The sequence below is a fragment of the Streptomyces sp. NPDC051664 genome (assembly GCF_044453545.1).
In the GTDB taxonomy this organism is placed as follows: Bacteria; Actinomycetota; Actinomycetes; order Streptomycetales; family Streptomycetaceae; genus Streptomyces.
Genome location: NZ_JBITCU010000003.1, coordinates 1 through 56094, shown reverse-complemented (window position 1 = coordinate 56094; position 56094 = coordinate 1). Strand labels below are relative to the sequence as shown.

Here is a 56094-nt window from a genome sequence, read left to right as displayed (position 1 = left end):
GGCGACCTCGCCGACGAGCATCGGCACCTGGCCGCCCTCGACGACGGCCTGGGCGAACTGGTCGGGGCTCATGCCGGAGGAAGCAGCGCGCCGCATGAGGTGCTCGGTGAGCTCCTCCTGGTTGACGTTCAGCTTCTCCTTGTTGACGAGCTCGTCCAGGATGAACTGGGTCTTGATGCCCTTGATCGCCTGCTCGGAGGTCTCGGCCTCGAACTCCTCGAGCGTCTTGCCCTGGATCTCCAGGTACTTCTCGAGGTTCAGACCCATCTGGCCGAGCTGGTGGTGCTCGAGGTTGTGCTTGCGGGTCTGCACCTCGTCCGCGAGCAGCTTCTCGGGGATCGGGACCTCGGCCAGCTTCAGCAGCTCGTCGAGGACGCGCTCCTGGGCCTGGGTGGCCTGGTCGTACTGCTTGGTGTTCTCGAGGCGCTTGCGGCTGTCCGCCTTCAGCTCGTCGAGGGTGTCGAACTCGCTCGCCATCTGGGCGAACTCGTCGTCCAGCTCGGGGAGCTCACGGGCGGCGACAGCGGTGACCTTGACGGTGACCTCGGCCTCCTTGCCCTCGGCCGAGCCACCCTTCAGCTCGGAGGTGAAGGTGGCCTCGCCGCCCGCCTCCAGCCCGGTGACGGCCGCGTCGATGCCGTCGAGGAGCTCGCCGGAACCGATGGTGTACGAGACACCCTCGGCCACGCCGTCCTCCAGGACCTCGCCGTCGACCTTGGCCTGCAGGTCGATCGTGACGACGTCGCCCTCTGCGGCGGCGCGCTCGACCGGGTTGGTGGAGGCGAAGCGGCCACGGAGCTGCTCCACGGCCTTCTCGACGTCCTCGTCGCTGACCTCGAGGGCGTCCACGGTGACCTCGATGCCGGAGTAGTCCGGGATCTCGATCGCGGGGCGCACGTCGACCTCGGCGGTGAAGGCCAGCAGCTCGCCGTCCTTCAGCTCGGTGATGTCGACCTCGGGCTGGCCCAGAACGTTGAGCTCACCCTCGTTGACAGCCTCGGTGTAGAACTTCGGGAGGGCGTCGTTGACGGCCTCCTCCAGCACGGCACCACGGCCGAACCGCTGGTCGATGACGCGGTTGGGGATCTTGCCCTTACGGAAGCCCTTCACCGTGACCTGCTGGTTGATCTTCTTGTACGCCGCGTCGAGGCTGTCCTTGAGCTCCTCGAAGGGCACCTCGATGCTGAGCCGAACCCGAGTCGGGTTCAGGGTCTCCACGGCGCTCTTCACGGTTCGGTCTCCTTGGTGGCTGACTTCTTGGGGTTCTGCTCGGCCACCGGACAGCGGCTCCGCGGATCGAGCCCGGTACATCAGACACACGGGCACGCAATTTGCATAGTAACGGCAAGGGGGATGACTCCCACAATGCGATCTTGCCTGTGGTCGGGGTGGCCGGATTCGAACCGACGACCTTCCGCTCCCAAAGCGGACGCGCTACCAAGCTGCGCCACACCCCGTCGGTGCGACACGTAGGGTACATGCAGACCGGCAGTGCACAGACCGCTTTACGGGGGCGGCGTGGATTGCGGCACCCGGTGCCGCCATGAGGTGTGCGGACAACGACCGCGACCCGCTACGATGCTCCTCGTGCCGCGGTCCGAGGACCTGTGGTGCTTGCGGGCGTAGCTCAATGGTAGAGCCCTAGTCTTCCAAACTAGCTACGCGGGTTCGATTCCCGTCGCCCGCTCCATGCCACTCAGGGCCAGGTCAGAGGTTCATCCTCCAGCCTGGCCCTGATGCATTTCCGATCTTCTTTCCGACCTATGTGCCCGCTGCGTGCCCGTTCGGGTTGGGATCTTGCTTTCGAGCCTGCTCGACGACCGCACTCACTGCCTGACCGATCAGCCGTTCCCGCTCGGCCGTGGCGTGCTGGTAGATCAACGCGGCACGGGCGGTGCTGTGGCCCATCCTGGTCATCAACTCACGAGTGCTGGCACCGGTCGCGGCAGCGAGGGTGTTTCCGGTATGGCGAAGATCATGAAAATGCAGGCCCTTGATCCCGACCTGATCGCACGCCTTGCGCCACAGCTTGCCGAAATGGTTCCGGCGAGGTGTCGCCTTCTTGGCCCCGATGAAGACCCGACCGTCCGGCCCCGGCTCAGCGAACACGGCGAGATGCGTGGCCAGATCGCTGACGATCACGGCTGGGATCGCGACCGTACGCTTGCCCGCCGTGCTCTTGGGCTCCTTCACCAGCTGCTTGCCGCTGTGGAGTTCGGCCACATTCCGGCGCACCCGTAGGGTTCCCGAGTTGAGGTCGATGTCACGGCGGGACAGCCCGATCAGCTCGCCCCAGCGAAGCCCTGTGAAGGCCGCCAGGAGGACGAGGGCGCGGTAGCGAGGCTGGATCGCCCCCGCAAGGTCATAGACCTCCTGAACAGTCGCTGTGGGCCGCTCAGGAGTAGGTGCAACGCTCGCCCTCTTGACGCGGCAGGGATTGCGTCGGATGAGTCGGTCCTCCACAGCGGTCATGAGCACGGCCCGCAGGAGCGCGTACGACTTAGCCACCGAGGAAGCGCCGGCACCCGCGTCCAGTCGAGCGACACGCCAGGCCCGGACCATGGCGGGAGTGATGTCGCCGAGGGCGACGCCGTCGAAGGTCGGCGCGAGGTGGTTCCGGAGGAGCGACCGATACAGGTCAGCGGTCGACGCACTGATGCCCCGCTCTGTGATCCAGGTCGAGGCGTACGAGCCGAAGGCGACCCGAGCGGCATCCGGGTCGGTCCAATCCCCCGCACGCAACTCAGCTTGGCGTTCGGCCAGCCAGTCGTCCGCTTCACGCTTCGTGCGGAAGGTGTGCGGTGCTGGGCGATCGATGCCATCCAGTCCCGCATAGCGAGCCTGGTAGCGCCCTGAAGGCAGCTTACGAACACGGCCGAACGACCGCTTCTTGACCGCCATCAGGCCACACTCCTCAGCCGACGCGCCGAAGGCACAACCGTGTTGGCCTCGATGAAGGCAGAGACTGCGCGTTCGGAGATGCGGACGTGTCGGCCTACCTTGACGTACTCGATCCGGTGCTCCTCGATGAGCCGCCGTGGGAAACGGACGGTGGTGCCGAGGAGTTCGGCGACCTGGTCAACAGTGAGCAGCCGTTCCATGGTCACCACTCCCCCACGGTGTCGAAGGCTTCCAGTTCGGTGCGGTTCTCTCGCGCAAGTTCGCGGTTTTGCCTGATCTCGTTGGCGATGGAGGCGGCGAGCCAGGATTCGCCAGGGGTGTAGCCCTGTCCGGCGTACTCCCAGTGCGCGATGACCAGCGTCGTGCCCTCTCCCGAGCCCTCTGCCATGTCGTCGTCCTGGTCGAGGTCGGGCAGGCCCTTCTCCCGGCGTTCTTGCTGGGCCCGCCAGTCGGCCCGTGCTCCGCGCAGGGCCCCGAGGGTGGTCGAGTAGCGAGGTGTCTTGGTCGAGAAGTGGCCGCGGAAGCCGAGCATGTGGGACCAGTGGGCGAGCAGCCGGTCCGGGTAGGCGGTGTCCAGGTCCCAGCAGGCTTCGATCAGGCGCCGGGTGTGGTCGGGCAGGCCGGGGTGCATGTCGAGTTCGCGGAGCTCGCCAATGCGGCGGTCGAGGGTGCCGGTGGTCTCTGCTGCCTTGGTGGCGTACTTGGCGACGTAGGCGCCCACGGCCTGTTCGCTGACGTCGGTCTGGCCTTCAAGTAAGCCGATGGGCTGCACGTCGATCTGTGTTCCCCAGCGCAGGATCCGGGCGGGGAATCGGCCGGCAGAAGGGACGGGAACCGTGGCGCGTGCTGCGGCTGCCCGGATCGCGCCGTCGAGGAGTTCGACGGTGGCCCAGGCCGGGGCCGGGGTGTCGGGCCCGTCCGGTCCGTCGATGCGGATGACCGCGTGGAAGTGGACCGCGCCGCGCTTTTGGAACTCGGCGACCTTCCCGAACGAGACCCGCGCCTCTTCCTTGCAGGCCGCCTGCGTCAGTCCGGCACGGGCGGCGACCTCACGGCGCAGGTAGATGGTGAAGCGCTGCCACAGCGCTCCCGCGTGGTTGTTCCACAGCACCGCCCCGGCGTAGTCGTAGCGCTCCGGATGGATGGCTGTACCGAGGGCGGGATCGTCCTCGCGGTGGGCAATGCCGCAGCGGCAGCGGCCGGAGTCGGGCCGGTTGTGGACCGGGCCGAAGGACGGGGCGGTGAGGGTGGCGAAGACGCGGGGGCGTTCGGCCACCGTGTCGGGGATGCCCTTGCCGCCAACGAGTCCGGCCATGATCAGGTGGTAGGTGTCCCCCGCGTAGGTCCAGGCGCAAGACGGGCAGCGCGAGGCACGGCGGTTCCCACAGGCGATCCGCAACCGCCCGCCCGGTTCACTGCTGGTCGAGTACTCGAAGAACTCCCCCGTGCGCGTGTCCACGGTCTGGGAATGGCCGCTCAGATGAATGGGCTGGGCACAGCCACCGGTCCGCCGCACCTGTTCCTTCCAGCGCTCGAAGCGCGGGGAGTTGGCAACGCGCAGCATGTCGACCAAGGTCATCGGATCAACACCCACGGCAGCCGCGGTGTCAGCCACGGCCGCCGAGGACAGCACAGGAAGGGTCACGCAGCCACCTCCCCGAGCCGCTCGGTGAGGCCCTCGATCACCGACTCCAGAGCCGTCAGCCGCTCATTGAGCGTGGACACGACGGCGGACCGGGTGAAGCCCAGCTCGGCCGGGGTGGCGCGGAAGACAGCGCAGAGCAGGACCTGATACGTCTGCCCCGGGCGGTGAGTGTCGTTCTCCCAACGGGAGACGAAGACCTTGAGCGAGTTCTCGGCCGCGATGTCCCAGCCCCAGTGATCAGCCAGAAGCATCAGCGCCCGCACCACCTTGACCTGCGACCACCCCCGAGCCAGCCGGGCACGACCCAACGGCGTATCCGGAGCCCGCAGCACAGGCGGCTGGACCGGACGGCCCGACGGCTGAACGGGAGCGGGACCAGTGACGAGAGGAACGATCGAGGCATTCATGCGGCCACCGCCTCAGTCAGAGCGGGAAGCGGCTTACCGGTCTCCCAGTCGAACGGCGCGGCCACCGGGCAGCGCTCCCGGCCACGGACGTTGTGCACCAGGACGCCGATGCCGTCCACGTGGATCCAGCCCGCACCACCGGCGACCCCACACGCCTGGCACGGCGAGGCCTCGTAGACGACACCGTCCTCGGTGCGGGACAGCGGAGCGGATAACGGTGCAGGGTGCAAGACGACGAGCGTCGCGGGCATGATGGAAGCTCCCTTCGAGGGACGGGAGCGGCGTATCTGCTTGGCGGTAGGGCGCCGCTCCTGACCAACTTCTCTAACTTCTCTTGTGTTATCTAGATTAGTTGGTGCATCAAAGAGCGCAAGCCCCCGGGGCAGACTTCTTTAGGTCACTTAGATAACCTGGGGATGTGACTGTGACCCCGGACGATCCCCGCAGCGCCTACACGCAGGTGGCCGACGACCTTCGTAGGCAGATCGCGAATGGTGCGCTGATGGCCGGCCAGCGGCTCGACGGCAACGCCAAATTGGCCGAGCGGTACGGCGTAGCAGCCATGACCGTCCGGCACGCGTTGGGAATCCTCCGCGACGAAGGCTTGATCGTCAGTCAGCAGGGACGCGGAACCTTCGTAGCCAGCGACCCGCCCGGCGGCGGGAATGAACTGGACGGAGCCTTGGACACCGAGCTTGCCGAGATCAAGGCCGCCTTGAATCTGATCAACTCGCGGCTTGATCGCCTCGAAGGGCACCTCGGCGATCAGCCTTGACGGAGGCCGACAGCCGATCGACTCGCTGCCCCGCCTCTACCAGCTTCTTCCGGATCTCGTGCAACTCCACGAGTAATCGCGCCCTGTCTGCCACCCGCACGGCGGCGACCTCCTTTCCGTCCTAACGGATCAGCCGAGCTTCATGTGTCCGGCCAGGCGCCGGATCTCCTCCGCGTGCGAGTTCCTGTTGGCAGACCGAAGGTCGTCCACGAGGTTGCGTGCAACCGGGCGATTCCGAACATGCTGGGGTGCGACCGCGTCAGCATGAAGGATGGACTGCGCCGCGTCTTCGCTCTTCCCGTTCATCATCTGGCCAGCCGCAGTGCAGACCCAGAAGTGCGACTTCCGTTCGCCTGAGGCGATGCGCATGACGTCCACCAGCTCAGACCGCGAAAGCACGTCACGAGGGTGCCCGAGCTCCAAACTGACCTCGACGCTGTGGATCTCAGTGTTCACCGCGTTGAACTGAGTCTGGAAGACATTCCCTTCAGGAGGCAGACCGGCAGCTACCCGGCGCGCCTCCTCCAGGTGGGATTCCGCCTCTGCCCGATCCCAGAGGCGAGACCACGCCACGGCGGCCCGGAGGTGCATGGCGCCCCAGAGCGACCGGATGCTCTCATCGGCAGCGCCGAGGTCAGGTTCAAGGTCGTCGAGCGCCCGCAGCGCCATATCTCGAGCCGCGGTGACTTCCCCTTCATAGAGCCAGACACCGCAGAGGTCCCATCGGGCGGCAGCCCGGAGGGTCGGAGACTCTGCCCGCTCAGCCGCAACCAGTTCCCTCTGAACCGCACTCCAGCCGAGATCATGATGACCGAGAAGGTTCGAGGAAACCCGGGCCATGTGGCTCGCGCGAAGCATCAGCCCCTCAGCGCGCCGGAGGTCATCCCCCTCAGCGGTGTCACACGCGACGATGAGGTCTCGGATGATCTGGGGAAGGACGTCACCAAGGGCCGTGAACTTTGCGTCTTGGCGGAGCCGCTCCGCCGCCAGCACCCGGGACGAGACATCATCCAGGGACGGCGGTTCCAGCGAGCTCAGGAGAAGGGCACCTCCGGGCATGGTTGCCTGCTGGAGGGCGAGGCGAAGGCCGGGAATCGCGGCGTGTCCGGAGTCGAGCTCCGAGCCGTCATGGCGATATGGCTGGCCGGTAAGTTCGATGACCTCGACGCCAAGGGCTTCGGCAAGCTGGCCAACGACGCTCATACGGTCGAGCGGCAGCCTCCCGGTTTCCACCTTCGAGACCCAGCTGACCGAGCGACCAACAGCGGCGGCCAATCGCGCCTGATCCCATCCAAGTCGGCGACGTGCTCGCGCCACCCTTTGCCCCGTGCTCAGATCGGCCCCCACCATGGGCTCCCTTCGACGCTTTGAAGGTACCCATACCCCAGAAGAGGCACTGTCAGAAAAAGTGCCAGTGGATGCACGAAGTGCCCACGCCCACAGAGCTGTTACAGGTTTCTCTACCTCATCAAGACCCGCGCACGGCGCGGGTGCGCGCCGCCTCAGCGGCGCGGCCTGCCTCTGTCTTCGCCCCGGCTGGCCGCGCCAGGCGGCGCGCTACGTGCTGCGGGCTAAAGCGAGAACTCATCCGCGAGGCAAGAACATGCCTCCGGCGGGGGCGCTCAGACTCCGGGATGGGAGGGGCGCCGTTTGCGGGTGCCGGCGGATTCGTGGTGAGCGTGGTGGGCTCCCATCCCGACCACCTTCGACCCAGGCAGAGCCGAGCAGTCGCGGTCCAGGGCGTCAAGGTCGTTCGTACGGTGGCGCGCTCCACCTTGACGCCCTGAACCACGCCCGCTCCACGGTGTGTGGGTCGAAGGCGGACGGGATGGGAGCTGGGGTGACTGGTGGGTCGAGGCGGGGGGTGCCCCTATGTGTTTGGTCAAGGTGGTGGAGGTGGTCCGTGGGTGGGTGAGGATGTCGGGCATGACGACCTGGTTCCGGACCTACTTCGAGGACGAAGACCTGTGGCAGTACTTCGAGGCCGATGACGAGGGCTGGGCAGTGCGCCACGTTGATGTCCAGGGGTCGACCTCGCGCCCGGTGACAGCGGCCTCCCTGGAGGAGGTGCTGCACTTGCGTGACCACGCCGATCTTGCCGCCATGGGCCGCTATGAACGGCAGTACGGCGTCCTCGCCGAGGGCACCCTGGATGGCTGGCAAGAGGCGCCGCATGCAAGTGAGATCTCGGCAGAGGAGTTCGAGCGGTTGTGGGCTGAGGCAAGGCGAACTCTTGAGAGTTCACGCTGATGGGGCGGGTTGAGGTTCGTAAAAGGTGCCGTCTCGGAGCATCGCGAAGATCACGTCGGCTCGTCGTCCGGCGAGACAGAGGAGAGCTTGGGTGTGGTGCTTGCCCTGGCTGATCTTCTTGTCGTGGTAGGTCCGGGAGGCCGGGCGCCCCATTGCGGGCCACCAAGAAGGTAACGGGGAGGTGTGGGGCGTCGACACCCACAAGTGCGCTACGATCCCACGCAGTTCGAAGCTCAACCCAAATATGCCGTGCGGGCACTCTCCGGCAAGAGAACGCGTGCCCCACGGCATCCGAGTGAAGGAGCCTCATGCCAGATGAGGAGCAGTCACCCATAACCCATGGCGTACGCAATAGGTTATGGCGCAGACGCTACACCAATCGTGTAGCTACACACAACAACCGACAAGCGACGACCCTGTCCAACATCGCGTCCCTGATCACGGCCGCAGCAACCCTCATCGGAGCTCTCACTCCGTTGATCAGCAAGATGATGTGAGCGTGCCCGCTACGTGCCCGAAGCAGAGGTACGCAGCGGGAAACCACGGGGACTTGCGGGGACCTGGCAGCTCAACCGCAGGTCAGCATCTCCGCAGGTCAGCACCCGTCCACGTACGGGGTCTTCCAAACTAGCTACGCGGGTTCGATTCCCGTCGCCCGCTCCATAGGTGGGCCCGGTTCGGCGAATTGCTCGTCGGACCGGGCCTTCTGCGTTCCGCGTCCCGCCTTCTGCGGTGCGGATCAGAAGCTGATGTGGTTGATGGTCTCCGCTATCGAGTTCATGAACCTGTTGATCGACGGCGCCATGCCGGTCGATGCCAGGAAGAAGCCGAAGAGCACCGCGACGATCGCGGGTCCGGCCTTGATCGAGCCGCCTCGGATCAGGACCACCAGGATGATCGCCAACAGAAGCACCACAGACAGTGAAATGGCCACGACTGATCACACCCTTGGTCGGTCCGCCTTGCCGGCCCGGAAGCGTGCGCCCGGGCACTCCTCCGTTACGTCCATCGTGCCACCAACTCCCCTGTGGTTGCTGCCAGGTGGCGAATCGAACTGTCGGGATCGCGCCATCCTCACGCCCCGCGTGCGCGGCGGCGGACAGGCCCGTCGACCCGCCCCGCCGGGGCTCCGCCCGGCAGCACGGGGCCATCCGCGGGCGTTGCTCAAAAAGCACGGGGCCGTGATCGTTTCCATATCCACACAGGTCTTTCACAGGCGTTCCGCCACCCCCGATGCGATGAAATTCACTCCATCCAACCGCCTGGCGATATGCCCCATTTAAGGAGGATCAATCGGGCCATAGGGGGCGGTTTTCGGTAGTTTCACTTTCGATTGGGCGGGAACACGCAATACCTGCGTACGGTTTTACGAATTCCAATCGAGGCGTCTAAGGTGCTTTAGATGTTCCACGCTCCGAACACATTTCAGAGGGCCCCGCTCCCCCCAGCGACCCGGGAGTCGGAGCCCAGGCGCCAGGGCGGCACCACCATCACCGCGACGCCCCCCGTACCGGTGATGAACCAGCCTTCGGCGACCGCGCCGACGAAGCGGCGTGACGCCTACTTCGACAACGCCAAATATCTGGCGATCGTGCTGGTCGCCGTGGCGCACGCGTGGGTACCGGTGATGGACGGGAGCCGGACCGCCCGTGCGCTGTACATGGTTGCGTACACGTTTCACATGCCGGCCTTCATCATCATCTCCGGCTATTTCTCACGCTCGTTCGACATGAGCGCCAAGAAGATGAAGCGCCTGGTCACCGGCGTCGCGGTGCCCTATGTGGTCTTCGAGACGGCCTACTCGCTCTTCAAGCGGTACGCGGACGACTCGCCGGACCATCCGATCAGCCTGATCGACCCCTGGTTTCTCACCTGGTTCCTGGCCGCGCTGTTCATCTGGCGGCTCACCACGCCCGTCTGGCAGGCACTGCGCCACCCGCTGCCGGTCGCGCTCGTCATTGCCGTGCTCGCGTCGTTCTCCCCCACGATCGGCGACGATCTCGATCTCCAGCGGGTCCTGCAGTTCCTGCCGTTCTTCGTGCTCGGACTCCAACTGAAGCCCGAGCATTTCCAGTTGATGCGTCGGCGTGAGGTGCGGCTGCTGGCGCTGCCGCTGTTCGCCGGGGCCATCCTGGTCGCTTACTGGGCGGCGCCGCGGATGCAGCTGGGGTGGTTCTACCGCAGCAACAGCGCCCCGGAGATGGGCGCCCCGTGGTGGTCGGGTGCGGTGATGACGCTGACGATGTTCGGCTGCGCGCTGCTGCTCACCATCGGGTTCCTGGCATGGGTGCCGCGTCGCCACATGTGGTTCACCGTGCTGGGCGCCGGGACGATCTGCGGCTATCTGCTGCACGGTTTCCTGGTCAAGGGTGCCGGCTACGCCGGGTTGTTCGACCGGTACGAGTGGCTGGCCTCGCCGGGCGGACTGGTCGTGGTCTCGCTGGTCGCGGCCGGCGCGGTGACGCTGCTGTGCACGCCGCCGGTGCGACGGATGCTGCGTTTCGTGACCGAGCCGGACATGGACTGGGCGTTCCGGCGGGACGCCGCCAAGCTCTGAGGGGATCAGCCCTCCGTGGTGTTGGCCGGATCCGGCTGTTCGGTGGGCGATTCGTCGGCGCTGAGTCCGAGCAGCGCGCGTACCTGCGCATATTTCGCGGTCAGCCGGGTACGCGTCGCCGGGTCCAGGACTGCGAGGCGGGTCGGGTCGGCGTTGTGGGCGAGGTCGGATTCCTTGATCAGCAGGGCGCCCGGAGTGGCGAGGATGCGCCGGGTGTACGCCGCCAGGTCCTCGCCGTCCCGTTTGGTGACGGCGAGGACCATGTCCTTGACCTGCTGCGGCAGCGCGGCGGCCGCCAGCCACGCGGCGGACAGCACGTCGTCCTCGACCGCGTCGTGCAGCCAGGCGGCGGCGATCTGGTCGTCGCTGCCGCCCCTGGCCCGTACACCGTCCGCGACGGCGGCGAGGTGTTCGGCGTACGGGCGTCCCGCCTTGTCCTGCCGGCCGGCGTGCGCGCTGCGGGCGATCGCCTCGACTTCGGTCAGGGTCAGGGGTGTGCGTGGCGTGGGCATGGGACGACTCTACGGACGGGCGGTCGTCCGGCGCAGGGCCGCGTGGACGGGCATCGTCATGACGGCCGGGCGCCGAGTGCCGGCCCTGGCTCCGTACGGTTCAGGCCCGGCGGGACAGCAGCAGCAGCGCCCGGTCGTCGTTGACATCCTTCGCGCACGCCTCGATCAGATGCCAGGCCGCGCCGTCGAAGCCGGTGACGACATAGCGGTCGGCCTCGCCGGTCAGCCGGTCGATGCCCTCCGCGATGTCCCGGTCGGACGCCTCCACCAGGCCGTCCGTGAAGAGCATCAGCACATCGCCGGGGGCCAGTGAGCCCTTCACCGCGTCGAACTGTGCCCCGTCGTACACCCCGAGCAGCGGGCCCTCCGCAGCCTTCTCCTCCCACTGGCCGCTGCCCGCGTGCAGTTGCAGGGCCGGCGGGTGGCCCGCGGAGAGGAGCTCGTAGTCGCCCGAGTCCAGGTCCAGCACCAGATGGATGGAGGTGGCGAAGCCTTCGTCCCAGTCCTGGCGCAGCAGATAGGCATTGGCCGCGGGCAGGAAGCCGTGCGGGGGCAGCGAGCCGAGCAGGCCGCCGAACGCGCCGGACAGCAGCAGGGCGCGGGATCCCGCGTCCATGCCCTTGCCGGAGACATCGGTGAGTACGGCCTCCAGGGTGCGGCCGCCGTTGGTGCGGGCCGCGACGACGAAGTCGCCGGAGAACGACTGGCCGCCCGCCGGGCGCAGCGCCATCTCGCGGTGCCAGCCCTGCGGCAGCCGCGGCAGGGCGCTCTGCACCCGGATGCGTTCGCGCAGGTCGAAGAGCATGGTGCCGCCGCGCCGCCACGGCACGCCGACCCTGGCCCGGAACTGGGCGAGGATCAGTCCGAAGAAACCGCAGGCCGCGACCACCAGCACGGTGCCTGGGGTCACCCGGGCCGGCCCCTCCGAGTACGGGCCGAGCGCGATCGACTCCACGATCAGGGCTGCGGCGGCGGTCGCGTACAGCCCAAGCAGGCTGGCCGGGCGCAGCAGCAGACCGCCCGCGACGATCGGCAGGACGAGCGCGGCCGGTGCGCACCACACCGCGTTCAGCAACGTGCCGCAGGTGATGGCCGGGACAGTCAGCAGCAGACCGGCCAGGGCGATCCAGTCGGAGCCGTCGCCGCGGAAGTAGTCGACGCCGGATTTGCGCAGCGCGATGCGCGCCCGGTGCGCCGATTTCTGCAATCGGGCCGGGTACGAGTCTGCTCCTGCGCGACGGGCCATTGCGGGGACCTTATCCACACGAGCACCTCAGGTGCAGGGGGACCCCTGTGACAATGCGTTCGAAAACGGGTCGCCCGTCTGCCGTACCCCTGGTAGGCATGGCATATGACTACTGAGCTGCGGGTGTTGCGTCCGTCCGAATGGAACGAATGGTTCGGGAGCCTGGAGCTCGCGTTCGGCGGCGTCGCCGACTCTCCGGAGGAGCGCGAGCTCTGGGAGGCGCTGACCGAGCACGAGCGTTCGATCGGTATCTGGGACGGCCCGGACGTGGTCGGTACGGCGGGGGCCTTCAGTTTCCGGCTGGCCGTGCCCGGCGGCGCCCTGGTGCCCGCGGCCGGCGTGACGATGGTCGGTGTCGCGGCCACGCACCGCAGGCGCGGACTGCTGACCTCGATGATGCGGCGTCAGCTCGACGACGTGCGGGCGCTGGGCGAACCCCTCGCCGTACTGACGGCCTCGGAGCCCGCGATCTACGGCCGGTTCGGGTACGGGGCGGCCACGAAGCAGATGTCCCTGGAGATCGACACGGACCGGGTGCGGCTGGCGGTGCCGGACGGCACGGACGAGGTCCGCCTGCGGTACGCCAAGCCGGACGAGGCGACCGCTGTGTGCGAGGGCGTGTACGAGCAGCTGGTGGCGGGGCGGCCGGGAACGCCGGCACACGGTCCCGGCTGGGAGCGGAGGGCGCTGATCGACCCGGCCAGCGCCCGACGGGGGGCGTCGCCGCTGCAGTGCCTGCTGGCTGAGCGTGCGGGTGAGGTCGTCGGGTACTCGACGTTCCGCATCAAGCCGGACTGGGACGCGGCGGGCCCCAAGGGCCGGATCGCCGTGGACGACCTGTCGGCGCTGGACCCGGCGGCGAACGCGGCGCTGTGGCGGTTCCTCTTCGAGATCGACCTGACGTCGACGGTCGAGGCGCGGAACCGGCCGGTCGACGATGCGGTTCTGCATCTCGTCTCGGACGTGCGCCGGTGCAACATCAAGCTGCGCGACTCGCTGTACGTACGGCTGGTGGAGCTGGGCGCGGCGCTGGAGGCACGGACGTACCGGGCTGCGGTGGACGCGGTGTTCGAGGTCGAGGACGCGTTCTGCCCGTGGAACGAGGGGCGTTGGCGGCTCACGGCAGACACGAAGGGGGGCGCGTCGTGCAGGCGGACGGATGATCCGGCAGATCTGGCGCTTTCCGTACGGGAGTTGGGGTCGGTGTACCTGGGCGGCGAATCGCTGGTCTCACTGGCGCGGGCCGGGCGGGTACAGGAGCTGCGGGCGGGTGCAGTGGAGGAGGCGGCGTCGGCGTTCTCGGGGATGGTGGAGCCGTGGCTTCCGCGGGGGTTCTAGCAGAGGGGTGACGTTGCCGGGGGCACCGGGCGGTCGTTTTGGGCGCGTGCGGGCGGGGAAGTTGAGCCCGCCCGGTTCGAGGACGTTGGGGGGCGGTGCGGAAGGCGTGCGGGCGGGCACGCGAAATCAAGACCGTCCGGCGTCAGGACACGATGCTAGGCGCGCTGGCAGGTGGGGCACCAGAAGAGGTTGCGGGCCGCCAGGTCCGCCGCGCGGATCTCCGTGCCGCAGATGTGGCACCCCTGCCGAGCCCGCCGGTACACATACACCTCGCCCCCGTGGTCGTCCACCCGCGGCGCCCGTCCCATCGCCTCCGGCATGTGCTCCGGACGCACCGTGTCGATCCGGTTGTTCCGTACACCCGCGCGCATCAGTGTCACCAGGTCCGCCCAGATCGCGTCCCACTCCGCACGGGTGAGGTCCTTGCCCTGGCGGTACGGGTCGATGCCGTGCCGGAACAGGACCTCCGCCCGGTACACGTTGCCGACGCCCGCGATGACCTTCTGGTCCATCAGCAGCGCCGCCACCGTGATACGGCTGCGCGAGATCCGCCGCCAGGCGCGTTCGCCGTCCTCGTCGGCCCGCAGCGGGTCCGGGCCCAGCCGGTCGTGTATCGCGCGCTTCTCGGGTTCCGTGATGAGGGCGCAGGTGGTCGGGCCGCGCAGGTCCGCGTGGTGGTGGTCGTTGGCCAGGCGCAGACGGACGGTGTCCGTGGGCGGCGGGACCGGTGTCGTACCGAAGTGGAGCTTGCCGAACAGGCCGAGGTGGATGTGGATCCATCCGGCGTCCTGGAAGCCGAGGAACAGGTGCTTGCCGTGCGCGTCGACGCCATTGAACCCACGGCCGTCGAGGAGCGCCGCGCTGTCCGAGAACCTGCCCTGCGGGCTGCTGACCCGCACCGGCCCGCCCACGAACCGGTCGCGGTGGTCCGCAGCCAGGCGATGGATCGTGTGTCCCTCGGGCACAGCGGCGGCTCTCCTCGGTGACGTGGGATACGGGGAAATGGCTGTGCCGCCGGGCGGGCCGGCGGCACGGGGGGTAGGGCGGTCAGCCCTGCTGCGGGTGGTGGGCCGGGATCGGGGGGAGCTCGCCCGTCGTCTCGTACGCCGTCAGCATCTCGATGCGGCGGGTGTGACGCTCCTCACCCGAGTACGGCGTGGCGAGGAAGATCTCGACGAACTTCGTCGACTCCTCCACCGTGTGCATGCGGCCGCCGATGGCCACCACGTTGGCGTCGTTGTGCTCGCGGCCGAGAGCGGCGGTCTGCTCGCTCCAGGCGAGTGCGGCGCGTACGCCCTTCACCTTGTTGGCGGCCATCTGCTCGCCGTTGCCGGAGCCACCGATCACGATGCCGAGGCTGCCCGCGTCCGCGACCGTCTTCTCGGCGGCGCGCAGGCAGAACGGCGGGTAGTCGTCCTGGGCGTCGTAGATGTGGGGGCCGCAGTCGACGGCTTCGTGGCCCTGGGCCGTGAGCCACTCGACGAGGTGGTTCTTGAGTTCGAAGCCGGCATGGTCTGAGCCGAGGTACACGCGCATGGGTCGAGTGTGGCATGCGGATCACGGGGTAGCCGTCATCGGGGTCGGGACCCTCCGGGCCCACCCCCGTGCGGAGCCCTTGTGCGGAGCGTGTGTGCGCAACCCCACACCGGCAACGATCCGGACAATGATCCGGAACAGGGGGTTCCGATTCCGGGGTTCTGCGGCTTCAATGCCTGAAACTCGCCGCCCACCACCGTGCAGCGGCACAGCCACGGAACCGAGTGATCCAGAACGTAAGGATTCGATCCATGACGCAAACGACTCTGGCAGGGCCGGGCCACCAGCCCGGCGAGCCGGGCCGCGCGGACAAGCCGGGCTCCTCGGACGGGCTCCAGGCCGGTCTCAAGAACCGTCACCTCTCGATGATCGCCATCGGCGGAGTGATCGGCGCGGGCCTCTTCGTGGGTTCCGGTGCCGGTATCGCCGCCGCGGGACCCGCCATTCTGCTCTCGTACGCGCTGGTCGGCCTCATGGTCGTCTTCGTGATGCGGATGCTCGGCGAGATGGCAGCGGCCCGGCCCAGCTCGGGCTCCTTCTCCGCCTACGCCGACCGCGCCCTCGGCCGCTGGGCCGGCTTCTCGATCGGCTGGCTGTACTGGTTCTTCTGGGTCGTGGTGCTCGCCGTCGAAGCCACGGCGGGTGCCAAGATCCTGGAGGGCTGGGTGCCGGGCGTCCCGCAGTGGGCGTGGGCGCTGATCGTCATGGTGGTGCTCACCGCGACGAACCTGGTCTCGGTCAGTTCGTACGGAGAGTTCGAGTTCTGGTTCGCCGGGATCAAGGTCGTGGCGATCGCCGCGTTCGTGGTCGTCGGATTGCTCGCCGTCTTCGGGCTGCTGCCCGGTTCGGACAACCCGGGGTCGGGGTTCGCCCATCTCACCGACAGTGGCGGCTTCTTCCCCCACGGGCCGGGTGCCATCCTCACCGGTGTGCTCATGGTCGTCTTCTCGTTCATGGGCAGCGAGATCGTGACGCTGGCGGCCGGCGAGTCGGAGAACCCGCAGCGCGCCGTCCAGAAGGCCACCAACAGCGTGATCTGGCGGATCGCCGTCTTCTACCTGGGCTCGATCTTCATCGTGCTGACGCTGCTGCCGTGGAACGACGCGTCGATCCTCAAGGACGGCAGCTACGTCGCCGCCCTGAACTCGATCGGCATTCCGCACGCCGGGCAGGTGATGGACGTCATCGTGCTGACGGCCGTGCTGTCCTGCCTCAACTCCGGCCTCTACACGGCCTCGCGGATGGCGTTCTCGCTCGGTGAGCGCGGTGACGCGCCGAAGGCGTTCGCCCGGACGAACAAGCGGGGCGTGCCGCGGGCGGCCATCCTGTCCTCCGTCGTCTTCGGCTTCGTCGCCGTGTTCTTCAACTACCAGTGGCCGGACACCGTCTTCCAGTTCCTGCTGAACTCCTCGGGCGCCGTCGCCCTGTTCGTCTGGCTGGTCATCTGCTTCACCCAGCTCCGGATGCGCGGCATCATCCTGCGCGAGTCGCCGGAGAAGCTGGTCGTGCGGATGTGGCTCTTCCCGTACCTGACCTGGGCGACCATCGCCATGATCTCGTTCGTGCTGGTCTACATGCTGACCGACGACAGCGGCCGTGAGCAGGTGCTGCTCTCGCTGCTCGTCGCGGCGATCGTGGTGGCGATCTCGCTGGTACGTGACGTCCGTCAGCGCAGGTCCGGAGCGGCCGCGGTCACGGCGGACGCGTCCGCCGACGCCTGATCGAGCCCATCCGCGCCTGACGGTCGATGTCAGGTGCACCGGGGAGGCTCTCTCCTGCCGCACACCGGGCGAACGGAGAGCCTCTCCATGAACGACCAACTTCCTGCCCAGCTCACTCTCCGCCCCGGCGACCCCGGACAGGCGGAGGAACTGGCCGGGTTCCGGACAGGTTCCACGCTCCGGCCCGGAGCTCGTCGGCGTCACCGATGCCGACGAGCTCCGGGCCGCCGACGTGTACGCCGCCGGGCGCGGACAGCGCGATGCTGAGCGCACCGGCCGCGGACCCGGCTCTGCGGACCCCGGTGCCGACCGGGCCGAAGGCGCCGATGACGACGGTGATGCGGATCGGCCGGCTGGGCGGGCCGCCGGCCGCGGAGCCCGTGGTGCCCCATGCCGTGCCGTACCGCGACGCCGCCTGACCGGTGCGGCTGCTGTCGCTGCTCGACGGTACGGACGTGACAGCGGTACGGGAGCTGTAGGCGCGGCTGTCCGGGGTCCCGGAGCCACTGTCCGTGGGCCGGCCGCTGAACTTCTCGTCGGGCGGCGGGGACCGTACCGAAGCACTCCACGACGAGCGGACACGGAAGAGGCTCGCCGGTCTGGTGTCGCAGTACGACCCGGCGAGCCTCTTCGGAACGGTTTACGAAAGCGTGTGAGACGCGTGAGCCTCCGTCAGCCGCGGCGGCCGACGAGCTTCCAGGCGGCGGGCAGCGCGCCCATCGCCAGCGCCGCCTTCAGCGCGTCACCGAGCAGGAACGGCATCAGACCGGCCGCGATCGCGGCGCTCGCCGACATGCCGGTGGACAGCGCCAGGTACGGCACACCGACCGCGTAGATGATCGCGGAGCCGAGCACCATGGTGCCGGCGGTGCGCAGCACGGAGCGGTCGCCGCCGCGGCGGGCGAGACCGCCGACCACGGTGGCGGCGAGGAGCATGCCGAGGACGTAACCGAACGAGGCGCCGCCCGCGCCGGAGCTGCCGCCGGCGAACCACGGCATGCCCGCCATGCCGACGAGCGCGTACACGGCGAGGGAGAGGAAGCCGCGGCGAGCGCCGAGCGCGGTGCCGACGAGGAGAGCGGCGAAGGTCTGGCCGGTGACGGGGACCGGGGAGCCGGGGACCGGGACGGCGATCTGCGCGGCGATGCCGGTGAGCGCGGCTCCGCCGACGACCAGGGCCGTGTCGACGGCGTAACGGTGCCTGGCGGCGGGCAGCAGGTCGGCGAGGACCGCTCCGGTACGGACGGGGGCGGCAGCAGTGCTCATCGGGACTCCGCGGTGGTGAGGGCAGGTGGGGACAGACTGAGGCTGACGTTAACCCACGGGTTAACGCTCGATCACCATCAGCCGCCCACAAAGCGGCGGTTGGCGGGTTGGTGGGGTTCGGACAAAGACCGGTACGCAATCATGTGACGGCGTGATGCTCGTCACTGAGGTGGGGGCCTGGAGGGGGCAGCCGACGGCCCGGGTCTCGCAGCGTGAGACTGTAGGTTTCCCATAAATTATCCGAGAGTGACCCGCACCCCATGCACGACGCCCCTCCCCCCACGCAGCAGGAACCGCTCTCGCACGGACTGAAGCAGCGCCATCTGACCATGCTCGGCCTGGGCGGGGTGATCGGCGCCGGGCTCTTCGTCGGTTCGGGCGCCGGGATCGCGGTCGCCGGGCCGGGCATCGTCGTGTCGTATCTGATTGCCGGCGCGCTCGCGATGCTGGTGATGCGGATGCTCGGCGAGATGTCGGCCGCGATACCCGCCTCCGGTGCCTTCTCCGTCCATGCCGAGCGGGCGCTCGGCCGCTGGGCCGGGTTCAGTGTGGGGTGGCTCTACTGGTTCCTGCTGGTGGTGGTCCTCGCCGTGGAGGCGACGGCCGCCGCGCAGATCGCCCACGGCTGGGTACCGGGCGTGGACCAGTGGGCGTGGGTGCTGGCGTTCATGGTGGTGTTCACCGTCACGAATCTGACCGCGGTGAAGAACTTCGGCGAGTTCGAGTTCTGGTTCGCCGCTCTCAAGGTCGCCGCGATCGTGATCTTCCTGGTGCTCGGGCTGCTCGCCGTCTTCGGTCTGCTCCCGGACACCGATCCGGTCGGACTGACCAACCTCACCGGGCAGCACGGCTTCCTGCCGAACGGCTGGGGCGGCGTCGTCTCAGGTGTACTGACCGTCGTCTTCGCGTTCGGCGGCCTGGAGGTCGTGACGATCGCTGCGGCCGAGACCGACAACCCGGCGCGCGCGGTGGGACGTGCGGTGCGCAGCGCGGTCGTGCGGATCCTCTTCTTCTACGTCGGGTCGATGCTGGTGATCGTCACGGTGCTGCCGTGGACCGCGCAGCAGGCCGGACTGAGCCCGTACGTCAAGGTTCTGGACGCGATCGGAGTGCCGTCGGCCGGGCAGATCATGAACATCGTGGTGTTCGTGGCGCTGCTCTCCGCGCTGAACGCCAATCTCTACGGCGCGTCCCGGATGGTCTTCTCGCTGGCCGAGCGCGGCGAGGGGCCGCGCGGACTGCTGAAGGTGTCGGGGAGCGGTGGCGGGGGCGGGGTGCCGCGGCGGGCGGTCCTCGCCTCGGTCGCCTTCGGCTTCGTCTCCGTACTGCTCAATCTGAAGTGGCCCGACTCCGTCTTCCTCTATCTGCTCAACTCGGTGGGCGCGGTGTTGCTGTTCGTCTGGGGGCTGATCGCCGCGTCGCAGCTGCGGCTGCGCCGCCGGCTGGAGCGCGAGGCGCCCGAGGCACTGACCCTGCGGATGTGGTGCTTCCCGTGGCTGACCTGGGTGACGCTGGCCGCGCTCGTGGCCGTACTGGTGCTGATGCTGACCGATGACGTGGCGCGCCCGCAGGTGTTGTGGTCGGCGGGGGCGACGGGTCTGGTGCTGCTCGTCGCGGGGGCGCGGGAGCTGCGGGACCGGCGGCGGGCCTGACGGGCGGATCGATGGCGGGGCGTGCACCCGGGACATGTACGCAGGTGTTCACCTTGTGTGAGTCCGGTGCCCGTATAGCGGACACATGTTCCGTGTGAACGGGAGGCGCGCACAGACTGTGGGCTCGTCCCTGTCTCAGCTACCGAACAGAGCACGTCCATGTCTCGGACCTCCGCGTCTCCCCCCACCGCCGGCTCCGAAGTCTCCGCAGTCCCGGCCGGCTCCGACGTCTCCGCCGTCAAGGCCGACTCCGCCCTCACCCATGGACTCAAGCAACGCCATCTGTCGATGATCGCCCTCGGCGGTGTCATCGGTGCCGGGCTGTTCGTCGGTTCCGGAGCCGGTATCGCCTCCGCCGGGCCCTCGATCGTCATCGCCTACGCCATCTCCGGGCTGCTGGTCATGTTCGTGATGCGCATGCTCGGCGAGATGTCCGCGGCCAATCCGGCCTCCGGTTCCTTCTCCGTCCACGCGGAACGGGCGATCGGGCCGTGGGCGGGGTTCACCGCCGGCTGGGCGTTCTGGGTGCTGCTCTGTGTCGCCGTCGGGCTGGAAGGGATCGGTGCCGCGAAGATCGTCACCGGCTGGCTGCCCGGCACTCCCGAGTGGGCGTGGGTGGCGCTGTTCATGGCGATCTTCCTCGCCACGAACCTGGCCGCCGTGAAGAACTTCGGTGAGTTCGAGTTCTGGTTCGCCTCGCTGAAGGTCGCCGCGATCACGCTCTTCCTGGTGCTGGGTGTGCTGGCGATCCTCGGGGTCCTGCCCGGCACGGACGCCCCGGGCGGCGCCAATCTCCGCAGCGACGGCGGGTTCCTGCCGAACGGCTCCAACGGCTTCATCATCGGACTGCTCGCCTCCGTCTTCGCGTACGGCGGACTGGAGACGGTCACCATCGCCGCGGCCGAGTCCGAGAACCCGGTGCGGGGCGTCGCCAAGGCGGTCCGGACGGCGATGTGGCGGATCGCGCTGTTCTACGTCGGTTCGATGGCGGTCATCGTCACCCTCGTGCCGTGGGACGACCCGAAGGTCGCGACGGTCGGCCCGTTCTACGCGGCCCTCGACCACCTGGGCATCAGCGGCGCCGCGGAGATCATGAATGTGGTCATCCTGATCGCGCTGCTCTCCGCGATGAACGCGAACATCTACGGCGCGTCGCGAATGGCCTGCTCGCTGGTCGCCCGCGGCCAGGGCCCGAAGCGGCTCGGCCGGGTCGACTCCGGCGTGCCGCGCACCGCGGTGCTCGTCTCATCCGTCTTCGGCTTCCTGTGCGTCCTGCTGAGCTACTGGCGGCCGGACGATGTCTTCCCCTGGCTGCTCAACATGATCGGCGCGGTGATCCTGGTCGTCTGGATCTTCATCGCGGTGTCGCAGCTGCTCCTGCGCCGCAGGCTCGAGCGCGAGGCGCCCGAGAAGCTGGTCGTGCGGATGTGGCTGTTCCCGGTGGGGACGCTGCTCGCGCTGGCGGCCATGGCAGGCATCTTCCTGCTGATGCTGCGCGAGCCCGGCACGCGTGACCAGCTGCTGGCGACCGGTGCGCTGACCGTCGTACTGGCCGTCATCGGTGTCGTACGCCAGCGGCGGGCCGCGGCCGTCAAGAACTGACGTCGGGGGCGCACGGCACGTTGAGGGAGAGCAGCGCGCCGCCCTCGTCCCCCAGCTGCACCTCGCTCACCGCCGCGTTGCGCAATTGAGGAAGGACCCGGCGGTAGGCGCCGAGCGGGATCGACAGCAGTTCGCACAGCACCAGCCGCAGCAGCGTGTTGTGTGCGACGACCAGTACCCGCTGCCCCGGATGGAAGTGCGCGATCCGGCGCAGCGCCGCTGTCCCCCGGGCCGCCGCCGTGCGCGGGTCCTCGGCCCCGGGGAAGGGATGGGTCACGGGGTCGGCGACATACGCCTCGGCCCATTTCGGGTCCTCGGCGGCGAATTCGGCGAGGGTGCGCCCCTCCACCGCCCCGAAGTCGCACTCGCGCAGATCGTGTTCGCGCCCGGGTACGAGGCCGAGCGCCCGGCAGGCGGGTTCGGCGGTCTCGATGGCGCGGGAGACGGTCGACGTCCAGATCGCGTCGACCGGATGCCGGACCGCCCAGTCCGCCAGCTGCTCGGCCTGGCGGCGGCCCTCGTCGGTGAGTGCGACGTCGCTGGCCCCGGCATAGCGGTTCTCGGAGTGCCAGACGGTCTGTCCGTGCCGGGCGAGCAGCAGGGTCGTGGGGAAGATGGTCATCGGCTCTCCGTTCGGGCCCGGGCGTGGGCGGCGAGCGCCCCGGGCCGTCGGCCTCGCCGTTCCAGTTCGCCCACCAGCTTGAGGTACGGCGCGGTGTGGCGGGCAGTGCGCGCCGGGTCCGGGCGCAGGACCTGCCGGATTCTGACCATGTGGCCCGCTCCCGGCGGCTCGTGGTCACGGGCCGAGGCGTCCGGTCGCACCGGGACACGTCCGGAGAATGCAGCGGTCAACGCCCCGCCGCCGCAGCCCGGCGCTCCGCCGGGCGACCAACTTCCTTCCGGAGAACGGTAGTTGTAAACCACACCGGTACGGTACCCGACCGGCGACGCGGTGACGCCCTTGCGGACCGGGGCGCCGAGCACCGAATCAACGATCCGACGGGCAGTGCACCGGAGGCGATCCGCGCCGCGTATCCGTCCGTCGCCCCGGCCGCGACGAGCCCTGCCGCCGCCATGCCGGTCTCCTCGGCCCCGCCCGCCCGTCGCCGTCCGACAGGCCGACGGTGGACCACCTGACGGCGCTCACCCCGGACGGCCTGCAGTCCTGGGCCGAAGGGCTGATCACACTCCTCTTCTTCCTGCTGTTAGCCTGCTCTTGCATATAGCTTGCAATAACAACAGGAAAGCATCTGGAGGGTTCGCCCCATGGCCACGTACACGCTCCCGGAACTCCCTTACGACTACGCGGCGCTCGAACCGGTCATCAACCCGCAGATCATCGAGCTCCACCACGACAAGCACCACGCCGCGTACGTCAAGGGCGCCAACGACACCCTGGAGCAGCTGGAAGAGGCGCGCGACAAGGAGGCCTGGGGAGCCGTCAACGGCCTGCAGAAGAACCTCGCGTTCCATCTCTCCGGCCACATCCTGCACTCGATCTACTGGCACAACATGAGCGGCGACGGCGGCGGCGAGCCCCTCGCGGCGGACGGCGTCGGCGACCTCGCGGACGCCATCACCGACTCCTTCGGCTCGTATGCGGGCTTCAAGTCCCAGCTGACGAAGGCCGCCGCCACCACACAGGGTTCCGGCTGGGGGGTGCTGGCGTACGAGCCGCTCAGCGGCAGGCTGATCGTCGAGCAGGTCTACGACCACCAGGGCAACGTCGGCCAGGGCTCGGTTCCGATCCTGGTCTTCGACGCCTGGGAGCACGCCTTCTACCTCCAGTACAAGAACCAGAAGGTCGACTTCATCGAGGCGATGTGGCGCGTCGTCAACTGGCAGGACGTGGCGAAGCGGTACGCGGCCGCCAAGGAGCGCGCCGACGTTCTGCTGCTCGCCCCCTGACCCGGGCACACGGACGTCCTGCCTCGTGATCGTCTTCTCAACCTTCACCGGCAGGCGGATGAACGGCGAGCCCCCGCGAGGACGTGACTCGCGGGGGCTTCCCTAATTTCCAGCGTTTCCAGACACTTAGCTTGTTTGCTAATTAGCTCATGTGCTAAATATCTGGCATGGCAACGACCGATGACGAGGCGAGCGCCTTCCGCGCCCTCGCCGATCCGACCAGGCGCCAGATCCTGGAGGACCTCCGCGGCGGCGAACTGGCGGCCGGGGAGATCGCGGCCCGGTTCGCGATCAGCGCACCGTCCATCTCCCGCCACCTCGGCGTACTGAAGGGCGCCGGGCTGGTCACCGAGCGCCGCGACGGCAACCGCATCCTCTACTCGCTGGCCGAGGACCGGCTGGCAACCAGCATCGGACGGTTCCTGAGCTCTGTCTGCCCCGAGCAGATCGTCCTGCGCCACACCAAGTGGCGGTCCGCCACGCAAGAGGAAGGCGGCACATCATGATCCAGCCCCGACTCTCCAGCGTCATCGAGCGCCGCCTCCTGGTGAACTACCGGGTCACCCCGGACGCCGCCGCCCGCCTGCTGCCCGACGGCCTGCGGCCCCAGTTGGTACGCGGCCACGCCGTCGCCGGCATCTGCCTCCTGCGCCTGGGCTCCGCACGCCCCACATGGGCGCCCTTGCCGGTGGGTCTGCGCAGCGAGAACGCCGCGCACCGCATCTCTGTCGAGTGGGACGGCCCGGACGGCGTCGAGACCGGCGTCTACATCACACGCCGCGACACCGGCTCACGGATCAACTCCTGGGCGGGCGGGCGGCTTTTCCCGGGCGAGCACGGTCGCGCCGACTTCACGGTGCACGAGACGCCCGACGAGGTACGGGTCGCTCTTGCCACCCGGGACGGCGAGATTCGGGTCGACGTCACGGCCGAGGTCACCGACGAACTGCGCGGCAGCGAACTCTTCACCGATCTCCAGGAGGCATCGGATTTCTTCCGCGCCGGGGCCAGGGGTCTGTCGCCAACGGCTTCAGGCCGCCGTCTCGACGCCATGGAGCTGGAAACGGACGCGTGGCAGGTGGCAGCCGGGCGGGTCCGATCCGCGCGGTCGTCCTTCTTCGACGACCCGGACCGCTTCCCGCCCGGCACCGCGACCCTGGACAGCGTCCTGGTCATGCGCGACGTCGCCGCCCGCTGGCGCCCGCTGCCGACGAGGCCCATGGCCCGCCGCTGACGAGCAGTGGCCATCAGCCCGTCGCGCCCCTTGGCACCGACGGTCCGTACCGCGGTGGCGCCCGGCGCCGGCCCGACTGCGACCGGTTCGGTGAACCGGCGCCCGCCGCGCACCTTGCACCGGCGTCATGGCCTTGCTCGGTATCGAGCGAGCCCCCCGAAGAAACGTGTGCCCTTCGGGGTGGATGCGATGATGGCGCCATGAGTCTGGTCCCCGCCGACCCCACCGCTGTGCACCCCATGCCCGGACAGCCGCGTGTGGTCCAGCTGAAGCCCCTGGTGACATCGGAACTGATCGAGATAGGCGCCTACTCGTACTACGACGACCCCGATGACGCGACTGCCTTCGAGACCCGCAACGTGCTGTATCACTACGGCCCGGAGAAGCTCGTCATCGGAAAGTTCTGTGCGCTCGGGACCGGGGTGCGGTTCCTCATGAACGGCGCCAACCACCGTATGGACGGCCCCTCCACGTTCCCGTTCCCCACGCTGGGCGGCTCCTGGGCCGACCACTTCGACCTGCTGACCGGACTGCCGAACCGGGGCGACACCGTCGTCGGCAACGATGTCTGGTTCGGCTACGGATCGACAGTCCTGCCGGGCGTACGGATCGGGCACGGCGCCGTCATCGGTGCCGGCGCGGTCGTCGTCGGCGACGTCCCGGACTACGGCATCGTCGGCGGCAACCCGGCGCAGCTGATCCGTACCCGCTACGACGACGAGACCGTCACCCGGCTCCTCGCCGTCGCCTGGTGGGACTGGCCCATCGAACTCATCACCCGGCACATCCGCACGATCATGTCCGGCAGCGTCGACGCACTCGAAGCGGCTGCCCGGGAGGGGACGTCATGACCATCACCGTTCAGGGACTGGCGTACTACCCCGTCAAGGGCTGCGGCGCGGTTCCGGTCGACCGGGCGGAGATCACCGGGACCGGTCTCGTGCACGACCGTACGTTCATGGTGGTGGACGCCGCGGACGGCGCGTTCCGCAGTCAGCGGACACACCCCGCGATGGCTGCGATCAGGGCCGAAGTCCTGCACGGCGGCGCCGTGTTGGCCCTCACCGCGCCGGACCTGGAGCCCCTGGAGCTGGACGTCGACCGGGACGGCCCGCGCCGCGCGGTCAGTATGTTCGACCGTCCGCTCGGCGAGGCGTGCGACCAGGGGGACGCGGTCGCCGAGTGGTTCTCGGAGGCGCTCGGTGCGAAGTCCCGGCTGGTACGGGTGGCGCCCGGCTTCGACCGTGACGGCTGGGGCGAGACCCCCGGCAAGGTCGCCTTCGCCGACGCCCATGCGGTGCTGGTCGCCTCCACCGCGTCGCTGGCCGGCCTCAACGCCCGTATCGAGGCCCGCGGCGACGCGGCCGGCGTACCGATGGACCGCTTCCGCCCGAACATCGTCCTGTCCGGTGCCGACGAGCCGCACTTCGAGGACCGGGTACGCCGGATGACCATCGGATCGGCCGAACTCGCCTACTCGGTGAGGGCGATGCGGTGCAACGTCCCGCTCGTGGACCAGTCGACGGGCCTCCGGGCGGGTCCGGAGCCGGTCCGGACCCTGGCGACGTACCGTCGCGAACCCGACTACGGCAACAAGGTCAGCTTCGGCGTGAAGAACGCGGTGGTCCGCGAGGGTGTGGTGGCCGTCGGCGACGCGGTCGAGATCACGAGCAGGCTCGACGCGTGAACCCCGTCAGGCGAGCGAGTCGATCCAGCGTTCCAGCCGGCGCCCTTCGGCGGCCATCAGGTCGGGGTCCCGGAAGGTGTTGGTGAGCAGCGAGATCCCCTGGTAAGCGGCGATCAGAGCGACCGCGAGTTCACGGGAGTCGCTGCGGCCCATCGCCTGGAACTGCTGCTCGACCCAGTCGAGCAGCACCTGAATGACCTTGGCGACCGACTGGTCGAGGCCGTCGGCCCGCTTGTCGAGTTCCGAGGCCATGGTCCCGGTGGGACAGCCGTACTGAGCCGTGAGCTCGCGCTGTTCGACCCAGCCGTTCAGGAGTGCCTTCAGCCGGTCCTGGGGCGCGGGAAGCTCGTCGAGCACGCCGATCATCGACCTCAGGCTCTGCGCATGCGCGTCGATCGCCGCCTCGACCAGCTGATCCTTGGTCTTGAAGTAGTAGTAGACGTTGCCCAACGGGACGTCGGCCGCTCGTGCGATGTCGGCGATCGTGGTCTGTTCGACGCCTTGCTCGTGAAGTACCCGGGCCGCGGCGGCCGCCAGCCTTTCCCGCTTGTCCGGCGATCGCCGGACACCTTTTGAGTGAGTCACCTGACTAACTATAGACGCGCGCCGGGCGACCGGCTATCGTCACGTCCAAGTCAGTCAACTAACTAACACAGGGGATCTCATGATCGTTGCAACGGGCGCGACCGGAAACGTCGGACGGGAACTCGTGCGGATTCTTACCTCGGCCGGTGAGCAGGTGACGGCCGTCTCCCGGCGGCCTCCGGCGCATCTGCCCGACGGCGTACGGCACCAGCGGGCCGATCTCGCCGATCCGGAGAGCCTGCGCACCGCGCTGGACGGCGCCGACGCGCTGTTCCTGCTCGTCGCGGGCGACGACCCGCGGGGCATTCTCGACATCGCGGCCGCCGGCGGTGTGCGCCGCGTCGTCCTGCTCTCCTCCCTGGGCGTCGGGACGCGGCCGGAGGCCTACCGTCACCCGGGGGCGTTCGAGGACGCCGTCCGCCGGCCGGGCCTCGCATGGACGGTCCTGCGGTCCGGCGGCCTGAACTCCAACACCTTCGCGTGGGCCGAGTCGATCCGTACGCAGCGCACCGTTGCCGCACCCTTCGGCGACGTCGGGCTGCCCACCGTCGACCCGGCGGATGTCGCCGAGGTCGCGGCCGTGGTTCTGCGCGAGGCCGGCCACGCGGGCCGTACGTACGAACTGACCGGGCCCGCGGCGGTCACCCAGCGGGAAAGGGCCGAGGCGATCGGCGACGCGCTGGGCACTCCGGTCCGGTTCGTCGAGCAGACCCGCGAGGAGGCCCGTGCGCAGATGCTGCAGTTCATGCCCGCGCCGGTGGTGGAGGGCACGCTCGGCATCCTCGGGGAGCCGCTGGCGGCGGAGCAGAAGGTCAGTCCCGACGTCGAGCAGATCCTCGGCCGCGCGCCGGGCACCTTCGCCGACTGGGCCGCACGCGCCGCCGAGTCCTTCCGGTGAGACCGGTGCGCGGCGAACTTCGCCGGCCTCGAGATCGAGCACCACGGCGTGGCCGCCGGACACCACGGCCCGGAGGGCCATCCGCTGCCCGTCGCCAAGACAGTCGCGGCATAGGCGGACCGCCACGAACTCCGCCGAACCGCCCGGCTGTTGCCCCTGCGGGGCCGATTTCCGGACCCGTCCGGATGGTGCACCGGGTGGTCGGGCGGCTGCCGAAGCCCGCCCAGTTGTACGCGTGACGCACCACGGTGCGGGTTCCGGACGGTGGCCGGGACCCGCACCGGTGGGTACGTCAGTCGAAGATCGGGCCCTGCGTCCGGGTCCGCTTGATCTCGTAGAAGCCGGGGATCGACGCCACCAGCAGCGTGCCGTCCCACAGCTTCGCCGCCTCGTCGCCCTTCGGGGCGGGGGTGACGACCGGGCCGAAGAAGGCGATCTGCTCGCCGTCGGAGCCCGGCACGGCGATGACCGGCGTGCCGACGTCCTGGCCGACCTTGTCGATGCCCTCCTGGTGGGAGGCGCGCAGCTCCGCGTCGTACGTGTCCGAGTCGGCGTACTCCGCGAGCTCGGCCGGCAGACCGACGTCTTCGAGCGCCGCCACGATCGCCTCACGGGTGGGGCCCTCGCCCTGGTTGTGGAAGCGGGTGCCGAGCGCGGTGTACAGCGGGCCGACGATGTCGTCGCCGTGCTTCTGCTGGGCGGCGACGACGACGCGGACCGGGCCCCATGCCTTGGTCTCGAGCATGTCGCGGTACTCGTCGGGCAGCTCGTCGAGCCTGTTCTCGTTGAGGACGGCAAGGCTCATCACATGCCAGCGGACCTCGACGTCACGGACCTTCTCCACCTCCAGCATCCAGCGGGAGGTCATCCACGCCCAGGGGCAGAGCGGGTCGAACCAGAAATCGGCGGGCGTCTTGCCGTTCACCGTGGCGTTCTCAGACATGTCTCTCCTCAAGAGGCGATCGCACCTGTGCGCGAGAACACCGCCGAACGGCCCTGCCATTCCCGCGCGCCCGGGCCGGGAGGCACATGGGAGGATCAAACTGTTCGAACGTGACACAAAGGAGTGCACCAGTGCCCGGTCAAAACCTGTCCCGCGACGAAGCCCACGAGCGGGCCGAGCTGCTGACCGTCGACGGATACGACGTCGTGCTCGACCTGCGGTCCGCGATCGGTGACCCCGAGAGCGGCGGCGGGGACCGGCCGGCCGTCGATCCCCGGACCTTCCGCTCGGTGACCACGATCCGGTTCCGCTCCGCGCGCGCGGGGGCGTCGACGTTCGCGGATCTGCTGGCCCCGAGCGTGACCTCGGTGACCCTGAACGGGCAGGCGCTCGACCCCGCCGTCGTCTTCGACGGGACGCGGGTGGCGCTGGACGGTCTGCCGGAGGGCGAGAACGTCCTGGTGGTCGACGCGCAGTGCGCCTACAGCCGGACCGGCGAGGGCATGCACCGGTTCGTCGACCCGGAGGACGGCGAGGTCTACCTCTACACGCAGTACGAGCCGGCCGACGCGCGGCGTGTCTTCGCGAACTTCGAGCAGCCCGACCTGAAGGCTCCCTTCCGCTTCGAGGTGACGGCGCCCGAGGGGTGGACGGTGTGGAGCAACGGGGTCGAGGAGTCCCGGGACGGCGGGGTCTGGCGGTTCGCCGAGACGAAGCCGATCTCGACGTACATCACGGCGGTCGTCGCCGGTCCGTACCACCATGTGACCGACTCGTACAGCCGTACCTTCGACGACGGCACGACGCTGGACATCCCGCTCGGCGCGCTCTGCCGCAAAGGGCTCGCCCGGCACTTCGACGCGGACGACATCTTCCTCGTCACCAAGCAGGGCCTGGACTTCTTCCACGACAACTTCGACTACCCGTACCCGTTCGGGAAGTACGACCAGGCCTTCGTGCCCGAGTACAACCTCGGCGCGATGGAGAACCCGGGCTGTGTCACGTTCCGCGAGGAGTACATCTTCCGCGGCAAGGTGACGCAGGCGTCGTACGAGAGCCGTGCCAACGTCATTCTGCACGAGATGGCGCACATGTGGTTCGGCGACCTCGTCACCATGCAGTGGTGGGACGACCTGTGGCTGAAGGAGTCGTTCGCCGACTTCATGGGCGTCTTCGCCATGGTGGAGTCGACCCGCTTCAAGGACGGCTGGATCACCTTCGCCAACAACCGCAAGTCCTGGGCGTACCGCGCCGACCAGCTGCCGTCCACGCACCCGATCACGGCCGACATCCGTGACCTGGAGGACGCCAAGCTGAACTTCGACGGCATCACGTACGCCAAGGGTGCGTCGGTGCTGAAGCAGCTGGTGGCGTACGCGGGACGGGACGCGTTCCTGGAGGGCGCCCGGCGCTACTTCAAGAAGCATGCGTACGGCAACACGCAGCTGGGCGACCTGCTGTCGGTGCTGGCCGAGACGTCCGGGCGGGACATGGTCACCTGGTCGCGGTCGTGGCTGCAGACGGCCGGCGTCAACTCGCTGACGCCGGTGGTGACGTACGGCGCCGCGGACCGGATCGCCGAGCTGGCGGTCCTCCAGGAGGCCGCCGACTCGCACCCCGAGCTGCGGCCGCACCGGGTCGCGGTCGGCCTGTACCGCCGCACGACCCGTGGCGACCTGGTGCGGTACGCGCGCGCCGAGGTGGATGTGGCGGGGCCGCGCACGGTGGTCGCCGCGCTGGCCGGTGTCGAGCGGCCCGAGCTGGTCCTCGTCAACGACGACGACCTCACGTACTGCAAGGTCCGCTTCGACGAGGCGTCCCTCGCCACGCTGCGCGCGCACCTCGGGGACATCACCGACCCGCTGGCGCGGGCGCTGTGCTGGTCCGCGCTGTGGAACCTGACGCGGGACGGGCTGATGCCGGCCCAGGACTTCATCTCGCTCGTGCTGGCCTTCTCCGGCCAGGAGTCCGACATCGGCGTCCTGCAGATGCTGCACGCCTGGACCCGGACCGCGCTCGTCCACTACGCCGCCCCGGGGTGGCGTGAACAGGGCGGACGGGCGCTGGCCGAGGGTGCGCTGCGGGAGCTGCGGATCGCCGAGCCGGGGAGCGAGCACCAGCTGGCGTGGGCGCGGTTCTTCGCGACGGTCGCGGACTCGGAATCGGACTTCCAGCTGCTGTCCTCACTGCTGGGGGAATCCGCCCGGATCGACGGGCTGGAGGTCGACCAGGAGCTGCGGTGGGCGTTCCTGTCCGCGCTGGCCGCGCACGGGGTCGCCGACGAGTCGGTGATCGATGCCGAACTGGCCCGGGACGACACGGCGTCCGGCAAGCGGCACCAGGTGCGGTGCCTGGCCTCGCGGCCGTCGGCGGCGGTCAAGGCGCAGGCGTGGGCGGCCGTGGTGGAGTCGGACGCGCTGTCCAACGCGCTGGTGGAGGCGACGATCGCTGGGTTCGGGCAGTCGTCGCAGCGGGAGTTGCTGGCGCCGTACGCAGCCCGGTACTTCGATGCGATCGAACGGGTGTGGGCCGAGCGGTCGATCCAGATCGGGATGTCCGTGGTGAGGGGGCTGTTCCCGGCACTGCAGGACGACCCGGCGACGCTGGCGGCGACGGACGCCTGGCTGGAGGCGCATGCGGATGCGGCGCCGGCGTTGCGCCGGCTGGTGCTGGAGGCGCGGGACGATCTGGCGCGGGCGTTGCGGGCGCAGGCGTGTGACGCGGGGGCGGGGGCCGGCCTCTGACGGGGCACCCCGGGACGGGCACGGCAGCGTTGTCCTCAATCGCCGGACGGGCTTGATTTGCGGCCCGTCCGGCGCCGGGGGTCGGCAGCAGCCGAGGCGGTCCGGAGTGGCCCGCGGGGGCTGACGGGACGCACAATCCCCGACGGGATCACCCTTTTCGGTTGTCGAACGTCCGTACTTTAGGACGGCGTTGTCCTGAATTGTCGACGGGCGTGTAACAGGGGTTAGCCGCACCGCGGCCTGCGGCATACCCCGGAGCATGACCCAGAACACCCCACCCTCCCCCTGTCACTTCCGCCTCCCCGTCGGCGAACGGCAACGCGTGCTGTCCGTCGAGCAGTTGAAGACACTCGGCGTGTCCCCCGCGCGGGCTGCCGCACAGTGCCGGGCCGGTGGCCCTTGGCAGCAGCCGTTGCCCGGCGTGTATGTGCTGCACCCGGGGCCGCCCACCGGCGAGGAGCGGCTGCGGTCCGCCCTGCTCTACGTCGGGCGGCGGCGTACCGTCCCCGCGCAGGGCGGCGCGGGGCGGGTGACCGGGTACGGCGAGGCCATGGTCACCGGCCCGGCCGCGCTCGCCCTCCACGGGTTCTCTCTCGTACGGCCGATGAGTTCGCTCGACCGGATCGACGTGCTGGTGCCGCGCGCCCGGCGGCTGCGGTCCGTCCGGTACGTGCACGTGGTGCGGACGACCGAACTGCCCCGCCCCGAGCAGCTCGCCGGCCTGCCGGTGGCCCCCGTGGCACGGGCACTCGCGGATGCGATCACCGGCCTCGGGGACACAGACGCCGTACGGCTGCTGCTCACCGAGGCGGTCCGCGGCGGACACTGCGAACCCGGCGCGGTCGTGAGCGAGCTGAGCCGCAGCAAGTTGCTGGACCGGCCCCACATCGTGAACGCCGTCGACTCGCTGCTCGCCGAGGGGCGGGCGCTGGCGGAGAGGCGACTGTACGACATGGTGCGGACCTATGACCTGCCGGAGCCGCTCTGGAACGTGGACCTGCGGCTGCCCGGCGGCCCCCACCTCGGCGGGGTGGACGCCTACTGGCCCGACCAGGCCGTTGCTGTCGAACTCGACAGCCGCGCACCCCTGCACAGCACGCTCGACGGCGACCGGCGTCAGGAGGAGCACGACGCCGAGTGGTCCGGGTGCGCCGCCGAGCGGGAGCATCTGGAACGGCTCGGGGTCACCGTCGTCCACGTCACGCCGAGGAAGCTGCGCGTCGCGGCGGAGCAGCAGGCGACCGTGGTGCGCACCGCGCTGATGGCGGCGGCCGACCGCGAACCGGCCGCGTATGTGGTCATCCTGCCCCGATGAAAGGGCAGTTATCGACCCTTTCATCCCTCATGGCACATCAGCCCCCCTGGCGGGAGTACGCCATGGCTGCATCTCGCCTCCCTCAACCCTCCACAAACCCACGTCATTTACGAAAGGCTGAGCGGTCATCCGGTACCGAATTCCGGACTTTCTCTTTCACATACAGGGATGCTGATGACCTCCGAATCCCCCAGCTCCATATCCGGGGCGAGACGCGTGGCCCGAGTCGCGGCCGCTGCCGGTCTGGTGGCCGCACTGGCCGCCTCCGGCGCGGCCCCGGTCTTCGCCGCCGACGACCCGGCCGATGCCCCCGTGAAGGCGGCCGCCACGAGCGACAAGCTCGGTACGGCCGACGCCGACGTCCTGACCAAGGCGAAGGCCAAGGGCGAGAAGAACGTCACCATGATGGTCGCCACCGCGCCCGGTGCGACCGAGCAGGTCGCCGAGCAGCTGGACGCCGTGAAGGGGTCCGTGCTGGGTCGTACGTACGACAAGCTCGGCTACGTACGCGCGACCGTCCCGACCGCGACCGCCGAGGCGACCATCAAGGCGGCCTCGAAGCTGACGTCCGTCCACGGCATCGATCTCAAGCAGGAGATCATGCTCGACGACCCGACGCCCGCGGGCGACCGGGCCGCCGGGGCGAAGACGAAGACCACGGGCGACTACCCGGCGCCCGGCAAGAAGACGCCGGCGAAGAACCCGTACAACCCGTCCTTCGAAACGGGTGCGGTCGACTTCGTCCAGCAGCACCCGAAGGCCGACGGCCGCGGCGTGACCATCGGCATCCTGGACTCGGGTGTCGACCTCGGTCACCCGGCGCTCCAGAAGACCAGCACCGGCGAGCGCAAGATCGTCGACTGGGTGACGGCCACCGACCCGGTCAGCGACGGCGACGGTACCTGGCTGCGGATGACCGCCTCGGTGACCGGCCCCGTCTTCACGATCGGTGGCCGCACCTACTCGGCGCCGGCCGGCTCGTACAAGATCCAGCTCTTCTCCGAGGCCGCCACCAAGGGCGGCGACATGGCCGGAGACCTGAACCGGGACGGCGACACCACCGACACCTGGGCCGTGCTCTACGACCCGGTCACCGGTACCACGCGCGTCGACCTGAACAACGACGCCAACTTCTCCAACGACGCCGTCATGAAGCCGTACAAGGAGAAGCACCAGGTCTCCTACTTCGGCACGGACGACCCGCGGACCCAGGTCGTCGAGCGCATCCCGTTCGTCGTCGAGACGCGCAAGGACGTCGTGTACAACGCGGCCGGCGACAAGGCCGACTACGTCAACATCGGTGTCATCGAGAGCGAGCACGGCACCCACGTCGCCGGCATCACCTCCGCCAACGGGCTCTTCGGCGGCAAGATGAACGGCGCCGCGCCCGGCGCGAAGATTGTCTCCTCGCGCGCCTGCACCTGGTCCGGCGGCTGCACCAACATCGCGCTCACCGAGGGCATGATCGACCTCGTCGTGAACCGCGGTGTCGATGTCGTCAACATGTCGATCGGTGGCCTGCCGCCGCTCAACGACGGCAACAACGCCCGCGCCGAGCTGTACAAGCGGCTCATCGACACGTACGGCGTCCAGCTGGTCATCTCGGCCGGCAACGACGGCCCGGGTGTGAACACCATCGGTGACCCCGGCCTCGCCGACCACGTCATCTCCGTCGGCGCGTCCATCTCCAAGGAGACCTGGGCCGCCAACTACGGCTCCAATGTCACCAAGAAGTACGACATGCTGCCGTTCTCGTCCCGTGGTCCGCGTGAGGACGGCGGCTTCGCGCCGATCCTGACCGCACCCGGCGCCTCCATCAACACCACCCAGACCTGGCTGCCCGGCGGCCCGGTCAAGGAGGCGGGCTACTCGCTTCCGGCCGGTTACTCCATGCTGCAGGGCACCTCGATGTCCTCGCCGCAGGCCGCCGGTGCGACCGCGCTGCTGCTGTCCGCCGCGAAGCAGAAGCACATCGAGCTGCCCCCGGCCGACCTGCGTACCGCGCTGACCAGCACCGCGACCCACATCCAGGGTGTGCCCGCGCACGCCCAGGGTTCCGGCCTGATCAACATCGTGGGCGCCTGGAAGCAGATCGAGAAGCAGGGTTCCCCGGCGCACGAGTACTCCGTGAAGGCCCCGGTCGACACGGCGATCGACTTCGCGCTGAAGACCCCCGGCTTCGGCACCGGCCTGTACGACCGCGAGGGCGGCCTGAAGGCCGGCCAGAAGAAGTCGTACGACGTCACGGTCACCCGCACCACGGGCCCGGACAAGGCCGTCGCGCACAAGCTGTCCTGGAAGAACAACGACGGCACCTTCGCGCTGACCGGCAGCAGCACCGTTTCGCTGCCGCTGGGCAAGCCGGTGACCGTCAAGGTTCAGGCGAAGCCGGGCAGCGCGGGCGTGCACAGCGCGATCCTGCAGGTCGATGACGCGAAGACCTCCGGTGTGGATCAGCAGATCCTCGCCACGGTCGTCGTCGCCAAGGACCTGGTGAAGCCCGCCTACGCGTTCGCGGCGTCCGGCTCGGTGCAGCGCAACGGCACCACGTCGTACTTCGTGAACGTGCCGGAGGGCTCCAAGACCCTTGAGGTCGCGATGAGCGCGCTGCGCTCGGGCAGCCAGACCCGCTTCATCTCCATCCACCCTTACGGGGTGGCGGTGGAGGACAGCGGCACGCCGTTCTGCTACCCGAACTACGACAACCCGACCAACACCTGCCGCCCCGACGTGCGCTCGTACGCCGACCCGCAGGCCGGTGTCTGGGAGATCGAGGTCGAGGCACGGCGTACGTCGCCGCTGCTGGACAACCCGTTCAAGCTGGATGTCAGCCTGCTCGGCGCGTCCTTCGACCCGGCCGTGCAGACGCTGCCCGAGGCGAAGGTCGGCACGCCGACCGCGGTGAACTGGACCGTCACCAACTCCGCGGGCGACCTGGCGGGCAAGCTCAAGGGCGGCTCGCTGGGCTCGGCCAAGGTTGCCACCCCGTCGATCAAGACGGGTGACCAGCAGGTCACCACGGTCACCATCGGTGAGGGCGTCGAGAAGCTGGACGTCGCCGTCGGCGGCACCTCGGACGCCAACGCCGACATCGACCTCTACGTGCTCGACGCGGACGGCACCGAGGTCGGTTCGTCCACGAGCGCGGGTGCGGAGGAGTCGGTCAGCCTGGCCGACCCCGCCGCCGGTACGTACACGATCGTCGTGGACGGCTACTCGGTTCCGGCCGGGACCACCACGTACGACTACCGTGACGTGTACTACGCCCCGTCGCTCGGCACGCTCAAGGTCGACGAGTCGAAGGCCGTGAACCTGGCCAGCGGCGCTTCGGCGCAGGTCGGCGCGGACGTCGTGGTCGGGGGCGCGGCTCCCGAGGGACGCCAGTTCTTCGGTGAGGTGCAGCTGGTGAACAGCCGCGGCACCGCGGCGGGCACCGGCAGCGTCGTGATCGAGAAGGTCACGCCGTAACGGTCCGGATGCTGCATCTGTGACACCGGTGGGGCGGGCGCTCGCGGAGCGTCCGCCCCACTGCGCTGTCCGGCCGCCGCCGGTTCCTGTCCGTCTGCCGGACAATGGATTGGACAAGGAAGCCGTGGACATACGCATCATGGAGCGGCAACCGTGCCAGTTCGTACGTTTGAAGGAGTCCCTGTGAAGGTCGGAATCGTCGGCGCCACCGGTCAGGTCGGCACAGTCATGCGCAGGATCCTGGCCGAGCGGAAATTCCCGACCGACCAGCTGCGACTCTTCGCCTCCGCCCGCTCCGCAGGCTCCACGATCGAGTGGCAGGGCCAGGAGATCACCGTCGAGGACGCCTCCACCGCGGACTACACGGGTCTCGACATCGTGCTGTTCTCGGCCGGCGGTGCCACCTCGAAGGCGCTCGCCGAGAAGGTCGCCGCCCAGGGCGCCGTGGTGATCGACAACTCCTCCGCATGGCGCAAGGACCCCGAGGTCCCGCTCGTCGTCTCCGAGGTCAACGCGCACGCGATCAAGAACCGCCCCAAGGGGATCATCGCGAACCCGAACTGCACGACGATGGCCGCGATGCCCGTGCTGCGCCCGCTGCACGACGAGGCCGGTCTCGACGCGCTGGTCGTCACCAGCTATCAGGCGGTCTCCGGCTCCGGTCTGGCCGGCGTCTCCGAGCTGCACGGACAGGCGTCCAAGGTGGTCGCCGACGCCGACAAGCTCACCCACGACGGCGCCGCCGTCGAGTTCCCCGAGCCGGCCGTCTACAAGCGGCCCATCGCCTTCAACGTGCTGCCGCTGGCCGGTTCGATCGTCGACGACGGCTCCTTCGAGACCGACGAGGAGCAGAAGCTCCGCAACGAGTCCCGCAAGATCCTGGAGATCCCGGAGCTCAAGGTATCCGGCACCTGCGTCCGGGTCCCGGTATTCACCGGCCACTCGCTCCAGATCAACGCCCGCTTCGCCCGCCCGATCGGCGTGGAGCGCGCCTACGAGCTGCTCGAGGCTGCCGAGGGCGTCGAACTCTCGGAGATCCCCACGCCGCTCCAGGCGGCCGGCCAGGACGTGTCCTACGTGGGCCGCATCCGGGCCGACGAGACCGTCGAGAACGGTCTGGCGCTCTTCGTCTCCGGCGACAACCTGCGCAAGGGCGCGGCGCTGAACGCCGTGCAGATCGCGGAACTGGTCGCTGCCGAGCTGAACGGCTGACGCCGGTACCTGCGCGAAAGGGCAGCCACCGGTGCTCGGTGGCTGCCCTTTCGCATGCTCCGGAGCAGCGTGAGGGGCCCGGCGTCAGAGGGCGAGGTGACGTCGCAGCGCCGCGTCGATCTCAGCCATGCGCGGGCGCGGGACGGTGCCGATCCGCTTCAGGACACGGTCCGGAGAGACTGCCCGGACCTGCTCGCACTGGACCTTCGAGTCCTTCAGCAGACGGCTCTCGTCAGCCCTGAGGAGGACCTGGAACGTGAGAACACGCGCGATGTTCGATGTCACCGGCACCACGGTGATCACACCTCGGCCGCTGAGCTCCGCCGACTGGTTGGCCGCGTTGTTGGACACGATCACGGCCGGTCTGACCTTGTTGGCCTCACTGCCCCTGGCCGGCTCCAGATCGACCAGATGGATATCGCCCCTACGCATCGGCGATTCCGTCCCCCACCGTGCGGTCCCAGAGCGCGGCGTCCTCGCTCGCGTCCCACTCCTCGAACGCTTCCGTGTACTCCGCCTCGAGTCCGGCGACACGCAGCAGTTCGATGGCGGCGTGTATCACGGCGGACCGGGAGTCCGCGTCGGTCTTCATGGCGTACTCGTCGACGAAGGCGACATCCTCCTGCGGCAAGCTCACACTGATCTTCATACCGCCAATGCTACCGCAGTAGGCAAACAGTGGCTACTCGGCTTCTCCCGGCGATCGACGTGGAAGGATGACCGGAAACGTCACCATCGAAGGAGATGACCGCGTGCCTGGCACGAATCTGACCCGCGAAGAGGCACAGGAGCGGGCGCGCCTGCTGACCGTGGACGCGTACGAGATCGATCTCGACCTCTCCGGAGCGCAGGAGGGCGGCACCTACCGGTCCGTGACCACTGTCCGCTTCGACTCCGCCGAAGCCGGTGCGGAGACCTTCATCGACCTGGTCGCCCCGGCCGTGCACGAGGTCGAGCTCAACGGCAAGACCCTGGACGTCGCCGCCGTCTTCCGCGACTCGCGGATCGCGCTGTCGCACCTGCACGCAGGCTCCAACGTGCTGCGGGTGGTCGCGGACTGCGCCTACACCAACACCGGCGAGGGTCTGCACCGGTTCGTCGACCAGGTCGACCAGCAGGCGTACCTGTACACGCAGTTCGAGGTCCCGGACGCGCGCCGGGTCTTCGCGAGCTTCGAACAGCCTGACCTGAAGGCGACCTTCCAGTTCACCGTGAAGGCGCCGGCGGGCTGGACGGTCATCTCGAACTCCCCCACACCGGAGCCCAAGGACGACGTCTGGGTCTTCGAGCCGACGCCGCGCATCTCGACGTACATCACGGCCCTGATCGTCGGCCCGTACCACGCGGTGCACAGCAGCTACGAGAAGGACGGCCAGTCCGTTCCGCTCGGCATCTACTGCCGCCCGTCGCTCGCCGAGTTCCTCGACGCGGACGCGATCTTCGACGTCACGCGGCAGGGCTTCGACTGGTTCCAGGAGAAGTTCGACTACGCGTACCCGTTCGCGAAGTACGACCAGCTGTTCGTCCCGGAGTTCAACGCGGGCGCGATGGAGAACGCGGGCGCGGTCACCATCCGCGACCAGTACGTGTTCCGTTCGAAGGTGACGGACGCGGCGTACGAGACGCGGGCCGAGACGATCCTGCACGAGCTGGCCCACATGTGGTTCGGCGACCTCGTCACCATGGAGTGGTGGAACGACCTGTGGCTGAACGAGTCGTTCGCCACGTACACCTCGATCGCCTGCCAGGCGTACGCGGAGGGCTCGAAGTGGCCGCACTCCTGGACGACGTTCGCCAACTCCATGAAGACGTGGGCGTACCGCCAGGACCAGCTGCCGTCGACGCACCCGATCATGGCGGACATCCGTGACCTGGACGATGTCCTGGTCAACTTCGACGGCATCACGTACGCCAAGGGCGCCTCGGTCCTGAAGCAGCTCGTGGCGTACGTCGGGATGGACGAGTTCTTCAAGGGCGTCCAGGCGTACTTCAAGGCGCACGCGTTCGGGAACACCCGCCTGTCCGACCTGCTGGGCGCGCTGGAGGAGACCTCCGGCCGCGACCTCAAGACCTGGTCGAAGGCGTGGCTGGAGACGGCCGGCATCAACATCCTGCGCCCGGAGGTCACCACCGACGGGAACGGTCACGTCACCTCGTTCACCGTCCTCCAGGAGGCCCCGGCGCTGCCCGCCGGCGCCAAGGGCGAGCCGACGCTGCGCCCGCACCGGATCGCGATCGGCTGCTACGACCTCGACGGGGACGGAAAGCTGGTCCGCACGAACCGGATCGAGCTGGACGTCGACGGCGAGCGTACCGAGGTGCCGTTCCCGGCGGGCACCGCCCGTCCGGCGGTCATCCTGCTCAACGACGACGACCTGTCGTACGCGAAGGTCCGGCTCGACGAGGAGTCGCTGCGGGTCGTCACCGAGCACCTCGGCGACTTCACCGAGTCGCTGCCGCGCGCCCTGTGCTGGGCCTCCGCCTGGGACATGACCCGCGACGGCGAACTGGCAACGCGTGACTACCTCTCGCTCGTCCTGTCCGGCATCGGCAAGGAGTCGGACATCGGCGTCGTCCAGTCGCTGCACCGCCAGGTGAAGCTGGCCGTGGACCTGTACGCGGCGCCGGAGTTCCGCGAGGCGGGCCTGACCCAGTGGACGGAGGCGACGCTCGCGCACCTGCGCGCCGCGGAGCCGGCCGGCGACCACCAGCTGGCCTGGGCCCGCGCCTTCGCGGCGACGGCCCGCACCCCTGTCCAGCTGGACCTGCTCCGGGCGCTGCTGGACGGCGCGGAGGCGGTCGAGGGCCTCGCCGTCGACACCGAGCTGCGCTGGGCGTTCGTGGAGCGGCTGGCCGCGGTCGGCCTGCTGGACGAGGACGAGATCGCCGCCGAGTACGAGCGCGACAAGACGGCCGCGGGCGAGCGTCACGCGGCGACGGCCCGCGCGGCGCGCCCGTCGGCCGAGGCGAAGGCGGAGGCCTGGGCCTCCGTCGTCGAGTCCGACAAGCTCCCGAACTCCCTCCAGGAGGCGGTCATCGGCGGCTTCGTCCAGACCGACCAGCGCGAACTGCTGGCCCCGTACACCGAGAAGTTCTTCGCAGCGGTGAGGGACGTCTGGGACTCGCGGAGCCACGAGATGGCCCAGCAGATCGCCGTCGGCCTCTACCCGGCGCTCCAGGTCTCGCAGGAGACCCTGGACGCGACGGACGCCTGGCTGGACTCGGCGGAGCCGAGCGCGGCACTGCGCCGGCTGGTCTCCGAGTCGCGGGCAGGCGTGGAGCGCGCGCTGAAGGCCCAGGCGGCGGACGCGGCCGCGGCAACCGCGTAGCGTCTGCCCCCGAGCAGAGGGGTGCCCCGGACCGTCCGCACGGTCCGGGGCATTCCTGTTCCGCAGCCGTTCGCCGGGCGGCGGCAACAGGGATTACACGCCCGACTCCTCGTAGCGGGCCGCCAGTTCGGCGGCGCCCCGTTCCGTGAGTGTGCCGTGCAGGCGCATGCGGGCCACCCCGCCGTCCGGGAAGGCGTCGAGGCGGACGTGGGTGACCACCGCCTGTGCGTGCAGCGGGAAGCGGTGGAGGGTGTCGGGCTGGAGCTTGGTGCGGGGGATGATTTCGAACCAGTCGCCCGTCTCGCCGTTGTCGCCCTGCAGGGCGATCCAGCCGGCCGCATTGCCCTTGAGGCAGGCCGTGTCGATCTCGACCGCGCGGACCGCCCCCTGGGCGACCAGGCGGAAGCGGACCCAGTCGTTCGTGTCGCGGACACGACGGCGACGGTTCTCCCAGCCGTCGTCCATCTTGCGGGAGGTGCCGGGCAGGATGATCTGGGTGGGTGAGGAGTAGAAGCGGTCCGAGGCGTCCTCGTACGCGCCGCCGTTGAGGACCGCGATCAGGTCGATCGTGCCGAGGGCCGTCAGCCAGGCGGGGTCGGGGACCACCTCGCCGTGGACGCGGAGGCGGGAGACGCCGCCGTCGGGGTGCTGGCAGAGGCGGATGTGGGTGTAGCGGCGGCCGCCGGTGATCTCGAAGCCGTTGGCGGCGTGGCCGCGTACGGCGGTCGGCGGGACGATCTCCTCCCACTTCACGTCGTCGGCAAGGAGTTCCGAGGGGCTGGGTGAGCCCTCGACCGATGTCGCCTGCACCGAGACGCGCTGCGGATAGTTGCCGCGGAAGTGGGCGGTGTCGACGACGATGCCGCGGATGATGCCGGGGGCACCGAGCCGGACGAGGGCCCAGTCGTGGTCCTCGGGGGCCGGGAAGGGGTGTGCTGCGTCGATGCCGCGGCGGCGCCGGGTCTCCCAGCCGTCCATGATCTTGCCCTTGTGCCCGAAGCGCTCGGGGTCGAACACGGCGCGTTCGCGGTTCAACAGGTTCTCGCGCTCGGCGAAGAACTCGTCGTTCGCAGCGACCACGCCCGCGCCCAGGCGGCGGTCGGCGAGGTCCACCAGGTCGGTGAAGGGGAAGTCGCCGGCGCGGTAGTCGGCGTACGGGTCGCCCCCGCCGTACGGGGCCGCGTCATTGGCGTGAGGGTCGTTGTCCTTGGCAGGGTTGTCGTTCACGTCGGAGGTCATGTACGGAACTGTCGTTCCGAATGACCCATCAGGTCCATCGAAAGTTTTCGTACGATTCTTTCAGTTCAATTAAATGGTTCCGCGCGGGCCGCACTGACCTGCTGAAGCGCGGCCAGGACCCGGGCCACCGCCGGCCCGCCCTCCGCACCCTGCCGTACGGCAGCGACCACATGGCGCCGGGGCAGGTCCGCCTCCAGAACACGCATCACCACACCCTTACGGCGTTCCGTCGACGCCATCCGCGGGATCAGCGCTACACCCATGCCCGCTTCGACCATGGCAAGGATCGCGGTCCACCCGGAGGCGCTGTGCGCCTGTACCGGCACGAACCCGGCGGCCTCGCACGCGGCCGTGGTGATCTCCGACCAGGGGCCCGAGCCGCCGAAGATCCACGGCTCGGCGGCGAGGCCGGCCAGCCGCAGCCCAGGGGCGTCCGCCAGCCGGTGTCCGGCAGGGAGGGCGACATCGAGCGGGTCGGCGAGCAGCGGGAGGAGGGTGAAGCGCGGGTCGTGGGCGGTCGGTGCGTGCGCGGCGAGGGAGAGCGCGAGATCGACGTCGCCGGCCGACAGGAGTTCGTACGCCTCCGCGGCCTCCGCCTCCCGTACCCGCACGGACGGTCCCGGCCGGTCGTCGGCGCGCAGGAGCCGGACCGCCGGTACCACGAGGGCGGGCACGGCCGTCGAGAACGCCCCGACCCGCACCTCCCCCGCCTCGCCCCGCAGATACCCCGTCAACTCCGCGTCGGCGCGTTCCAGTTGGGCGAAGACCGCTTCGGCGTGGCGGAGTACGAGATGCGCGGCGTCGGTGAGCCGGACCCGGCGGCCCTGGGCCTCCAGCAGGGGTACGCCGAGCTGCTTGGCCAGGTTGGAGAGCTGCTGGGACACCGCCGAGGGGGTCATCAGCAGCGCCTCGGCCGTTGCCGTGACGGTCCCGCGCTCGCTCAGCACGCGCAGGATCCTGAGCTTCTTGATGTCCCACTCGGTCATGTCCGAACATTAGCCGCCGGGGCAGACCCGGCCCGTCCGGCAGCGGAACGCGGAGCAGGGCGCCTCGAAGTGCTCACACACTTCGAGGCGCCCTGAAAAAGCGCTGGTGGAACTACGCGGACCCGGCGCCGCGCAGCGGGAGAGTCAGGCCTGCTTCTTGGACTTGTCCAGGAGCATGACCAGGCCCACGATGATCACGAACAGGGCGATGGGTGCCACGACGTAGAGGCCGATCGTGTCCATCACGCTCAGGCCGGTGCCCGGGTCGTCACCGTCGTCACGGGTCAGCGCAAGCGCGGGGGACGACATGAGCAGCATCATCAGCGTCGTACCGGCCGCCACGGCGCCGGCGCGCATTGCGTTCTTCTTGTCCACGGTGCAAACGTAGCGAACGACTAGGAGCGGCGCGCGCCCGGGGGTGCCGTATGAGGTTTCGACTGTTCTTTCGGTTGTCTGTCCACCGGCTTCAGTACCTCCATCAGGTGGTGCAGACGCGGCGACGACGCCAGCTCCTCCAGAGTGACCGGGTGGCCTTCCGCATCCGCGACGGGCAGCCGCCAGTTGGGGTACTGGTCCCAGGTGCCGGGCAGATTCTGCGGGCGGCGGTCGCCGACCGTGTCCGGGAGCCAGACGCCGACCATGCGGGCAGGGGTGCGCAGCAGGAAGCGGTGGACGGCGCGGACCGCCCCCTCCTCGTCGCCCTCGCCCTCCGGCAGCATGCCGAGCCGGGCGAGCAGGCCGAGCCACGTGGCGGTGTCGGTGGCGTCCTCGGCCTGTTCCTGCTCCAGGGAGTGGGTGAGCAGTCCCAGGCGGTGGCGGAGTGTCACATGGTCGCCGGTCAGCCGGGCGGCGGTGGACGGCAGGTCGTGGGTGGTGGCGGTGGCGAGGCAGCCTTCCCGCCAGCGCTCCGGGGGCAGCGGGCGGCCGGTGCCGGTCCAGTCGCGCTCGAACCAGAGCACGGAGGTGCCGAGCACTCCGCGCCGGGCGAGGGCCTCGCGTACGCCCGGTTCGACCGTGCCGAGGTCCTCCCCTATGACGACCGCACCGGCCCGGTGCGCCTCCAGGACGAGGACGGCGAGCATCGCCTCGGCGTCGTGGCTGACGTACGTGCCCTGGGTGGGCGGTCTTCCCTCGGGGACCCACCAGAGCCGGAACAGGCCCATGACGTGGTCGATGCGCAGGGCGCCGGCGTGGGCGAGGAGGCCGCGCAGCAGCCCGCGGTACGGGGCGTAGCCGGAGGCGGCGAGGACGTCGGGGCGCCACGGGGGCAGCCCCCAGTCCTGACCACGCGCGTTGAAGGCGTCCGGGGGCGCGCCGACCGACATGCCGTGCGCGAAGGCGTCCTGCTGGGCCCAGGCGTCGGCGCCGCCGGGGTGCACGCCGACGGCGAGGTCGTGGACGATGCCGACGGCCATCCCGGCATCCCGCGCGACACTCTGGGCCGCGGCGAGCTGGTTGTCGGTCAGCCAGGCGAGCCGGCAGTGGAAGTCCACCCGGTCGAGCAGCTCGGCACGTGCGCGGGTGACCAGCGGGGAGCGGGGGTCGCGCAGTGCGGACGGCCAGGCGTGCCAGTCTGAGCCGTGCACCTCCGCGAGGGCGCACCACAGGGCATGGTCCTCCAGGGCCTGCCCCTGGGCGGCGAGGAAGTCGCAGTACGCGGCACGCCGGCCGGGGGTCAGCGGCACCTCCCGTACGAGTTCGAGAGCCTGACGCTTGAGCTCCCAGACGGCGTCCCGGTCGATCAGCGCGCCCTTGTTCAGCACGGTGTCGCTCAGTGTTTCGGCGCTCTGCCGCAGGTCGTCGAGGGCGGCCCGGTCCGGTACGTGCCCGTACTCCGGGATCGACTCGACGTGCAGATGGACGGGGTCGGGGAAGCGACGCGAGGACGGTCGGTACGGCGACGGGTCGGTGGGTGCACCTGGCACGGCGGCGTGCAGCGGGTTGACCTGTACGAACCCGGCGCCGAGGGTCCGCCCCGACCAGGCGGCGAGATCGGCGAGGTCACCGAGGTCGCCCATGCCCCAGGAGCGGCCGGAGAGCAGGGAGTAGAGCTGGACGAGGAAGCCGTGGGTGCGCCGCGGCGGCTGGGGCACCCGGGCCGGGGCGACGATCAGGGTGGTGGTCATGGTGCGGCCGTCCTGGGCACGGACGGTCAACCGGTGCACCCCGAGCGGAGGTTCGGTCCACCAGGCGGGGCTCGGCGTGGGTGCACCGGGAGCGGAACCGGTACTGCCGGTTCCGACAGCCGTCCCGACGGGGGCCGTCCCAGGGGGCGCCACCTCAAGGGCGGCCGCTTCGAAGGCTCGGGCGGAGCCCGCTCCGGAGACCGGGCCGTCGGCGGCACCGACGACCGTGCCCGCCTTCGCCGAAACGGCCGGATCCGGTCGTCCGCTCGGCACCCGCATCCGCGGCACGGGAGGCGGACCGGCCGCATCCTCGGGCTCGATCTCCAGCGTCGTGCCGGGCCGCAGCGTGGTCAGGGCGGCCGGCAGCGGCTCCCCGGTCCACACCACCAGCGTGGGCGGGAGCAGCCGGGAGGCGGCCACCGCCTCGGCGGCGGCAAGCGATTCCTGCACCGCTTCAGGGGTGGCGGCGTCCACGCCGAGCGCGGCGAGCACGGCGATGACCGTGTCGTCGGGGACGGACACCGTGACATCCGCGGACGGCGCGTAGGAGGTGGCGACGCCGTGCAGTGCGGCGAGCCGGGACAAGCCCATTCAGACTCCTGGGGACTCCGTGCCCCGCGCAGCGCCGGGGGCGGTCGGCTCGCTGGTCAGTGGGGCGATGACGGCGAGCGGCGGCTCGCTGGTCAGGGGTGCGGCATCGGCGAGCGGCGGCTCACTCGTCAGTGGTATGGCGTCGGCGAACGCGGGCTCACCGGTCAACGGTCCGGGCCCCGGCACCTGTTTGGACAGTGCGGAGAGCAGAAGCTGCGCGGCAGCGGGCATGGTGGCCTCCTGGCCGTGGAGAACTGGACACAGCAGGCCTACCCAGCGGACACAGCCGCAGACATAGGCGTTACGACAACGAGTTCAACGTGCTCCGGGTCACATTCCGTTCCCCAGCGGCCAGTTACCCGCAAGTTGTCCGCCCTATTCGGCCATTTGACGCCATCTCTGCTGCGGCCCGCCGGTCTCCCCCCGCGCCCCGCCCCATCCGCCACAACGGGCAAATGCGGCACAACGGCCCCACGCATTGACACCCTCGCGCGTGGGGTGGTGGGCTCGGAGCCCATCGGTGGGAGCGAGGGAGTTCGGCATGCGGCTCAGGCACAGAAAGCACGCGACGGCCGTCGCTGTCGCCGTGCTCGGCGGACTGCTCTCCACCGGGACCCCGGCCGCCTTCGCCGCGCCGTCGGACCCCGGCTCCCCCGCCGTCACCACCCCCGACCGTACGGACGAGGACGCGCTGCCCACCGTGTGGCCGCGGCCACAGGCCATCAAGGCGTCCGGGACGGCCGTACCGCTCTCCACCGAGGTGACCCTCGTCGCCGGAGCGCACGCCGATCCGTACGCCGTCGACGCCGCCAGGCAGGTGCTGCGCGACGCGGGCGTGCGGACCGTGCACGAGACGCTGCCGGGACGCGGGCCGGTCATCCGGCTCGGCGGCAACGGCGCGCAGGACGCCCTGCGCACGCTGCGCGCCCCCGAGCGCGCCGATCTGCCGTCCGGCGGCTACCGGATCGCGGTCGGCACGGTCGCGGGCCGCTCCACCGTCGCCCTGGACGGTGTCGGCGACGACGGCCTGTTCCACGCCGTGCAGACGCTGCGTCAGCTGGTCCGGAACGGGAGCGTCGCCGGGGTCACCGTGCGGGACTGGCCGGGCACCGCCGTACGCGGAATGACCGAGGGGTTCTACGGGCAGCCGTGGACCCGCGAGGAGCGGCTCGCGCAGATCGACTTCATGGGGCGTACGAAGCAGAACCGGTACCTCTACGCGGCGGGTGACGACCCGTACCGGCAGGCTCGCTGGCGTGATCCGTACCCCGCCGAGCGGCGCGCCGACTTCCGGGCGCTGGCCGAACGGGCCCGCGCCCGGCATGTGACGCTCGGCTGGGCGGTCGCCCCCGGCCAGGCGATGTGCATGTCCTCCGACGGCGATGTGAAGGCGCTGACCCGGAAGATCGACGCGATGTGGGCGCTGGGCGTGCGCGTCTTCCAGCTCCAGTTCCAGGACGTCAGCTACAGCGAATGGCACTGCGACAACGACGCCGCCACGTTCGGCCGCGGCCCGGAGGCGGCGGCGAGGGCGCAGGCGCGGGTCGCGAGCGAGGTCGCCCGGCATCTCGCGCAGCGGCATCCGGGATCGGGGCCGCTGTCGGTGATGCCGACGGAGTTCTACCAGGACGGGGCCACGGACTACCGGACCGCGCTCGCCAAGGAGCTGGACGGCCGGGTGCAGATCGCCTGGACCGGGGTCGGCGTCGTACCGCGGACCATCACCGGACGGGAACTGGCCGGTGCGCGCGCCACGTTCCGGCATCCGCTCGTCACGATGGACAACTACCCGGTCAACGACTACGCGCAGGACCGTATCTTCCTCGGCCCGTACACCGGCCGGGACCCCGCGGTCGCGATGGGCTCGGCGGCGCTGCTCGCCAATGCGATGGAGCAGCCGTCCGCGTCCCGCATCCCGCTGTTCACCGCCGCCGACTTCGCCTGGAACCCGAAGGGTTACCTGCCGCAGGAGTCCTGGCAGGCGGCGATCGACGATCTGGCGGGCGACGACGCGGGGGCTCGGGAGGCGCTGCGTGCGCTGGCCCGGAACAGTGCGACGTCCGTGCTGGGCGGCGACGAGTCGGCGTACCTGCAGCCGCTCCTCGCCGCGTTCTGGAAGTCCCGTACGACGACGAACGCGACGACGCAGGCGGACGCGGCGCGCGAGCTGCGGGCCGCCTTCACGGTGATGCGCCAGGCACCGCAGCGGCTGAAGGGCCCGGCGGACGGGCGGCTCGACGACGAAGTGCGTCCGTGGACCGAGCAGTTGGCCAGGTACGGCCGGGCGGGCGAGCTCGCCGTCGATCTGCTGCAGGCCCAGGCGCGCGGCGACGGCGCGGCCGCGTGGAAGGCGTCGCTGGCGCTGGAGCCGCTGCGGAAGGCCACCGGGGCGAGCGGTGCGACGGTCGGCAAGGGTGTCCTCGAACCGTTCCTGGACCGGGTGCGCAAGGAGGCCGACGCGTGGACCGGCGCGGACCGGGACGCCGGCACGGTGACCCAGGCCCCGGGCAGCTATACGGTCCGGCTGGAACGCGCGCGCCCGATGGGGGCCGTGACCGCGATGACCGTTCCCGGGGTGGGGGCGGACGCGACGCTGCAGGCCCATGTGCCGGGCGAGGGCTGGCGCAGCCTCGGCCCGATGTCGCGGACCGGCTGGACCCAGACCGCGGCCGGGGGCCTCAGAACCGACGCGATCCGGCTGATCTGGCCCACGAGCTCCTTGGCGACGGCCCCGGGCACGAGTGCGGGCACGCTTCCGCCGATCGTCTCCGGAACCGTTGCCGCCCCCGAAGCCCCCCGGGTACACGCCCTCGTGCCGTGGTTCGGCGACGAACCCGCCGCCTGGCTCGATCTCGTACGCGGCGAGACCGACGCGGAGATCGGCGGCAGGCCGCAGCGGGTCCAGGCACGGCTCGCCGCCCGCCGCCCCGCCGCGGTGCGCGGCGCACTCACCGCGAAGGCCCCGAAGGGCATCAAGGTGTCCGTCCCCGGACGGACGACGGTGCCGCGCGGGTCCCGTACCGACGTCCCGGTGGAGATCACGGTCCCGGCGAACACCCCGGCCGGCGAGTACGAGGTGCCCTTCAGATTCGGTGGCGAGGAGAGCACCCTCACCGTCCGGGCCTACCCGCGCACCTCCGGCCCCGACCTGGTCCGCACCGCCACCGCCTCCTCGTCCGGCGACGAGACCCCGGACTTCCCGGCCACGGCCGCCTCCGACGGCGATCCCACCACCCGCTGGTCGTCCCCGGCCGAGGACGGCGCCTGGTGGCAGGCGGAGCTGGCTGAGCCCGCCAGGATCGGCCAGGTGGTGCTGCAGTGGCAGGACGCATACGCCTCCCGCTACCGCGTTCAGGTCTCCGCGGACGGCCGCACCTGGCGTACGGCGGCGACCGTCCGGGACGGCAAGGGCGGCCGCGAGTCCGTCCGGATGGATGCCAAGGACACCCGCTTCCTCAGAATTCAGGGCGACGGCCGAGGCACCGAGTTCGGCTACTCGCTCTGGTCGGTGGAGGCGTACGCCGTCGCGGAGCAGAGCGACTGAGCCGCCCGGGGCAACCGGCCCCACCGGGGGCTGTCCCGGGCCTTTGCCGTACCCGGGGCTGCCCCAAGGACGACAAAGGCCCGGGTCTCAGGCTGAAATGCCGTCGATCCGGGCCATTGCATCGTCCGCGCCGAACGGTTGCAGGTACGGCAGCCATCGCGGGTCCCTGTGACCCGTCCCGATGATGCGCCACGCGAGGCCGGTCGGCGGCGCGGGCTGTTGGTGCAGCCGCCAGCCGAGCTCCGGCAGATGGCGGTCGGCCTTGACATGGTTGCAGCGGCGGCAGGCCGCCACCACGTTGTCCCAGGCGTGCTGGCCACCACGGCTGCGTGGAATGACATGGTCGACGCTGGTCGCGGCGGCGCCGCAGTACATGCAGCGGCCGCCGTCCCTGGCGAAGAGCGCTCGGCGGGTGAGTGGAACGGGCCCCCGGTAGGGGACCCGTACGAACCGCTTCAGGCGGACGACGCTGGGTGCCGGTACAGCACGGGTGGCACTGTGCATGAAGGCGCCGGACTCCTCGAGGCAGATGGCCTTGTTCTCGAGGACGAGGACGAGCGCGCGGCGGAGCGGTACGACGCCGAGCGGCTCGTACGACGCATTGAGAACCAGGACATGCGGCACGGTTGATGCCTCCTTGTACGCCGGCGGCGCGTGGCTCGCGCCGGGACGATCCGATCTCAGTCTCTCCTCCTGCCTGGTGGAAGCGCCACCACGTGCGAGTAACGGGCCGGAGGGATTTTCCCCGGCCCGCTGTCGCGCGCACCGCCCGAAGACCCCGGATCAGGCGCTTCGGGGCCGCCGCCGCGGCGGCTCCGGCCCGGTGTGCGATCGGCCACACCCGGCCCGGCGCCCTGATTCGGCTCCGGCCCCCACCCCTTCTGTATCCCCGGCCCAGACGGGTCTCTCCCCTCCGTCACGGCAACGGAGCACTCCGGATGCCCCGTTAGTGTGGTTGGTCAGCCCTCGCCCATATGGAGGTTCCGCCGTGTCTCTGTCCGCGCTGTTGGCCGCTGCCCCGTCACCCGAGCCGGGCGGCTCGCTGGACGAAGCCGCCAAGCAGGCCGGCGATGCCGCGGGCTGGGTGGAGGAGAACTGGTCCACCTGGCTGAACACCGGTCTGCGCATCCTTCTCATCGCGGCGATCGCGATCGTGTTGCGCATCGCGATCCGTCGTGCCCTCAGCAAGCTCATAGAGCGGATGAACCGCAGCGCCCAGGCCGTCGAGGGCACCGCGCTCGGCGGGCTGCTGGTCAATGCGGAGCGGCGCCGTCAGCGCTCCGAGGCCATCGGGTCCGTACTCCGGTCGGTCGCGTCGTTCCTGATCCTCGGTACGGCCGGCCTGATGATCCTGGGCGCGTTCCAGATCGATCTGGCCCCGCTGCTCGCCTCCGCCGGTGTCGCCGGTGTGGCGCTCGGCTTCGGCGCTCGCAACCTCGTCACCGACTTCCTCTCCGGCGTCTTCATGATCCTGGAGGACCAGTACGGCGTCGGCGACACCATCGACGCGGGTGTCGCCTCCGGCGAGGTCATCGAGGTCGGGCTGCGGGTCACCAAGCTGCGCGGTGACAATGGCGAGATCTGGTACGTCCGCAACGGCGAGGTGAAGCGGATCGGCAACCTCAGCCAGGGCTGGTCGACCGCCGGGATCGACGTGCAGGTACGCCCCACGGAGGATCTCGACCGGGTACGTACGGTGATCACCGAGGCCGCCGCGAGGATGGCCAAGGAGGACCCGTGGAGCGAGCGCCTGTGGGGTCCGGTGGAGATCCTCGGCCTGGACTCCGTGCTCCTCGACTCGATGACGGTCCGGGTGACGGCGAAGACTATGCCGGGCAAGTCCCTGGGCGTGGAGCGCGAGCTGCGCTGGCGGATCAAGGGGGCCTTCGACGAGGCGGGCATCCGGATGGTCGGCGGCGTACCGGCGCAGCCGGACGAGGCGTCTGCGGCGGACCCGACGGCCGCAATGGCCGCCCCGTCGGCGTACGCGTCGGCGACGTCGCCGCAGTCCCTGGCCACGTCGCCGATCACCCCGCCGTCGAACCTGGGCAAGTAGGACCCCGCGGCCAAGGGCGTCCGGCCCGGCCCGTAAGGAGCCGGGCCGGGCGCCCTTCGGCGTGAAAGCGGCTTGACCGGGCCGCGCAGCTTGGCGTGATTGCGGCTTGACCGGCCCTCCAGGTAACGCTTTGGTTGCCAGCGAAGCCCTGACCATTGACGGGCAGGTGACGTGCGCCATACCGTCCTCTCATCGAATAGGAAAGTTTCCTAACAGAGGCAGGTGCTCATGGCCGGAACAACTCCGGGTACCCCCCGCGTCCTGCGGGCCATGAACGACCGGGCCGCCCTCGACCTGCTGCTGGAGCACGGCCCCCTCTCCCGGACCAGGATCGGCAAGCTGACGGGCCTCTCCAAGCCCACCGCCTCGCAGCTGCTGGCCCGACTGGAGGCGGCCGGTCTGGTCGTCGCCACCGGCACCGTCGCGGGACGGCCGGGGCCCAACGCGCAGCTGTACGCGGTGAACGCCCGGGCCGCCCATGTCGCCGGGCTCGATGTGAACGCCCAGCGGATCGTCGCCGCCGTCGCCGATGTGACCGGTGAGACGGTCGGCGAGTTCGAGCTGCGCACCCCCGGCCGGCGCGCCGACAGCGTGGTGCGGCAGGTGACCGAGGCGCTGGACGGCGCGGTCAAGCACGCGGGACTCACCCGCGCCGAGGTGCACCGGGTGGTCATCGGCACACCGGGCGCCTTCGACCCCGGCACCGGACGGCTGCGGTACGCCTCCCACCTGCCCGGCTGGCACTCCCCCACGCTGCTCGACGAGCTGGCCGCGTTCCTGCCGATGCCGGTCGAGTACGAGAACGATGTGAACCTCGTCGCCGTGGCCGAGCAGCGGCTCGGGGCGGCCCGTGGACACGACGACTTCGTCCTGCTGTGGAACGAGGAGGGGCTCGGCGCCGCCCTCGTCATCAACGGACGGCTGCACCGCGGCTTCACCGGCGGCGCCGGTGAGGTCGGCTTCCTGCCGGTGCCCGGCGCCCCGCTGGTCCGCCAGGTCACCAAGGCGAACTCGGGCGGCTTCCAGGAACTGGCGGGTGCGCAGGTGCTGTCCCGGCTGGCCGGGCAGCTCGGCATAGACGACGAGCTGAGCCGAGCGGACGGCACCCACCATGAGGTCGCGGCCGGTCTGATCGCCCGGGCCGCCGAGGCCGCGGAGCGCGGCGAGGACGGCCCGTACCCTCGGCTCCTCGATCTGTTCGCCACCGGGCTCGCGACCGGTCTGGCCTCCATGGTCGCCGTGCTCGACCCCGAACTCGTTGTGCTCTCGGGCGAGTTGATCACGGTCGGCGGAGAACCGCTGCGCGAGCGGGTACAGGCGGAACTCGCCGAGCTGGCGGCCTCCCGGCCCCGGCTGATCACCGGCGCCGTGACCCACCGGCCCGTACTGCGCGGGGCGCTGGAGAGCGCCCTCGCCACGACCCGCGACGAAGTCTTCGACACCTCACGCTGATCCCCCGCCGCGGCCGTCCGCACGCGGACCCGCACCTTTACAGACCCGCACGTTCGCAGTCCCAGCCTCTTCCCCGTCCCAACCCATCGGGAGACACTGCCATGTCCGGAAACCGCCGGAAGACGGCCGCCGCGCTCGCCGCGACCGTCGCGATATCCCTCTTCGCCTCTGCCTGTACCGGTCAGAGCAGCAACGGCGCCAGTGATGATCCGTCCAAGGAGACGACCATCAACTTCTGGCACGGCTGGAGTGCCCCGGGTGAGGTCAAGGCCATTCAGGCCACCGTCGACGCCTTCGAGAAGGCACACCCGAACATCCATGTGAAGGTCGTCGGAAACATGACCGACGACAAGATCAACCAGGCTCTGCGGGCGGGCGGTTCCAAGGCCCCCGACGTGGTCTCCTCGTTCACCACGAACAATGTGGGCAAATTCTGCTCGTCCAAGGCCTTCGTCGATCTGAATTCCTTCCTGAAGAAGGACGGGATCGACCCCGACAAGACGTTCCCGAAGGCGATGAACGAGTACACCCAGTACGACGGCGTGCGCTGCACGCTGCCGCTGCTCGGTGACGCGTACGGGCTGTACTACAACAAGGACGCGTTCAAGGCCGCCGGGATCACCGCCCCGCCGAAGACCTGGTCGGAACTGGCCGAGGACGCCAAGAAGCTGACGAAGAGCAAGGGCGACTCGTACGAGCAGCTCGGCTTCATGCCGAACTACCACGGCTACGAGTCGACGACCGAGCACTACCTCGGCGGCTGGAACCCGACGTACTTCGACGCAGACGGCAAGTCGAACATCGCCGAGGACCCGGCCTTCGCGTCCATGCTCACCACGCAGAAGAAGCTGGTCGACGACCTGGGCGGCTACGCGAAGCTGGAGAAGTACCGCACCTCGTTCGGTGACGAGTGGGGCGCCAAGCACCCGTTCCACACCGGCCAGGTGGCCATGCAGCTGGACGGTGAGTGGCGGCTCGGCATGGCCGTGGACACCAAGCCGAAGTTCGAGATCGGGGTGGCCCCGATGCCCGTCGCCGACGACGAGGCCGACACGTACGGCAAGGGCTACCTGACGGGCACCATCGCCGGTATCGCGTCCACCTCCACCCAGCAGAACGCGGCGTGGGAGCTGGTGAAGTTCATGACGACCGACACCGACGCGGTGGTCGCCTTCGCCAACGCCATTCACAATGTGCCGTCGACCATGGCGGCCCTGAAGTCGCCGAAGCTGAAGTACGACCCGCGGTTCAAGACCTTCCTGGACATCGCCGCGAACCCCGACAGCACCACCACCCCGCCCTCGGTGAACGGCGGCGCGTACCTGGTGTCCCTGCAGAACCTCGGCTTCGACATCGAGAAGGGCAAGCAGACGGACATCAAGGCGGGTCTGGAGAAGACCGCCAAGGAGATCGACGCAGCCATCGCACAGGCGAAGTAGCACCGCGATGACCACGTACACACTCCGTTCGAAGCGCCGCACGGCGGCCCTTCGAACGGCGGCCTTCATGTCGCCGTGGCTGATCGGGTTCTGCGTCTTCTTCGCCTACCCGCTGATCTCCACGCTCTATTTCTCCTTCACCCACTACGACGGTTTCGCAGCACCGGAGTTCAACGGGCTGAAGAACTGGTCGTACGTCTTCAACGACTACCCGCTGTTCTGGCCCGCTCTGCGGAACACCCTGTGGCTGGTCGTGGTGATGGTCAGCTGCCGGGTCGTCTTCGGTCTCGGCGTCGGCCTGCTGATCACCAGGATCAAGACGGGTACGGGTGTCTTCCGCACCCTGTTCTACCTGCCGTATCTGGCTCCGCCGGTCGCGGCGACCCTGGGTTTCGTCTTCCTGCTCAACCCGGGTACGGGGCCGGTCAATTCGATCCTCGGTGATCTGGGGCTGCCCACGCCGGGCTGGTTCACCGACGCCGCCTGGTCCAAGCCGGCCCTGACCGCGCTCGCGGTGTGGGGGGTGGGCGACCTGATGGTGATCTTCATGGCCGCGCTGCTCGACGTACCGAAGGAGCAGTACGAGGCGGCGGAGCTCGACGGGGCGACCTCGTTCCAGCGGTTCCGCTTCGTCACGCTGCCGAACATCTCGCCGATCGTGATGTTCGCCGTGGTCACCGGGATCATCCAGACGATGCAGTACTACACCCAGCCACTCGTGGCGGGAAAAGTCGCCTCGGGTGTGATGGGCGGCTCCGGGCAGCAGTTCGAACCGGGCTATCCCGACAAGTCGACACTGACGCTTCCGCAGCTCGTCTACAACCTCGGCTTCCAGCGTTTCGACTACGGGTCCGCCTGTGTGGTCGCGCTCGTTCTCTTCGTACTCGCCATGGCGTTCACCGCACTGCTGATGCGGCGCCGCAGCGGGCTGATCCAGGCAGGTGAGTGACGTGGCGCAGGCTCTCGACACCTTCAAGGCCGCCGACCCGTCCGCCGGGCCGGTCACCCCGGCCGAGCGCGTCGCACGCCGCAAGGCGCTGCTGAACTGGATCGCCGTGCACACGCTCGGCATCGCGGCCGCGCTCTTCTTCGTGCTGCCGTTCGTCTTCCTGTTCCTCACCTCGCTGATGAGCGACCAGCAGGCGCTGACCCGCGATCTGTGGCCGCACCCCTTCGAGTGGAGCAACTACCGCAGGGTGTTCGACACCCCGGGATTCCTGACCTGGTGGAAGAACACCTTGCTGTACGCGGGGCTCGGCACCGTCCTCACGGTCGTGTCGTCGCTGCCCGTGGCCTACGCGCTCGCCAAGTTCCGCTTCCGCGGCCGGCAGCTGTCGCTGATGCTCGTCATCTCGATGATGATGCTGCCGCCGCAGGTCGTCGTCATCCCGATGTACCTGTTCTGGGCGAAGCAACTGGACATGTCCGGGACGCTCTGGCCGCTGATCATCCCGATGGCCTTCGGTGACGCGTTCTCCATCTTCCTGCTGCGGCAGTTCCTGCTGACCATCCCGAACGAGTACCTCGATGCGGCGAAGGTCGACGGCTGCGGCGAACTGCGCACCCTGCTGAAGGTCGTGGTGCCGATGGCCAGGCCGGGCATCGCCGCCGTCGCGCTGTTCCAGTTCTTCTACGCCTGGAACGACTACTTCGGGCCGCAGATCTACGCCTCCGAGAACCCGGCCGCCTGGACGCTCAGTTACGGACTGGAGTCCTTCAAGGGCGCACACCACACCGACTGGAACCTGACCATGGCCGCGACCGCACTGGTCATGGCCCCCGTGATCCTCGTCTTCTTCTTCGCTCAGAAGGCTTTCGTCGAGGGCGTCACACTGACCGGAGTAAAGGGCTGACCTATGAAGCTCGCAGTAGTTGGTGGCGGGTCCACCTACACCCCTGAACTGATCGACGGCTTCGCCCGGCTGCGGGA

General features: G+C 69.6%; 50 protein-coding genes, 2 tRNA genes and 1 pseudogene (1 of these 53 only partly in view). 26 read left to right on the top strand and 27 right to left on the bottom strand.

Annotation, left to right across the window (positions count from 1 at the left end; genetic code table 11):
- Nucleotides 1-1230, bottom strand: partial view of a trigger factor gene (gene tig, locus ACIA8E_RS06390; protein ID WP_399295170.1) — the 5' portion only. Its footprint begins 156 nt before the window's first position; 1230 of the gene's 1386 nt are visible here — the first part of the coding sequence; its start codon is at nt 1228-1230; its stop codon lies beyond the left edge, outside the window.
- A 150-nt stretch (nt 1231-1380) separates the two neighbouring features.
- Nucleotides 1381-1457: transfer RNA gene (locus tag ACIA8E_RS06385), tRNA-Pro, on the bottom strand.
- Between the two features lie 159 nt (nt 1458-1616).
- Here ACIA8E_RS06385 and ACIA8E_RS06380 point away from each other — a divergent pair.
- Nucleotides 1617-1690 (top strand) — tRNA-Gly (locus tag ACIA8E_RS06380).
- 71 nt (nt 1691-1761) lie between these two features.
- Here the strand turns inward: ACIA8E_RS06380 and ACIA8E_RS06375 are convergent.
- The 5 genes from ACIA8E_RS06375 to ACIA8E_RS06355 all read right to left on the bottom strand — a co-directional run bounded on the left by ACIA8E_RS06375 (nt 1762) and on the right by ACIA8E_RS06355 (nt 5204).
- Nucleotides 1762-2901: a tyrosine-type recombinase/integrase gene (locus ACIA8E_RS06375; RefSeq protein WP_399295168.1), complete on the bottom strand. Its 1140-nt coding sequence runs from the start codon at nt 2899-2901 to the stop codon at nt 1762-1764.
- A complete protein-coding gene (locus ACIA8E_RS06370; RefSeq protein ID WP_277326186.1) occupies nt 2901-3101 on the bottom strand; it encodes an excisionase family DNA-binding protein in 201 nt (66 codons plus the stop codon). Before ACIA8E_RS06370 ends, ACIA8E_RS06375 begins: the two co-directional genes overlap by 1 nt.
- Before the next feature lie 2 nt (nt 3102-3103).
- Nucleotides 3104-4516, bottom strand: a complete 1413-nt coding sequence (repSA, locus tag ACIA8E_RS06365; RefSeq protein WP_399296018.1) for a replication initiator protein RepSA — start codon at nt 4514-4516, stop codon at nt 3104-3106.
- 26 nt (nt 4517-4542) lie between these two features.
- Nucleotides 4543-4797, bottom strand: a complete 255-nt coding sequence (locus ACIA8E_RS06360; protein ID WP_399295166.1) for a hypothetical protein — start codon at nt 4795-4797, stop codon at nt 4543-4545.
- A 152-nt stretch (nt 4798-4949) separates the two neighbouring features.
- Entirely contained in the window at nt 4950-5204 is a 255-nt protein-coding gene (locus ACIA8E_RS06355; RefSeq protein ID WP_399295164.1) for a hypothetical protein, read from the bottom strand.
- 167 nt (nt 5205-5371) lie between these two features.
- Between ACIA8E_RS06355 and ACIA8E_RS06350 the strand changes: the two genes are divergently transcribed.
- Nucleotides 5372-5728, top strand: coding sequence for a winged helix-turn-helix domain-containing protein (locus tag ACIA8E_RS06350; RefSeq protein ID WP_356320668.1), 357 nt, complete (start codon nt 5372-5374; stop codon nt 5726-5728).
- Nucleotides 5729-5857: 129 nt separating this feature from the next.
- Here ACIA8E_RS06350 and ACIA8E_RS06345 read toward each other — a convergent pair whose 3' ends face one another.
- Complete coding sequence (locus ACIA8E_RS06345) at nt 5858-7078, bottom strand: multiprotein-bridging factor 1 family protein (RefSeq protein ID WP_399295162.1); 1221 nt, start codon at nt 7076-7078, stop codon at nt 5858-5860.
- 576 nt (nt 7079-7654) lie between these two features.
- Here ACIA8E_RS06345 and ACIA8E_RS06340 point away from each other — a divergent pair.
- The gene (locus tag ACIA8E_RS06340; protein ID WP_399295160.1) at nt 7655-7978 is read left to right on the top strand and encodes a hypothetical protein; all 324 of its coding nucleotides are present in this window, start codon (nt 7655-7657) and stop codon (nt 7976-7978) included.
- Here the strand turns inward: ACIA8E_RS06340 and ACIA8E_RS06335 are convergent.
- Together ACIA8E_RS06335 and ACIA8E_RS06330 are read right to left on the bottom strand one after the other, a co-directional pair.
- Nucleotides 7970-8125, bottom strand: a pseudogene (locus tag ACIA8E_RS06335) (IS110 family transposase); the annotation flags it as partial. The gene ACIA8E_RS06340 and the pseudogene ACIA8E_RS06335 overlap by 9 nt on opposite strands.
- 592 nt (nt 8126-8717) lie before the next feature.
- Nucleotides 8718-8912, bottom strand: coding sequence for a hypothetical protein (locus ACIA8E_RS06330; protein ID WP_030921275.1), 195 nt, complete (start codon nt 8910-8912; stop codon nt 8718-8720).
- Between the two features lie 468 nt (nt 8913-9380).
- Between ACIA8E_RS06330 and ACIA8E_RS06325 the strand changes: the two genes are divergently transcribed.
- Nucleotides 9381-10535 carry an acyltransferase family protein gene (locus ACIA8E_RS06325; protein WP_399295158.1) on the top strand — a complete coding sequence of 385 codons (1155 nt, stop codon included), beginning with the start codon at nt 9381-9383 and terminating at the stop codon, nt 10533-10535.
- A gap of 5 nt (nt 10536-10540) precedes the next feature.
- On the opposite strand, the gene ACIA8E_RS06320 is transcribed toward ACIA8E_RS06325, so the two are convergent.
- Entirely contained in the window at nt 10541-11047 is a 507-nt protein-coding gene (locus tag ACIA8E_RS06320; protein ID WP_399295156.1) for an HD domain-containing protein, read from the bottom strand.
- 100 nt (nt 11048-11147) lie between these two features.
- Nucleotides 11148-12293, bottom strand: coding sequence for a PP2C family protein-serine/threonine phosphatase (locus ACIA8E_RS06315; protein WP_399295154.1), 1146 nt, complete (start codon nt 12291-12293; stop codon nt 11148-11150).
- Between the two features lie 105 nt (nt 12294-12398).
- Between ACIA8E_RS06315 and ACIA8E_RS06310 the strand changes: the two genes are divergently transcribed.
- A complete protein-coding gene (locus ACIA8E_RS06310; protein WP_399295152.1) occupies nt 12399-13631 on the top strand; it encodes a GNAT family N-acetyltransferase in 1233 nt (410 codons plus the stop codon).
- 155 nt (nt 13632-13786) lie between these two features.
- Here ACIA8E_RS06310 and ACIA8E_RS06305 read toward each other — a convergent pair whose 3' ends face one another.
- Nucleotides 13787-14596, bottom strand: coding sequence for an Fpg/Nei family DNA glycosylase (locus ACIA8E_RS06305; RefSeq protein WP_399295150.1), 810 nt, complete (start codon nt 14594-14596; stop codon nt 13787-13789).
- A gap of 82 nt (nt 14597-14678) precedes the next feature.
- The gene (locus ACIA8E_RS06300) at nt 14679-15167 is read right to left on the bottom strand and encodes a ribose-5-phosphate isomerase (RefSeq protein WP_399295148.1); all 489 of its coding nucleotides are present in this window, start codon (nt 15165-15167) and stop codon (nt 14679-14681) included.
- Nucleotides 15168-15418: 251 nt separating this feature from the next.
- On the opposite strand from ACIA8E_RS06300, the gene ACIA8E_RS06295 reads away from it, so the two are divergent.
- Nucleotides 15419-16888, top strand: a complete 1470-nt coding sequence (locus ACIA8E_RS06295; RefSeq protein ID WP_399295146.1) for an amino acid permease — start codon at nt 15419-15421, stop codon at nt 16886-16888.
- 260 nt (nt 16889-17148) lie between these two features.
- A complete protein-coding gene (locus ACIA8E_RS06290; RefSeq protein ID WP_399295144.1) occupies nt 17149-17307 on the top strand; it encodes a hypothetical protein in 159 nt (52 codons plus the stop codon).
- Between the two features lie 253 nt (nt 17308-17560).
- Here ACIA8E_RS06290 and ACIA8E_RS06285 read toward each other — a convergent pair whose 3' ends face one another.
- Entirely contained in the window at nt 17561-18154 is a 594-nt protein-coding gene (locus ACIA8E_RS06285) for a biotin transporter BioY (RefSeq protein WP_399295142.1), read from the bottom strand.
- A gap of 260 nt (nt 18155-18414) precedes the next feature.
- Here ACIA8E_RS06285 and ACIA8E_RS06280 point away from each other — a divergent pair, with 260 nt between their 5' ends.
- Nucleotides 18415-19806 (top strand): amino acid permease, encoded by a 1392-nt coding sequence (locus tag ACIA8E_RS06280; RefSeq protein ID WP_399295140.1) that lies wholly within the window; start codon nt 18415-18417, stop codon nt 19804-19806.
- A 159-nt stretch (nt 19807-19965) separates the two neighbouring features.
- The gene (locus tag ACIA8E_RS06275) at nt 19966-21408 is read left to right on the top strand and encodes an amino acid permease (protein ID WP_399295138.1); all 1443 of its coding nucleotides are present in this window, start codon (nt 19966-19968) and stop codon (nt 21406-21408) included.
- On the opposite strand, the gene ACIA8E_RS06270 is transcribed toward ACIA8E_RS06275, so the two are convergent.
- Together ACIA8E_RS06270 and ACIA8E_RS06265 are read right to left on the bottom strand one after the other, a co-directional pair.
- Nucleotides 21398-22030, bottom strand: coding sequence for a histidine phosphatase family protein (locus ACIA8E_RS06270; protein WP_399295136.1), 633 nt, complete (start codon nt 22028-22030; stop codon nt 21398-21400). The genes ACIA8E_RS06275 and ACIA8E_RS06270 overlap by 11 nt on opposite strands.
- Nucleotides 22027-22179, bottom strand: a complete 153-nt coding sequence (locus ACIA8E_RS06265) for a hypothetical protein (protein WP_399295134.1) — start codon at nt 22177-22179, stop codon at nt 22027-22029. Before ACIA8E_RS06265 ends, ACIA8E_RS06270 begins: the two co-directional genes overlap by 4 nt.
- Nucleotides 22180-22674: 495 nt before the next feature.
- Here ACIA8E_RS06265 and ACIA8E_RS06260 point away from each other — a divergent pair, with 495 nt between their 5' ends.
- From ACIA8E_RS06260 to ACIA8E_RS06240, 5 genes are all read left to right on the top strand, one after another.
- Nucleotides 22675-23316, top strand: a complete 642-nt coding sequence (locus tag ACIA8E_RS06260) for a superoxide dismutase (RefSeq protein ID WP_030921315.1) — start codon at nt 22675-22677, stop codon at nt 23314-23316.
- A gap of 167 nt (nt 23317-23483) precedes the next feature.
- On the top strand, nt 23484-23822 hold the full coding sequence (locus ACIA8E_RS06255) for a metalloregulator ArsR/SmtB family transcription factor (RefSeq protein WP_030970052.1): 339 nt from the start codon (nt 23484-23486) through the stop codon (nt 23820-23822).
- Entirely contained in the window at nt 23819-24550 is a 732-nt protein-coding gene (locus ACIA8E_RS06250; RefSeq protein WP_399295131.1) for a DUF2071 domain-containing protein, read from the top strand. The genes ACIA8E_RS06255 and ACIA8E_RS06250 overlap by 4 nt, the downstream gene beginning before the upstream one ends.
- Before the next feature lie 200 nt (nt 24551-24750).
- The gene (locus ACIA8E_RS06245; RefSeq protein WP_399295129.1) at nt 24751-25401 is read left to right on the top strand and encodes a CatB-related O-acetyltransferase; all 651 of its coding nucleotides are present in this window, start codon (nt 24751-24753) and stop codon (nt 25399-25401) included.
- On the top strand, nt 25398-26237 hold the full coding sequence (locus ACIA8E_RS06240) for an MOSC domain-containing protein (protein WP_399295127.1): 840 nt from the start codon (nt 25398-25400) through the stop codon (nt 26235-26237). Before ACIA8E_RS06245 ends, ACIA8E_RS06240 begins: the two co-directional genes overlap by 4 nt.
- Before the next feature lie 6 nt (nt 26238-26243).
- Here ACIA8E_RS06240 and ACIA8E_RS06235 read toward each other — a convergent pair whose 3' ends face one another.
- On the bottom strand, nt 26244-26822 hold the full coding sequence (locus ACIA8E_RS06235) for a TetR/AcrR family transcriptional regulator (RefSeq protein WP_399295125.1): 579 nt from the start codon (nt 26820-26822) through the stop codon (nt 26244-26246).
- Nucleotides 26823-26901: 79 nt separating this feature from the next.
- On the opposite strand from ACIA8E_RS06235, the gene ACIA8E_RS06230 reads away from it, so the two are divergent.
- Nucleotides 26902-27720: an NAD(P)H-binding protein gene (locus ACIA8E_RS06230; RefSeq protein ID WP_399295123.1), complete on the top strand. Its 819-nt coding sequence runs from the start codon at nt 26902-26904 to the stop codon at nt 27718-27720.
- 292 nt (nt 27721-28012) lie between these two features.
- Here ACIA8E_RS06230 and ACIA8E_RS06225 read toward each other — a convergent pair whose 3' ends face one another.
- Complete coding sequence (locus ACIA8E_RS06225) at nt 28013-28663, bottom strand: DsbA family protein (RefSeq protein ID WP_399295121.1); 651 nt, start codon at nt 28661-28663, stop codon at nt 28013-28015.
- Between the two features lie 131 nt (nt 28664-28794).
- Between ACIA8E_RS06225 and pepN (ACIA8E_RS06220) the strand changes: the two genes are divergently transcribed.
- The 4 genes from pepN (ACIA8E_RS06220) (at nt 28795) to ACIA8E_RS06205 (ending at nt 37402) form a co-directional block, all read left to right on the top strand.
- Nucleotides 28795-31407, top strand: coding sequence for an aminopeptidase N (gene pepN / locus ACIA8E_RS06220; protein WP_399295119.1), 2613 nt, complete (start codon nt 28795-28797; stop codon nt 31405-31407).
- 259 nt (nt 31408-31666) lie between these two features.
- Nucleotides 31667-32722 (top strand): hypothetical protein, encoded by a 1056-nt coding sequence (locus ACIA8E_RS06215; RefSeq protein WP_399295117.1) that lies wholly within the window; start codon nt 31667-31669, stop codon nt 32720-32722.
- 168 nt (nt 32723-32890) lie between these two features.
- The gene (locus ACIA8E_RS06210; protein WP_399295115.1) at nt 32891-36190 is read left to right on the top strand and encodes a S8 family serine peptidase; all 3300 of its coding nucleotides are present in this window, start codon (nt 32891-32893) and stop codon (nt 36188-36190) included.
- Between the two features lie 183 nt (nt 36191-36373).
- Nucleotides 36374-37402, top strand: a complete 1029-nt coding sequence (locus ACIA8E_RS06205) for an aspartate-semialdehyde dehydrogenase (protein WP_399295113.1) — start codon at nt 36374-36376, stop codon at nt 37400-37402.
- Between the two features lie 84 nt (nt 37403-37486).
- Here ACIA8E_RS06205 and ACIA8E_RS06200 read toward each other — a convergent pair whose 3' ends face one another.
- Entirely contained in the window at nt 37487-37834 is a 348-nt protein-coding gene (locus tag ACIA8E_RS06200) for a type II toxin-antitoxin system PemK/MazF family toxin (RefSeq protein ID WP_093774296.1), read from the bottom strand.
- A complete protein-coding gene (locus ACIA8E_RS06195) occupies nt 37827-38051 on the bottom strand; it encodes a ribbon-helix-helix domain-containing protein (protein ID WP_030921349.1) in 225 nt (74 codons plus the stop codon). The genes ACIA8E_RS06200 and ACIA8E_RS06195 overlap by 8 nt, the downstream gene beginning before the upstream one ends.
- A 103-nt stretch (nt 38052-38154) precedes the next feature.
- On the opposite strand from ACIA8E_RS06195, the gene pepN (ACIA8E_RS06190) reads away from it, so the two are divergent.
- A complete protein-coding gene (gene pepN, locus ACIA8E_RS06190; RefSeq protein ID WP_399295111.1) occupies nt 38155-40731 on the top strand; it encodes an aminopeptidase N in 2577 nt (858 codons plus the stop codon).
- A gap of 93 nt (nt 40732-40824) precedes the next feature.
- Here the strand turns inward: pepN (ACIA8E_RS06190) and alc are convergent, their stop codons facing one another.
- The 5 genes from alc to ACIA8E_RS06165 all read right to left on the bottom strand — a co-directional run bounded on the left by alc (nt 40825) and on the right by ACIA8E_RS06165 (nt 45904).
- Entirely contained in the window at nt 40825-41970 is a 1146-nt protein-coding gene (gene alc / locus ACIA8E_RS06185) for an allantoicase (RefSeq protein WP_399295109.1), read from the bottom strand.
- Nucleotides 41971-42035: 65 nt separating this feature from the next.
- Nucleotides 42036-42956, bottom strand: coding sequence for a LysR substrate-binding domain-containing protein (locus ACIA8E_RS06180; RefSeq protein WP_399295107.1), 921 nt, complete (start codon nt 42954-42956; stop codon nt 42036-42038).
- Nucleotides 42957-43100: 144 nt separating this feature from the next.
- Nucleotides 43101-43331 carry a hypothetical protein gene (locus ACIA8E_RS06175; RefSeq protein ID WP_352299626.1) on the bottom strand — a complete coding sequence of 77 codons (231 nt, stop codon included), beginning with the start codon at nt 43329-43331 and terminating at the stop codon, nt 43101-43103.
- A 20-nt stretch (nt 43332-43351) separates the two neighbouring features.
- The gene (gene malQ, locus ACIA8E_RS06170; protein ID WP_399295105.1) at nt 43352-45673 is read right to left on the bottom strand and encodes a 4-alpha-glucanotransferase; all 2322 of its coding nucleotides are present in this window, start codon (nt 45671-45673) and stop codon (nt 43352-43354) included.
- The gene (locus tag ACIA8E_RS06165; protein ID WP_030970019.1) at nt 45674-45904 is read right to left on the bottom strand and encodes a hypothetical protein; all 231 of its coding nucleotides are present in this window, start codon (nt 45902-45904) and stop codon (nt 45674-45676) included. It abuts the gene before it with no gap.
- A gap of 310 nt (nt 45905-46214) precedes the next feature.
- On the opposite strand from ACIA8E_RS06165, the gene ACIA8E_RS06160 reads away from it, so the two are divergent.
- Nucleotides 46215-49217 (top strand): beta-N-acetylglucosaminidase domain-containing protein, encoded by a 3003-nt coding sequence (locus tag ACIA8E_RS06160; protein ID WP_399295103.1) that lies wholly within the window; start codon nt 46215-46217, stop codon nt 49215-49217.
- Nucleotides 49218-49304: 87 nt separating this feature from the next.
- Here ACIA8E_RS06160 and ACIA8E_RS06155 read toward each other — a convergent pair whose 3' ends face one another.
- Complete coding sequence (locus ACIA8E_RS06155; protein WP_018552807.1) at nt 49305-49841, bottom strand: HNH endonuclease; 537 nt, start codon at nt 49839-49841, stop codon at nt 49305-49307.
- A gap of 364 nt (nt 49842-50205) precedes the next feature.
- Between ACIA8E_RS06155 and ACIA8E_RS06150 the strand changes: the two genes are divergently transcribed.
- The 5 genes from ACIA8E_RS06150 (at nt 50206) to ACIA8E_RS06130 (ending at nt 56017) form a co-directional block, all read left to right on the top strand.
- A complete protein-coding gene (locus tag ACIA8E_RS06150) occupies nt 50206-51273 on the top strand; it encodes a mechanosensitive ion channel family protein (RefSeq protein WP_399295101.1) in 1068 nt (355 codons plus the stop codon).
- 228 nt (nt 51274-51501) lie between these two features.
- Nucleotides 51502-52725 (top strand): ROK family protein, encoded by a 1224-nt coding sequence (locus tag ACIA8E_RS06145; RefSeq protein ID WP_399295100.1) that lies wholly within the window; start codon nt 51502-51504, stop codon nt 52723-52725.
- Between the two features lie 101 nt (nt 52726-52826).
- Nucleotides 52827-54164, top strand: a complete 1338-nt coding sequence (locus ACIA8E_RS06140) for an ABC transporter substrate-binding protein (RefSeq protein ID WP_399295098.1) — start codon at nt 52827-52829, stop codon at nt 54162-54164.
- A gap of 7 nt (nt 54165-54171) precedes the next feature.
- The gene (locus ACIA8E_RS06135; protein ID WP_399295096.1) at nt 54172-55113 is read left to right on the top strand and encodes a carbohydrate ABC transporter permease; all 942 of its coding nucleotides are present in this window, start codon (nt 54172-54174) and stop codon (nt 55111-55113) included.
- 1 nt (nt 55114) lies between these two features.
- Nucleotides 55115-56017: a carbohydrate ABC transporter permease gene (locus ACIA8E_RS06130; protein WP_399295094.1), complete on the top strand. Its 903-nt coding sequence runs from the start codon at nt 55115-55117 to the stop codon at nt 56015-56017.
- Nucleotides 56018-56094 lie beyond the last annotated feature (77 nt).

Excerpts from the sequence above, each read along its gene's own strand:
- ACIA8E_RS06255 (WP_030970052.1), top strand. The coding sequence starts at position 23,484 with ATGGCAACGACCGATGACGAGGCGAGCGCCTTCCGCGCCCTCGCCGAT.
- ACIA8E_RS06260 (WP_030921315.1), top strand. The coding sequence starts at position 22,675 with ATGGCCACGTACACGCTCCCGGAACTCCCTTACGACTACGCGGCGCTC.
- ACIA8E_RS06230 (WP_399295123.1), top strand. The coding sequence starts at position 26,902 with ATGATCGTTGCAACGGGCGCGACCGGAAACGTCGGACGGGAACTCGTG.
- ACIA8E_RS06210 (WP_399295115.1), top strand. The coding sequence starts at position 32,891 with ATGCTGATGACCTCCGAATCCCCCAGCTCCATATCCGGGGCGAGACGC.
- ACIA8E_RS06240 (WP_399295127.1), top strand. The coding sequence starts at position 25,398 with ATGACCATCACCGTTCAGGGACTGGCGTACTACCCCGTCAAGGGCTGC.
- ACIA8E_RS06225 (WP_399295121.1), bottom strand. The coding sequence starts at position 28,663 with ATGTCTGAGAACGCCACGGTGAACGGCAAGACGCCCGCCGATTTCTGG.
- ACIA8E_RS06290 (WP_399295144.1), top strand. The coding sequence starts at position 17,149 with ATGCTGAGCGCACCGGCCGCGGACCCGGCTCTGCGGACCCCGGTGCCG.
- ACIA8E_RS06295 (WP_399295146.1), top strand. The coding sequence starts at position 15,419 with ATGACGCAAACGACTCTGGCAGGGCCGGGCCACCAGCCCGGCGAGCCG.
- ACIA8E_RS06285 (WP_399295142.1), bottom strand. The coding sequence starts at position 18,154 with ATGAGCACTGCTGCCGCCCCCGTCCGTACCGGAGCGGTCCTCGCCGAC.
- ACIA8E_RS06325 (WP_399295158.1), top strand. The coding sequence starts at position 9,381 with ATGTTCCACGCTCCGAACACATTTCAGAGGGCCCCGCTCCCCCCAGCG.
- ACIA8E_RS06160 (WP_399295103.1), top strand. The coding sequence starts at position 46,215 with ATGCGGCTCAGGCACAGAAAGCACGCGACGGCCGTCGCTGTCGCCGTG.
- ACIA8E_RS06165 (WP_030970019.1), bottom strand. The coding sequence starts at position 45,904 with ATGCCCGCTGCCGCGCAGCTTCTGCTCTCCGCACTGTCCAAACAGGTG.
- ACIA8E_RS06320 (WP_399295156.1), bottom strand. The coding sequence starts at position 11,047 with ATGCCCACGCCACGCACACCCCTGACCCTGACCGAAGTCGAGGCGATC.
- ACIA8E_RS06200 (WP_093774296.1), bottom strand. The coding sequence starts at position 37,834 with ATGCGTAGGGGCGATATCCATCTGGTCGATCTGGAGCCGGCCAGGGGC.
- ACIA8E_RS06370 (WP_277326186.1), bottom strand. The coding sequence starts at position 3,101 with ATGGAACGGCTGCTCACTGTTGACCAGGTCGCCGAACTCCTCGGCACC.
- malQ (WP_399295105.1), bottom strand. The coding sequence starts at position 45,673 with ATGGGCTTGTCCCGGCTCGCCGCACTGCACGGCGTCGCCACCTCCTAC.
- ACIA8E_RS06215 (WP_399295117.1), top strand. The coding sequence starts at position 31,667 with ATGACCCAGAACACCCCACCCTCCCCCTGTCACTTCCGCCTCCCCGTC.
- ACIA8E_RS06280 (WP_399295140.1), top strand. The coding sequence starts at position 18,415 with ATGCACGACGCCCCTCCCCCCACGCAGCAGGAACCGCTCTCGCACGGA.
- ACIA8E_RS06145 (WP_399295100.1), top strand. The coding sequence starts at position 51,502 with ATGGCCGGAACAACTCCGGGTACCCCCCGCGTCCTGCGGGCCATGAAC.
- ACIA8E_RS06195 (WP_030921349.1), bottom strand. The coding sequence starts at position 38,051 with ATGAAGATCAGTGTGAGCTTGCCGCAGGAGGATGTCGCCTTCGTCGAC.
- ACIA8E_RS06275 (WP_399295138.1), top strand. The coding sequence starts at position 19,966 with ATGTCTCGGACCTCCGCGTCTCCCCCCACCGCCGGCTCCGAAGTCTCC.
- ACIA8E_RS06270 (WP_399295136.1), bottom strand. The coding sequence starts at position 22,030 with ATGACCATCTTCCCCACGACCCTGCTGCTCGCCCGGCACGGACAGACC.
- ACIA8E_RS06250 (WP_399295131.1), top strand. The coding sequence starts at position 23,819 with ATGATCCAGCCCCGACTCTCCAGCGTCATCGAGCGCCGCCTCCTGGTG.
- ACIA8E_RS06245 (WP_399295129.1), top strand. The coding sequence starts at position 24,751 with ATGAGTCTGGTCCCCGCCGACCCCACCGCTGTGCACCCCATGCCCGGA.
- ACIA8E_RS06355 (WP_399295164.1), bottom strand. The coding sequence starts at position 5,204 with ATGCCCGCGACGCTCGTCGTCTTGCACCCTGCACCGTTATCCGCTCCG.
- ACIA8E_RS06310 (WP_399295152.1), top strand. The coding sequence starts at position 12,399 with ATGACTACTGAGCTGCGGGTGTTGCGTCCGTCCGAATGGAACGAATGG.
- ACIA8E_RS06340 (WP_399295160.1), top strand. The coding sequence starts at position 7,655 with ATGACGACCTGGTTCCGGACCTACTTCGAGGACGAAGACCTGTGGCAG.
- ACIA8E_RS06315 (WP_399295154.1), bottom strand. The coding sequence starts at position 12,293 with ATGGCCCGTCGCGCAGGAGCAGACTCGTACCCGGCCCGATTGCAGAAA.
- ACIA8E_RS06345 (WP_399295162.1), bottom strand. The coding sequence starts at position 7,078 with ATGGTGGGGGCCGATCTGAGCACGGGGCAAAGGGTGGCGCGAGCACGT.
- ACIA8E_RS06180 (WP_399295107.1), bottom strand. The coding sequence starts at position 42,956 with ATGACCGAGTGGGACATCAAGAAGCTCAGGATCCTGCGCGTGCTGAGC.
- ACIA8E_RS06375 (WP_399295168.1), bottom strand. The coding sequence starts at position 2,901 with ATGGCGGTCAAGAAGCGGTCGTTCGGCCGTGTTCGTAAGCTGCCTTCA.
- ACIA8E_RS06360 (WP_399295166.1), bottom strand. The coding sequence starts at position 4,797 with ATGCTTCTGGCTGATCACTGGGGCTGGGACATCGCGGCCGAGAACTCG.
- ACIA8E_RS06265 (WP_399295134.1), bottom strand. The coding sequence starts at position 22,179 with ATGGTCAGAATCCGGCAGGTCCTGCGCCCGGACCCGGCGCGCACTGCC.
- ACIA8E_RS06140 (WP_399295098.1), top strand. The coding sequence starts at position 52,827 with ATGTCCGGAAACCGCCGGAAGACGGCCGCCGCGCTCGCCGCGACCGTC.
- ACIA8E_RS06135 (WP_399295096.1), top strand. The coding sequence starts at position 54,172 with ATGACCACGTACACACTCCGTTCGAAGCGCCGCACGGCGGCCCTTCGA.
- ACIA8E_RS06300 (WP_399295148.1), bottom strand. The coding sequence starts at position 15,167 with ATGCGCGTGTACCTCGGCTCAGACCATGCCGGCTTCGAACTCAAGAAC.
- alc (WP_399295109.1), bottom strand. The coding sequence starts at position 41,970 with ATGACCTCCGACGTGAACGACAACCCTGCCAAGGACAACGACCCTCAC.